Origin of the sequence: Mesorhizobium captivum, from assembly GCF_033977165.1 — a bacterium.
GTDB classification, from domain to species: Bacteria; Pseudomonadota; Alphaproteobacteria; order Rhizobiales; family Rhizobiaceae; genus Mesorhizobium; species Mesorhizobium captivum.
This window is the reverse complement of the sequence record NZ_JAVIJB010000016.1, coordinates 56,987-111,771: the sequence shown is the minus strand read 5'-3', so window position 1 is coordinate 111,771 and position 54,785 is coordinate 56,987. Positions and strand designations below refer to the sequence as shown.

General features: G+C 62.9%; 60 protein-coding genes and 3 tRNA genes (1 of these 63 cut by a window edge). 37 read left to right on the top strand and 26 right to left on the bottom strand.

All coding sequences use genetic code 11. The annotated features are described in order from the left end of the window. A protein-coding gene (locus RFM40_RS15945) for a YhdP family protein (RefSeq protein ID WP_320277803.1) crosses the window boundary here: on the bottom strand, positions 1-333 show its 5' end (the start). It extends 3,078 nt beyond the left edge of the window; only the first 333 of its 3,411 coding nucleotides appear in the window; it begins with the start codon at positions 331-333; the stop codon falls past the left edge of the window. Positions 334-429: 96 nt separating this feature from the next. On the opposite strand from RFM40_RS15945, the gene RFM40_RS15940 reads away from it, so the two are divergent. The 8 genes from RFM40_RS15940 to RFM40_RS15905 all read left to right on the top strand — a co-directional run bounded on the left by RFM40_RS15940 (position 430) and on the right by RFM40_RS15905 (position 7,820). Beyond that, positions 430-897, top strand: a complete 468-nt coding sequence (locus RFM40_RS15940) for a peroxiredoxin (protein ID WP_320227253.1) — start codon at positions 430-432, stop codon at positions 895-897. A gap of 161 nt (positions 898-1,058) precedes the next feature. Beyond that, the gene (locus RFM40_RS15935; protein WP_320277802.1) at positions 1,059-2,339 is read left to right on the top strand and encodes a M23 family metallopeptidase; all 1,281 of its coding nucleotides are present in this window, start codon (positions 1,059-1,061) and stop codon (positions 2,337-2,339) included. A gap of 134 nt (positions 2,340-2,473) precedes the next feature. After that, the gene (locus RFM40_RS15930; RefSeq protein WP_320227255.1) at positions 2,474-3,910 is read left to right on the top strand and encodes an FAD-binding oxidoreductase; all 1,437 of its coding nucleotides are present in this window, start codon (positions 2,474-2,476) and stop codon (positions 3,908-3,910) included. Further along, positions 3,907-4,641 (top strand): FadR/GntR family transcriptional regulator, encoded by a 735-nt coding sequence (locus RFM40_RS15925; protein ID WP_320227256.1) that lies wholly within the window; start codon positions 3,907-3,909, stop codon positions 4,639-4,641. Before RFM40_RS15930 ends, RFM40_RS15925 begins: the two co-directional genes overlap by 4 nt. Before the next feature lie 2 nt (positions 4,642-4,643). Then, positions 4,644-5,078, top strand: a complete 435-nt coding sequence (locus tag RFM40_RS15920) for a VOC family protein (protein ID WP_320227257.1) — start codon at positions 4,644-4,646, stop codon at positions 5,076-5,078. 63 nt (positions 5,079-5,141) lie between these two features. Next, positions 5,142-6,194, top strand: coding sequence for an ABC transporter substrate-binding protein (locus RFM40_RS15915; RefSeq protein ID WP_320227258.1), 1,053 nt, complete (start codon positions 5,142-5,144; stop codon positions 6,192-6,194). Positions 6,195-6,294: 100 nt separating this feature from the next. Next, positions 6,295-7,068 carry an ABC transporter ATP-binding protein gene (locus RFM40_RS15910; protein WP_320218987.1) on the top strand — a complete coding sequence of 258 codons (774 nt, stop codon included), beginning with the start codon at positions 6,295-6,297 and terminating at the stop codon, positions 7,066-7,068. Further along, entirely contained in the window at positions 7,065-7,820 is a 756-nt protein-coding gene (locus RFM40_RS15905; RefSeq protein ID WP_320227259.1) for an ABC transporter permease, read from the top strand. The genes RFM40_RS15910 and RFM40_RS15905 overlap by 4 nt, the downstream gene beginning before the upstream one ends. A 300-nt stretch (positions 7,821-8,120) precedes the next feature. On the opposite strand, the gene RFM40_RS15900 is transcribed toward RFM40_RS15905, so the two are convergent. Continuing rightward, complete coding sequence (locus RFM40_RS15900; protein WP_320277801.1) at positions 8,121-9,299, bottom strand: M24 family metallopeptidase; 1,179 nt, start codon at positions 9,297-9,299, stop codon at positions 8,121-8,123. Positions 9,300-9,512: 213 nt separating this feature from the next. On the opposite strand from RFM40_RS15900, the gene RFM40_RS15895 reads away from it, so the two are divergent. The 5 genes from RFM40_RS15895 to RFM40_RS15875 all read left to right on the top strand — a co-directional run bounded on the left by RFM40_RS15895 (position 9,513) and on the right by RFM40_RS15875 (position 14,415). Further along, complete coding sequence (locus RFM40_RS15895; protein ID WP_320227261.1) at positions 9,513-10,679, top strand: ROK family transcriptional regulator; 1,167 nt, start codon at positions 9,513-9,515, stop codon at positions 10,677-10,679. Next, the gene (locus RFM40_RS15890) at positions 10,676-11,440 is read left to right on the top strand and encodes an ATP-binding cassette domain-containing protein (RefSeq protein WP_320227262.1); all 765 of its coding nucleotides are present in this window, start codon (positions 10,676-10,678) and stop codon (positions 11,438-11,440) included. The genes RFM40_RS15895 and RFM40_RS15890 overlap by 4 nt, the downstream gene beginning before the upstream one ends. A gap of 39 nt (positions 11,441-11,479) precedes the next feature. Continuing rightward, the gene (locus tag RFM40_RS15885; RefSeq protein WP_320227263.1) at positions 11,480-12,520 is read left to right on the top strand and encodes a sugar ABC transporter substrate-binding protein; all 1,041 of its coding nucleotides are present in this window, start codon (positions 11,480-11,482) and stop codon (positions 12,518-12,520) included. 115 nt (positions 12,521-12,635) lie between these two features. After that, positions 12,636-13,631, top strand: coding sequence for an ABC transporter permease (locus RFM40_RS15880; RefSeq protein ID WP_320277800.1), 996 nt, complete (start codon positions 12,636-12,638; stop codon positions 13,629-13,631). 13 nt (positions 13,632-13,644) lie between these two features. Then, positions 13,645-14,415 (top strand): SDR family oxidoreductase, encoded by a 771-nt coding sequence (locus RFM40_RS15875; protein ID WP_320227265.1) that lies wholly within the window; start codon positions 13,645-13,647, stop codon positions 14,413-14,415. 21 nt (positions 14,416-14,436) lie between these two features. Here RFM40_RS15875 and RFM40_RS15870 read toward each other — a convergent pair. After that, positions 14,437-14,512, bottom strand: a tRNA-Val gene (locus tag RFM40_RS15870). 218 nt (positions 14,513-14,730) lie between these two features. Here RFM40_RS15870 and RFM40_RS15865 point away from each other — a divergent pair. Further along, positions 14,731-14,807: transfer RNA gene (locus RFM40_RS15865), tRNA-Asp, on the top strand. Positions 14,808-15,317: 510 nt separating this feature from the next. Here the strand turns inward: RFM40_RS15865 and RFM40_RS15860 are convergent. Beyond that, entirely contained in the window at positions 15,318-15,707 is a 390-nt protein-coding gene (locus RFM40_RS15860; protein WP_320227266.1) for a hypothetical protein, read from the bottom strand. A gap of 331 nt (positions 15,708-16,038) precedes the next feature. Between RFM40_RS15860 and RFM40_RS15855 the strand changes: the two genes are divergently transcribed. Then, positions 16,039-17,385, top strand: coding sequence for an NAD(P)/FAD-dependent oxidoreductase (locus RFM40_RS15855; protein WP_320277799.1), 1,347 nt, complete (start codon positions 16,039-16,041; stop codon positions 17,383-17,385). Positions 17,386-17,565: 180 nt separating this feature from the next. Continuing rightward, on the top strand, positions 17,566-17,769 hold the full coding sequence (locus RFM40_RS15850) for a hypothetical protein (RefSeq protein ID WP_320277798.1): 204 nt from the start codon (positions 17,566-17,568) through the stop codon (positions 17,767-17,769). A 107-nt stretch (positions 17,770-17,876) separates the two neighbouring features. On the opposite strand, the gene RFM40_RS15845 is transcribed toward RFM40_RS15850, so the two are convergent. The 5 genes from RFM40_RS15845 to RFM40_RS15825 all read right to left on the bottom strand — a co-directional run bounded on the left by RFM40_RS15845 (position 17,877) and on the right by RFM40_RS15825 (position 21,234). Beyond that, positions 17,877-17,975 carry a putative RiPP precursor gene (locus tag RFM40_RS15845; RefSeq protein ID WP_192253810.1) on the bottom strand — a complete coding sequence of 33 codons (99 nt, stop codon included), beginning with the start codon at positions 17,973-17,975 and terminating at the stop codon, positions 17,877-17,879. Between the two features lie 202 nt (positions 17,976-18,177). Next, positions 18,178-18,423 (bottom strand): exopolysaccharide production repressor protein, encoded by a 246-nt coding sequence (locus tag RFM40_RS15840; RefSeq protein ID WP_320227269.1) that lies wholly within the window; start codon positions 18,421-18,423, stop codon positions 18,178-18,180. A 338-nt stretch (positions 18,424-18,761) separates the two neighbouring features. Further along, positions 18,762-19,691, bottom strand: a complete 930-nt coding sequence (gene rbsK / locus RFM40_RS15835; protein WP_320277797.1) for a ribokinase — start codon at positions 19,689-19,691, stop codon at positions 18,762-18,764. 4 nt (positions 19,692-19,695) lie between these two features. Then, a complete protein-coding gene (locus tag RFM40_RS15830; protein ID WP_320277796.1) occupies positions 19,696-20,148 on the bottom strand; it encodes an RbsD/FucU family protein in 453 nt (150 codons plus the stop codon). 27 nt (positions 20,149-20,175) lie between these two features. After that, the gene (locus RFM40_RS15825; protein ID WP_320275160.1) at positions 20,176-21,234 is read right to left on the bottom strand and encodes an ABC transporter ATP-binding protein; all 1,059 of its coding nucleotides are present in this window, start codon (positions 21,232-21,234) and stop codon (positions 20,176-20,178) included. 275 nt (positions 21,235-21,509) lie between these two features. Between RFM40_RS15825 and RFM40_RS15820 the strand changes: the two genes are divergently transcribed. From RFM40_RS15820 to RFM40_RS15810, 3 genes are all read left to right on the top strand, one after another. Beyond that, positions 21,510-23,186, top strand: coding sequence for an ABC transporter substrate-binding protein (locus tag RFM40_RS15820; RefSeq protein WP_320277795.1), 1,677 nt, complete (start codon positions 21,510-21,512; stop codon positions 23,184-23,186). Between the two features lie 96 nt (positions 23,187-23,282). Further along, complete coding sequence (locus RFM40_RS15815; RefSeq protein WP_320277794.1) at positions 23,283-24,404, top strand: carbohydrate ABC transporter permease; 1,122 nt, start codon at positions 23,283-23,285, stop codon at positions 24,402-24,404. 5 nt (positions 24,405-24,409) lie between these two features. Continuing rightward, complete coding sequence (locus RFM40_RS15810; protein ID WP_320277804.1) at positions 24,410-25,327, top strand: carbohydrate ABC transporter permease; 918 nt, start codon at positions 24,410-24,412, stop codon at positions 25,325-25,327. Between the two features lie 161 nt (positions 25,328-25,488). Here RFM40_RS15810 and RFM40_RS15805 read toward each other — a convergent pair whose 3' ends face one another. The 3 genes from RFM40_RS15805 to hxlB form a co-directional block, all read right to left on the bottom strand. Beyond that, a complete protein-coding gene (locus RFM40_RS15805) occupies positions 25,489-25,830 on the bottom strand; it encodes a hypothetical protein (protein ID WP_320277793.1) in 342 nt (113 codons plus the stop codon). Positions 25,831-25,964: 134 nt separating this feature from the next. Further along, positions 25,965-26,708, bottom strand: coding sequence for a creatininase family protein (locus tag RFM40_RS15800; RefSeq protein WP_320277792.1), 744 nt, complete (start codon positions 26,706-26,708; stop codon positions 25,965-25,967). A 4-nt stretch (positions 26,709-26,712) separates the two neighbouring features. Beyond that, entirely contained in the window at positions 26,713-27,279 is a 567-nt protein-coding gene (gene hxlB / locus RFM40_RS15795; RefSeq protein ID WP_320277791.1) for a 6-phospho-3-hexuloisomerase, read from the bottom strand. A 152-nt stretch (positions 27,280-27,431) separates the two neighbouring features. On the opposite strand from hxlB, the gene RFM40_RS15790 reads away from it, so the two are divergent. Continuing rightward, complete coding sequence (locus RFM40_RS15790) at positions 27,432-28,454, top strand: aldo/keto reductase (protein ID WP_320277790.1); 1,023 nt, start codon at positions 27,432-27,434, stop codon at positions 28,452-28,454. An 87-nt stretch (positions 28,455-28,541) separates the two neighbouring features. Here the strand turns inward: RFM40_RS15790 and hupB are convergent, their stop codons facing one another. The 4 genes from hupB to clpP all read right to left on the bottom strand — a co-directional run bounded on the left by hupB (position 28,542) and on the right by clpP (position 33,897). Beyond that, positions 28,542-28,814, bottom strand: coding sequence for a DNA-binding protein HupB (hupB, locus tag RFM40_RS15785; RefSeq protein ID WP_027166452.1), 273 nt, complete (start codon positions 28,812-28,814; stop codon positions 28,542-28,544). 195 nt (positions 28,815-29,009) lie between these two features. Next, on the bottom strand, positions 29,010-31,421 hold the full coding sequence (lon, locus tag RFM40_RS15780) for an endopeptidase La (protein WP_320218968.1): 2,412 nt from the start codon (positions 31,419-31,421) through the stop codon (positions 29,010-29,012). A gap of 275 nt (positions 31,422-31,696) precedes the next feature. After that, a complete protein-coding gene (gene clpX / locus RFM40_RS15775) occupies positions 31,697-32,971 on the bottom strand; it encodes an ATP-dependent Clp protease ATP-binding subunit ClpX (protein WP_059185169.1) in 1,275 nt (424 codons plus the stop codon). Positions 32,972-33,267: 296 nt separating this feature from the next. Continuing rightward, positions 33,268-33,897 carry an ATP-dependent Clp endopeptidase proteolytic subunit ClpP gene (clpP, locus tag RFM40_RS15770; protein ID WP_126099925.1) on the bottom strand — a complete coding sequence of 210 codons (630 nt, stop codon included), beginning with the start codon at positions 33,895-33,897 and terminating at the stop codon, positions 33,268-33,270. Positions 33,898-34,228: 331 nt separating this feature from the next. Between clpP and RFM40_RS15765 the strand changes: the two genes are divergently transcribed. Then, the gene (locus tag RFM40_RS15765) at positions 34,229-34,816 is read left to right on the top strand and encodes a hypothetical protein (RefSeq protein WP_320277789.1); all 588 of its coding nucleotides are present in this window, start codon (positions 34,229-34,231) and stop codon (positions 34,814-34,816) included. A 110-nt stretch (positions 34,817-34,926) separates the two neighbouring features. Here RFM40_RS15765 and RFM40_RS15760 read toward each other — a convergent pair whose 3' ends face one another. Beyond that, on the bottom strand, positions 34,927-35,130 hold the full coding sequence (locus RFM40_RS15760) for a DUF3126 family protein (protein WP_292338504.1): 204 nt from the start codon (positions 35,128-35,130) through the stop codon (positions 34,927-34,929). A gap of 145 nt (positions 35,131-35,275) precedes the next feature. Further along, on the bottom strand, positions 35,276-36,124 hold the full coding sequence (gene cysE, locus RFM40_RS15755; RefSeq protein ID WP_292298977.1) for a serine O-acetyltransferase: 849 nt from the start codon (positions 36,122-36,124) through the stop codon (positions 35,276-35,278). Between the two features lie 121 nt (positions 36,125-36,245). Here cysE and RFM40_RS15750 point away from each other — a divergent pair, with 121 nt between their 5' ends. After that, a complete protein-coding gene (locus RFM40_RS15750) occupies positions 36,246-36,848 on the top strand; it encodes an HD domain-containing protein (protein WP_320277788.1) in 603 nt (200 codons plus the stop codon). A 5-nt stretch (positions 36,849-36,853) separates the two neighbouring features. Here RFM40_RS15750 and RFM40_RS15745 read toward each other — a convergent pair whose 3' ends face one another. The 3 genes from RFM40_RS15745 to RFM40_RS15735 all read right to left on the bottom strand — a co-directional run bounded on the left by RFM40_RS15745 (position 36,854) and on the right by RFM40_RS15735 (position 38,849). Further along, positions 36,854-37,621, bottom strand: a complete 768-nt coding sequence (locus RFM40_RS15745; RefSeq protein ID WP_320275170.1) for an alpha/beta fold hydrolase — start codon at positions 37,619-37,621, stop codon at positions 36,854-36,856. Between the two features lie 14 nt (positions 37,622-37,635). Continuing rightward, positions 37,636-38,142, bottom strand: coding sequence for a DUF192 domain-containing protein (locus tag RFM40_RS15740; protein WP_320227284.1), 507 nt, complete (start codon positions 38,140-38,142; stop codon positions 37,636-37,638). Positions 38,143-38,276: 134 nt separating this feature from the next. Next, positions 38,277-38,849, bottom strand: coding sequence for a cold shock domain-containing protein (locus tag RFM40_RS15735; protein ID WP_189521183.1), 573 nt, complete (start codon positions 38,847-38,849; stop codon positions 38,277-38,279). 280 nt (positions 38,850-39,129) lie between these two features. Here RFM40_RS15735 and gloA point away from each other — a divergent pair, with 280 nt between their 5' ends. Then, positions 39,130-39,570: a lactoylglutathione lyase gene (gene gloA / locus RFM40_RS15730; RefSeq protein WP_320277787.1), complete on the top strand. Its 441-nt coding sequence runs from the start codon at positions 39,130-39,132 to the stop codon at positions 39,568-39,570. Positions 39,571-39,689: 119 nt separating this feature from the next. Then, the gene (locus tag RFM40_RS15725) at positions 39,690-39,977 is read left to right on the top strand and encodes a DUF2218 domain-containing protein (RefSeq protein ID WP_126099917.1); all 288 of its coding nucleotides are present in this window, start codon (positions 39,690-39,692) and stop codon (positions 39,975-39,977) included. 107 nt (positions 39,978-40,084) lie between these two features. Here the strand turns inward: RFM40_RS15725 and RFM40_RS15720 are convergent, their stop codons facing one another. After that, positions 40,085-40,657: a DUF1697 domain-containing protein gene (locus RFM40_RS15720; protein WP_320277786.1), complete on the bottom strand. Its 573-nt coding sequence runs from the start codon at positions 40,655-40,657 to the stop codon at positions 40,085-40,087. Then, entirely contained in the window at positions 40,654-41,910 is a 1,257-nt protein-coding gene (gene ilvA / locus RFM40_RS15715) for a threonine ammonia-lyase IlvA (protein ID WP_320227287.1), read from the bottom strand. Before ilvA ends, RFM40_RS15720 begins: the two co-directional genes overlap by 4 nt. Before the next feature lie 235 nt (positions 41,911-42,145). Between ilvA and RFM40_RS15710 the strand changes: the two genes are divergently transcribed. Both RFM40_RS15710 and RFM40_RS15705 read left to right on the top strand, forming a co-directional pair. Next, positions 42,146-43,222: an alpha/beta hydrolase gene (locus RFM40_RS15710; RefSeq protein WP_126102684.1), complete on the top strand. Its 1,077-nt coding sequence runs from the start codon at positions 42,146-42,148 to the stop codon at positions 43,220-43,222. Between the two features lie 106 nt (positions 43,223-43,328). Beyond that, complete coding sequence (locus RFM40_RS15705; RefSeq protein ID WP_320277785.1) at positions 43,329-44,492, top strand: alpha/beta hydrolase; 1,164 nt, start codon at positions 43,329-43,331, stop codon at positions 44,490-44,492. 12 nt (positions 44,493-44,504) lie between these two features. Here RFM40_RS15705 and ade read toward each other — a convergent pair whose 3' ends face one another. Beyond that, positions 44,505-46,316 (bottom strand): adenine deaminase, encoded by a 1,812-nt coding sequence (gene ade / locus RFM40_RS15700; protein WP_320227289.1) that lies wholly within the window; start codon positions 46,314-46,316, stop codon positions 44,505-44,507. A 146-nt stretch (positions 46,317-46,462) separates the two neighbouring features. On the opposite strand from ade, the gene RFM40_RS15695 reads away from it, so the two are divergent. The 3 genes from RFM40_RS15695 to RFM40_RS15685 all read left to right on the top strand — a co-directional run bounded on the left by RFM40_RS15695 (position 46,463) and on the right by RFM40_RS15685 (position 47,791). Then, positions 46,463-46,675 carry a hypothetical protein gene (locus RFM40_RS15695; RefSeq protein WP_320227290.1) on the top strand — a complete coding sequence of 71 codons (213 nt, stop codon included), beginning with the start codon at positions 46,463-46,465 and terminating at the stop codon, positions 46,673-46,675. Between the two features lie 90 nt (positions 46,676-46,765). Further along, entirely contained in the window at positions 46,766-47,431 is a 666-nt protein-coding gene (locus RFM40_RS15690) for an outer membrane protein (RefSeq protein ID WP_320277784.1), read from the top strand. 274 nt (positions 47,432-47,705) lie between these two features. After that, positions 47,706-47,791: transfer RNA gene (locus tag RFM40_RS15685), tRNA-Leu, on the top strand. A gap of 118 nt (positions 47,792-47,909) precedes the next feature. Here RFM40_RS15685 and RFM40_RS15680 read toward each other — a convergent pair. Further along, positions 47,910-48,488 (bottom strand): NUDIX domain-containing protein, encoded by a 579-nt coding sequence (locus RFM40_RS15680; protein WP_320227292.1) that lies wholly within the window; start codon positions 48,486-48,488, stop codon positions 47,910-47,912. A gap of 279 nt (positions 48,489-48,767) precedes the next feature. On the opposite strand from RFM40_RS15680, the gene RFM40_RS15675 reads away from it, so the two are divergent. The 3 genes from RFM40_RS15675 (at position 48,768) to RFM40_RS15665 (ending at position 50,516) form a co-directional block, all read left to right on the top strand. Continuing rightward, positions 48,768-49,871: an NADH:flavin oxidoreductase/NADH oxidase gene (locus tag RFM40_RS15675; RefSeq protein WP_320227293.1), complete on the top strand. Its 1,104-nt coding sequence runs from the start codon at positions 48,768-48,770 to the stop codon at positions 49,869-49,871. A 95-nt stretch (positions 49,872-49,966) separates the two neighbouring features. Continuing rightward, positions 49,967-50,245, top strand: coding sequence for a DUF982 domain-containing protein (locus RFM40_RS15670; RefSeq protein ID WP_128158923.1), 279 nt, complete (start codon positions 49,967-49,969; stop codon positions 50,243-50,245). A gap of 31 nt (positions 50,246-50,276) precedes the next feature. Beyond that, positions 50,277-50,516: a DUF2188 domain-containing protein gene (locus RFM40_RS15665; RefSeq protein ID WP_125002720.1), complete on the top strand. Its 240-nt coding sequence runs from the start codon at positions 50,277-50,279 to the stop codon at positions 50,514-50,516. A 176-nt stretch (positions 50,517-50,692) separates the two neighbouring features. On the opposite strand, the gene RFM40_RS15660 is transcribed toward RFM40_RS15665, so the two are convergent. Continuing rightward, a complete protein-coding gene (locus tag RFM40_RS15660) occupies positions 50,693-50,980 on the bottom strand; it encodes a hypothetical protein (protein WP_320277783.1) in 288 nt (95 codons plus the stop codon). A gap of 318 nt (positions 50,981-51,298) precedes the next feature. Here RFM40_RS15660 and RFM40_RS15655 point away from each other — a divergent pair, with 318 nt between their 5' ends. From RFM40_RS15655 to RFM40_RS15635, 5 genes are all read left to right on the top strand, one after another. Continuing rightward, entirely contained in the window at positions 51,299-52,039 is a 741-nt protein-coding gene (locus RFM40_RS15655) for a competence/damage-inducible protein A (RefSeq protein ID WP_320277782.1), read from the top strand. A gap of 72 nt (positions 52,040-52,111) precedes the next feature. Next, positions 52,112-52,945, top strand: a complete 834-nt coding sequence (locus tag RFM40_RS15650; protein WP_320218952.1) for a universal stress protein — start codon at positions 52,112-52,114, stop codon at positions 52,943-52,945. 213 nt (positions 52,946-53,158) lie between these two features. After that, positions 53,159-53,659 (top strand): xanthine phosphoribosyltransferase, encoded by a 501-nt coding sequence (gene gpt, locus RFM40_RS15645; RefSeq protein ID WP_095765134.1) that lies wholly within the window; start codon positions 53,159-53,161, stop codon positions 53,657-53,659. 192 nt (positions 53,660-53,851) lie between these two features. Then, a complete protein-coding gene (locus RFM40_RS15640; protein ID WP_320277781.1) occupies positions 53,852-54,340 on the top strand; it encodes an NUDIX hydrolase in 489 nt (162 codons plus the stop codon). Positions 54,341-54,455: 115 nt separating this feature from the next. Next, entirely contained in the window at positions 54,456-54,767 is a 312-nt protein-coding gene (locus RFM40_RS15635) for a PilZ domain-containing protein (RefSeq protein WP_320277780.1), read from the top strand. Positions 54,768-54,785: the final 18 nt, after the last annotated feature.

Genomic DNA, 54,785 nt, shown 5'->3' with positions numbered 1-54,785 from the left:
CAGAGCGACGAAGCTCGATCCGTCGAGCGTCAGCCGCGCCGGTCCGACCGTGACGTTGACATCGACGCCGGCAAGTTTCTCGATGGCCGTCTCGGCTTCGGCTCGAAGCCGCTCCGTGCCGAAGCCTGACGTGCCGAGCACATAGACACCTGCCGCCGCCAGAAGCACCAGCGCGCAGAGCCCGGCAAACACCCGGCCGATGATGCGGAAGCGGCGGCGAACCGACGCGCGGCCGAGCGGCGGCACGCCGCACGCGGACGGAAACGTCCCCAGGTCGGTGATCTCGTCACGCCTGAACCTGATCTTCTCGTGCTGCGGTTGCTCCTGATCCACGCAATATTCCGTTATGACGAACTCGTCGTGGACGAATCCCCGCCTCACGTTATATCGATGCTCGATCTGCGCGTAACCTCAGACAAAGGCATCGACATGGCTGATCCTGCAGTGGGCGACATTGCGCCGCAATTCGATCTTCCGCGCGACGGCGGCGGCTCTCTCAGCCTCGCCGCATTCCGGGGAAAGCCTGTCGTACTCTACTTCTATCCGCAGGACGACACTACAAGTTGCACCAATGAGGCGATCGGCTTCTCGCAGCTGAAGCCGGAATTCGAGAAGGCCGGCGCCGTGGTCATCGGGCTGTCTCCCGATAGCATCAAGAAACACGACAAATTCAAGGCGAAGTACGATCTCACCGTCGATCTCGTCGCCGACGAGGAGCGCAAGGTGATCGAGGCCTATCATTTGTGGGTCGAGAAGACCATGTACGGCCGCAAATACATGGGCGTCGAGCGTGCCACCTTCCTGATCGGCAAGGACGGACGGATCGCCCGCATCTGGCGGCAGGTGCGTGTCAAGGGCCACGCCGAAGAGGTGCTGGAAGCGGTGCGCGCCCTTTAAGTCTCTGACCTACCCCGCGCCGCCGGCTACGACAGCGCTCCTACAACCCACTACTCGCAACGCGTGAATCGGTTACCGGAGCATTGCGGCCAGCAAAGCTTTGTTAACCCTAATAATGTGTAATCGAGCTGTCGTTGGAGTCGTAACGAAAGCTCGGTCCCGTGAAACCAACCGGTCAGTCAGCGGTCTTCGGCAGGCGCAAGGAGCCCCATACGGTCATCATTGCCCGGGGCAACGAAATAAGGCATTTCACCGTTCGCCCCTGGCTTGCCGCGTTCATCGGATCGGCGCTCGCGGCGATCGCCATCGGCTATCTGCTCGCCACTTCCTATCTTGTGCTGCGCGACGACCTGATCGGCGCCACAACGGCAAGGCAGGCGCGCATGCAGCAGGCCTATGAGGACCGCATCTCCGCACTTCGCGCCCAGGTCGACCGCATCACCAGCCGCCAGCTTCTCGACCAGCAACTGATGGAAACCAAGGTCAGCGAGCTGCTGGCCAGGCAGACCCAGCTCAGCCAGCGCCATGGCCGCCTGGGACCGATCCTCGAACGCGCCGAAAGCGAAGTCGGCGATGCGCCAGCCGCAGCGGATACCGAGACGAAACCCGGCGAACATACCGAGATCACCGGCAGCCTTTCGCAGGCTCCGACCTATTCCGTCGCGTCCTTGAGTGCCGGCGACACCAAGCCCTTCTCGCTTTGGTCGACGCGTTCCGATCCGCTCGACAACGAAACGGCCGCGGATCGCGCCGACAAGCTGTTCGTGTCGATCAACGCGTCGCTCAAGGCCATCGAGAACCAGCAGCTTACCCGTATCACCACGCTTGCGGACAATGCCTACAAAAACGCCGACGCGATCTCCCAGGCGCTGGAAGCGGCAGGCCTACCGGTCGACGCGGATCTCGACAAAAACGATGTCGGCGGCCCGCTGGTCCCGCTCGATTCCTCGTTGATCTTCGATAGCAAGGTCAAGGAGCTGGACGAGGCTCTTGACGCGCTTGATCAAGTCAAGAAGGAAGCGCGCAAATTGCCGCTCACCAATCCTGCCCCCGGCCACACCGTGACCAGTCCGTTCGGCGTGCGCACCGACCCGATCCTCGGAACGGCCGCCTTGCATACAGGGATGGATTTCAGGGCGCCGATCGGCATGCCGACCAAGGTCACCGCCGCCGGCGTCGTCACCAAGGCCGGCTGGAACGGAGGCTACGGACGTATGGTCGAGGTCGACCACGGCAACGGCTTTGCCACGCGTTACGGGCATTTGAGCGAAATCGACGTCACTGTCGGCCAGAAGCTCGCCGCCGGCGACGTGATCGGCAAGACCGGCAGCAGCGGTCGCTCGACCGGCCCGCATCTCCACTACGAAGTGCGTCACAACGGCGAGGCGGTCGATCCGTTGCGCTTCCTCGCCGTCGGTAAGAAGGTCGCGCAGTACCTGTAGCGCATCGCTCGCCGCGCACCGGCGGGTTTCGTCCATCCACAGTTTGACCTGCCAGAAGGCACAAAGGATTGACTCGGCCTAAGTTGTAGGATGATATGTATCACCCTATCGCCTGACATCGAATTGCGCCGCTGATGACCCTTCACAGCCTCTCGCCGGACATTCTCGGCGCCCTCGAAGGCGCAGTCGGGCGCGACGGCCTCACCGCTGACACTGCCGGAATGGCGAAATACCTCGGCGATTGGGCTGGCGATTGCCGCGGCAGCGCTCTGGCGGTGTTACGGCCCGGTTCGGTCGCCGACGTGCAAGCGTTAATGCGTCTCTGCAGTGAGCTCGGCCTCGGTGTCATTCCGCAGGGCGGCAACACTGGGCTGGTTTCGGGTGCGATCGACAGCAAAGGCGCCGGGTTGGTCGTCGTCAGCCTTGAGCGGCTGAACGCCATTCGCCGGATCGACACCGAGAATTTCACGCTACAAGCCGACGCAGGCTGCGTGTTGCAGACGATCAAGGATGCGAGCGAGGCACAGGATTGCCTGTTTCCGCTGGCGCTCGGCGCGCAAGGCAGTTGCCAGATCGGCGGCAATGCCGCGAGCAACGCGGGCGGCGTCAATGTGCTGCGCTACGGCATGGCGCGCGATCTGATCCTCGGACTGGAAGTCGTGCTCGCCGATGGCGAGCTGTGGAACGGCTTTTCCGGCCTGCGCAAGAACAACAGCGGTTATGACCTGAAGCAGCTCTTCGTCGGTAGCGAGGGAACGCTCGGCATCATCACCGGCGTCGAGGTCAAGCTGTTCCCGAAACCGGCACGTATCGAAACGGCCTATCTAGGCCTCGCCTCCTTCGAGGCGGCCGTCGCACTGTTCAACCGGGCTCGTCGGGATTGCTCAGACCTGATCTCCGCTTTCGAGATCATCGGTTCGGAATGCATCGACTTGGCCCAGCTCATCGATCCTGGAGTGACCGCGCCGGTCTCGGCTCCCGTACAGGCGCTGGTCGAATTGTCCTCCAGTGCGGCCATCGATCTCAACGGCATGCTGGCCGGCTTCCTAGCCGATGCGATGGAAGACGGCTTGGTGGCTGACGCGGTTCTCGCCACTAGCGTTGCGCAGGCCAAGGCCTTCTGGGCGATCCGCGAAGGGCTTGTCGAAGGCCAGGCCAAGCGCGGCTACCACGTGCGCACCGATCTCTCGGTGCGCATCTCGGACATCCCTGCCCTGATCGAGCGCGCTCGCCGCTTCGTCGCGCATGAACATTCAGGCTGGATTTCCCTCGCCTATGGCCATGCCGGCGACGGCAACATCCACTTCAATGTGCTGCCGCCGGCCGATCTCGGCGCGGGCGAAGCGCGAGCCCGCGGCGCGGAAATCACTGCGGGACTCTATGACATCGCCGTCAACCTCGGCGGCTCGATCAGCGCCGAGCACGGCATCGGCCGCAGTCGCAGCAGGGAATTCTGGGCTGAGCTCTCGCCGACGCATCGCCGCATGGTCACGGCGCTGAAAACCGCGCTCGATCCCAAGGGGTTGATGAATCCCGGCTGCCTGCTGCCCTTGACGGAGACTGTTCCATGAAACAAAGACTGGCCGCCATCGGCACCGTCGAAACCCTGCCGCACCGGGTCGCCGCCTTCCTCAGCCGCGAGATCGAATCCGGCGAGTTGAACCCCGGCATGCGGCTGCCGACCGAGCAGGAGCTTTCCGAAAAATTCGGCGTCAGCCGCAATGTGGTGCGCGAGGCCATCGCGCAGCTTAGGGCAGACGGGATGATCGAAGCCCGCCAGGGCATTGGCGCCTTCGTGCTGGCGCCCGAGCAAAGGGCCGCCATCCGCATCGATCGCGAGGCGCTCAAGGACACCCACAATATGGAGCGGCTGTTCGAGCTGCGCTGCATCCTCGAGGCGGAGTCGGCGGCGCTCGCCGCGGCGCGGCGCCGGCAGGAGCATCTCGATTCGATTAAGGCGGCGCTCGACCGCATGGGCGGCGAGGAACGTTGGGAGGAAGGCAGCATCGACGCCGACCTGCTCTTCCACCGCGAGATCGCGCGCGCCACCGGCAACAGCTACATCCACACCTTCATTTCCTTCGTCTGCGAGCAAATCCGCCACTCGATCCACTACGCCCGCCTCACCAACCCGCTGCACGACTTGGTCGAGGTCAATGTCGGCGAGCATGTGCGCATCTACGAGGCGCTTGTGGCGGGCGATCCGGCAGCGGCGGAAGCGGCGATGCGCGCCCACATCGTCGGCGCGGCCGATCGCGTCGGGGTCAAGCTGCCACTTCGCAAAACCGGTGGAGCGAAATAGCCATGCCGGCGAGCGTCACCCGCATCTCCGACGTCTGCCTGCTCGTCGAGAACATCGAGCGCACGGTCGAATTCTATGTCGAGAAGCTCGGCTTCCGATTGCGTCGCCGCGCCGAGGGCTTTGCCGATTTCCAAGGTGAAGGCGTCACGCTCGCCGCCTGGGAGCTCGACCACATCAACCAGCATACCGGCGTTTCGAAGCTGAGGTCGCCGCGCCAGGCGCACAAGGTGTGCGTCGCCGTCCAGCTCGACACGCCGGCCGATATCGACTGGCTGCATGGCGAATTGAGTGCCAAGGGCGTGCCCTTCTACGGCCCGCCGGAAAACTACGTCTGGAATGCGCGCTGCGCCTATTTCACCGACCCGGACGACACGCTCTGGGAGCTTTACGCCTGGCTTGACGGCGGCCCTGGCGACTACCACGACGAACAGCCGTAGACGACGCCGCGCCGAGGGAGCGGCGCTTGGAAAGAAACAAGAAGTCTGCAACAGGAGCGAAAAATGAGTGGGAACAGAGACTATCGATTGACCCGACGCACCTTCGTGAAGGGCGGCCTCGCAGCGGTTGCGGCCGCCTCGGCCGGCATGCAGCTGGTGTTGACGCCAGGCGCCAGAGCCGCCGGCAAGGTGGTCATTCAGTATGACTGGCTGATGTCCAACGGCCAGATCGGCGACATCGCGGCCGCCGCCAACGGCTATTTCAAGGACGCCGGGCTGGAGGTCGAATTCAGCCCCGGCGGCCCCAACGCCTCGACGGTGCCGCCTGTCGTTTCCGGCGCCGCGCAGCTCGGCCAGTTCTCAGAGACACCGCAGCTCTATGCCGCGCGCGCCAGCGGCGTGCCGGTGAAGATCATCGCCTGCGGCTTCCGCACCGGCCCCTATGCGCTGACCTCGAAGCCGGCCAAGCCGATCCGCAACGTCGCCGACCTCAAGGGCAAGAAGATCGGCATCCAGCCGACGGCTCGCTTTGTCATCGACGAGATCCTCGCCAAGAACGGGATCGACCCGTCGGAAGTCACTATCGTCAATGTCGGCTTCGACAAGGGGCCGCTGGTGCGTGGCGATGTCGACGCTATAGGCGGCTGGATCACGAACACGCAGGCGCTGAGCGTGGTCGGCGATGACCGCATCGACCTTCTGGTGCGCGACCTCGGGCTTACCTCCTACGCCGACGTCTACTTCGCCACCGACAAGGCGATCGAGGAGAACACCGACACGCTGGCGAAATTCATCGGCGCCGTCGGCAAGGGATGGGGCTGGGTTCATGCCAATCCGCAGGAAGCGGTGAAGAAGATGGTCGCCGCCTATCCGGGGATGGATCTCGGCTGGGAGGAGAAGACCGTCAACCTGGTGCTGAAACTTTCCTTCGACGGCGCGACCGCCAAGGATGGCTGGGGCACGTTCGATCCCGCTTCGATCGAGGAGCAATTGGCACTGCTCGACAAGGTCGGCCAGTATCCGAACGGACGCCCGGCCGCCAAGGATGTCTACGCCACCAAGATCCTGGAGCTCTCGGCCGCCGACCGGCCGAGGCTCGACGCGCCCGCGGCCTAGAGCATGATCCAGAAAAGTGGGAACCGGTTTTCGGAAAAGATCATGCTCCAACAAAGAGTTAGATCAGCATGACGATTCAACCAAAAGTCATGCTGATCTAATGCCGAACGCGATCGAAGCCTGCACGCTCGATGTCGGCTATGGCGGCCGGCAGACGGCTGTCAAAGTGCTCTCCGGCCTCGACCTAACCGTCGCGGCCGGCTCCTTCCTGTCGATCCTCGGCCCTTCCGGCTGCGGTAAATCGACCTTGCTCCGTGTCGTGGCGGACCTGCTCGATCCGCTCGGCGGCACCATAAGCGTGCTTGGCGCCACACCGCACGCGGTGCGCTCGCGCCGCGACGTCGGCTTCGTCTTTCAGGATTCCACTTTGCTCCCCTGGCGCACGGTGCGAGACAATGTGCGCCTACCGCTCGGCGTCGGCCAGCGCAGCCTGACGCGCCGGATCGAAGACCGCAGCGCCGAACTTCTGGACCTGATGGGGCTCGGCGGCTTCGGCGAACGCCTGCCGCATCAGCTTTCGGGGGGCCAGCGCCAGCGCGTGGCGATCGCCCGCGCCCTGCTTGGCGAACCAAAACTGCTGTTAATGGACGAGCCCTTCGGCGCGCTGGACGAGATCACCCGCGACCGTCTCAACGACGAGTTGCTTTCGCTCTGGCGGCGCACCGGCACGACGATCCTCTTCGTCACGCATTCGATCGCCGAAGCCGCCTACCTTGGCGAGCGCGTGATCGTGCTTGCCGCCAATCCGGGGCGCGTGGTGAAGGACCTCGACATGCGGCCCTTCAAGCAGGAGGGCAACCGCTGTTCGCGCGAGGATGCCGCGATCGTCGCCGCCATGGCCGATCTGCGCGCCGCGCTGGAGCGCGCATCGTGAAACCGGCGCCGCTTTCACCGCAGATGACCGTTGCGTTGCCGGTTCTGGGTGCCGCTTCAATCCTGCTTGCCTGGCAGTACCTCCTGCCGATGCTCGGCGTGCCGGCGTACATCGTGCCGACGCCGAGCGCTATCTTCGGCGTCTTCCAGAAGAATTTCACCCTGCTCATCGACAATCTGAGACCGACGCTGATCGAGGCGCTGGCGGGCTTTGTCATCGGCAATCTGGCCGCCGTGCTGCTTGCCGTGCTCTTCGTGCACAGCCGCATCCTGCAGGCCGCCTATTTCCCGATCGTGCTGTTCTTCAACACCATTCCGATCCTGGCGCTGTCGCCGATCATCATCCTAATCTTCGGCCTCGGCATGACGCCGAAGATCGTGATCGCCGCGGTGATCTGCTTCTTTCCGACGCTGGTGAACATGATCCGGGGGCTGGATTCGGCAAGCGACAGCGAGCACGAGCTGTTCCGCGTGCTGTCGGCGACGCGCTCGGAGATTTTCTGGAGCCTGCGCCTGCCGCGCGCGCTGCCGATGCTGTTCTCCTCGCTCCGCATCGCGTCCGCCACCGCTGTCATCGGCGCCATCGTCGGAGAATGGATCGGCTCGGACAAGGGGCTCGGCGCGCTGATCATCCAGGCGACCTTCAATTACCAGTCGGACCGCCTCTACGCCGCGATCGTACTGTCGTCGTCGCTGTCGATCGCGCTGTTCTGCATCGTCGTGCTGATCGAGCGCCGGGTCATCAGGTACTGAACGGGCGTACCGGCCGGTCCATGCAAGTCCTGCACAAGCCAGGGTTCGCCCTGGTCAATCCGATTGCACGGACAGAAACCGGACCGCTGCCGAAGCCAGGGTCGCGGCGCCCGCCTTCAATGCCGCCTCATCGACACGAAACCTGGGATGATTAAGCGGATAGACCGATCCGACCTCCTCGTTGCGGGTTCCGAGCCGAAAATAGACCGACGGGCGTCTCTGACTGTAGTAGCCAAAGTCGTCGGCAATGGCCCATCCGGGCGTGTTGAGGACATTGTCGGCTCCGACGCAGCTTCACCCTCAGGATTTGATATGGATCTCTCGCGGGAACTTGGTCAGGGTCTCATGGCCGGTTTCGGTCACCAGGATGGTCTCGCTGATCTCGATGCCCCAGCCATCCATCCACATGCCGAGGATGGAATGAACGACGTTGCCGGGCGTAAGCACGGTCTTGTCGCCCAGCCTGAGGCTGATCGTGTGCTCGCCCCAATCCGGCGGATAGGCGACGCCGATGGAATAGCCGATGCGCGATTCCTTCTTCAGTCCGTGGCGTTGGATGACCTTACGCCACGCACCCTCGACTGCTTCGGCTGATGTTCCCGGCCTGACCGCGTCGAGCACCGCATCCATGCCCTCGATCACTGCCTTGGCGGTATCCGAGACACGCGTCGGTGTCTCCCCTAACTGCATCGTTCTTGCCAACCCGGACGCGTAGCGGCGGCAGACGCCGGCGAGTTCCAGCGCAATCGTCTCATTGTCTCCGAACCGCCTGTCGCTCCACATGATGTGCGGGGCCGAAGCGTTCTCGCCGCCGAGGATGGTTGGCGGAAGGGCGGTGATATCGCCCGCGAAGTCCGGACTGCCGGCTATCTGCGCCGCCTGGATGGAGGCAATGGCATCGCATTCGCGAACGCCCGGCGCAATGACTTCAAAGGCTCGCGCGACGGCAGCTTCGGCGAGCGTCGAGGCCTTGCGCAGATAGGCGATCTCGGGCGCGGATTTGACCGCGCGGATCCAGTTCACCAGGAGATCGGCATCATGCCATTTCGCGTTGGGAAGCCCGGCGACAAGCCGGGCATGCCCCTTCGGGGAGAAATAATAGGCTTCAAGCTCGATGCCGATATGCCTGTTTCCCCAGCCTTTTGCGACGATCCAGTTCGCGATCCAGTCCATCGGGTGGCGATCGGCACGCTGAACATGATCCTCCGGGAAACCGACCACATTCTCAGGCTTCATCCAGGCCGTCAGAAGACCGCCCGCCGCATCCATGGCGCGACCGATCCAGACCGGCTCGACCACTTCGATCGGAACCAGCACCACCTGCGGTGTGTAGAACGACCAGCCATCATAGCCGGTGATGTAATGCTGGTTGGCAACGTCGTTGACGATCAGGAGTTCGAGACCACGCTTCGCCATCTCGGTGCGGATCTTGCGAAGCCGCTGCTGGTATTCGTCGCGGGCAAACGGCAGTTCGATCATTTCTGCTCCATGCTTGTTGGATCAGCGGCGGCTGGCCCACACACCATTGGGGCGGCTTCAAAAAGGAGGCAATCAGCCAGCGGCGGCACGTGGACAGGTCCTATCGGTCCTGTCCTTTCCCCGGCCTCGGGAGTCTACGTCAATTTATTTTTGAATTCCATTTGACTGAATAAATGTTCTCTGCGAACCTTGCGTCAACTGGGAGCGCAAGCCATGGCGTTGCGGGGAACCAATCAGGAGTTCGGGCGGCCGTACAACCGGCGCATCGTGCTCGAGTCCATCCGCCGCTTTGGCCCCATCGCCCGCGGCGAGATCGCCCGGCATGTCGGGCTCACCGTCCAGACGGTGTCGACCATCGTTAGAGAATTGGAGGAGCAGGGTTACATCCTGTCGGTTCGCGAGGAGCCGAAGGGCCGCGGCCTGCCGCCGGCGACGCTACGCATCAATCCGGAAGGCGGCTATGCCGTCGGCATCCATCTCACGCCGCTCGGCATTGACGCGGCGCTGATCAATCTCAGCGGCGACGTGATCGAGAGCGCGCATCGCGAGGCGCCCCATGCGGCGCCCGACGAAGCGTTCGAGGCGATCGGCGCCATGGTTGCCGAATTGACCGGTCGCCGCTCGGGCGGCCGCGTCATCGGCATCGGCATGGCGCTTCCGGGACCTTTCGGCGTCGAACCGATGAGCTTCGTGGGCCCGACGACGATGGCCGGCTGGCAGGATGTTCCGTTGCGCGAGCGGTTGACAGCGGTCACCGGCCTGCCGGCCTTCTTCGAAAACGACATGGCTGCCGCGGCGATGGGGGAACGCTTCTATGGCCTCGGTGCAAAACATTCCGAATGTTATTATCTCTACTTCGGCGTCGGGCTCGGCGGCACCATGCTGCATGATGGCAGCGCATTGCGCGGCGCCTGGGGCAATGCCGGCGAGATCGGCCACATCCCGGTCGTTCCGGGCGGCGAGCTTTGTCCCTGCGGCAACCGCGGCTGCCTCGAACGCTACGTCTCGCTGGACGCGCGCGGGCGCTGGAAAGGTAACGATGCCGACTGGGTGAGCGAGGTTACGCCGGTCTTCCGCAACGCAATTGCCATCATAGAAAACCTCTTCGATCCCGAGACGATCGTTCTCGGCGGACTTGCCTCGCCTGCCCTGCTCGAAAGGCTGGCGGCGTCGGTGCAGCCGCTGCACAATTCGGTCTCGGCCCGCAAGGACCGCGTGGCGCCAAGACTCCTCGTTGCGCAGGGCGGCCAGCATGCGGTGCTGCGAGGGGCGGCAGCGCTTGCCGTTTCCGGTGTGCTGTCGCCGCGCTTCGGCCAGATCTTCACCGCCAAGCGACAGCGCGAGGGCGACGTTCTCAAAGGCGGAGATATCGCGGCATGAGCGAACCCCTGCTGGTCCTCGACAACGTCGCCAAGAACTACGGCGCCATCCAGGCACTGCGCGGCATCAGCTTTTCGATCGGGCGCGGCGAAGTGGTGGCGCTGCTCGGCGACAATGGCGCCGGCAAGTCGACGCTGGTGAAGATCATCGCCGGCGGGCTCGAGCCGACTTCGGGCCGCATGCTGTTCGAGGGCAAGGAGTTCCTCGCCAAATCCCCCGCCGAGGCCAAGGCCGCCGGCATCGAGACGGTCTACCAGGACCTCTCGCTCTGCACCAATGTCGACGTGGTGGCGAACTTCTTCATGGGGCGCGAGATCACGCGCAAGGTGCTGGGCGTTCCGGTGCTCGACGAGCGCGCCATGGAGGCTGTGGTGGCCAGCGCGCTGGCCAATGCCGGCACGCGCATTCCCTCGCTGCGCACCAAGGTCGAGCATCTCTCGGGCGGCCAGCGGCAGGCGATCGAGCTCAATCGCTTCGTCCATTGGGGCGGCAAGCTGGTGCTGCTCGACGAGCCCTTCGCCGCGCTCGGCGTCGAGCAGACGCGCCGCGGCCTCGACATGATCCGCCAGGTGGCGAGCCAGGGCATCGGCGTCGTCATCATCACCCACATCATGCAGCAGGCCTTCCAGGTCGCCGACCGGATCGTGGTGATCCGCCAGGGCGTCGTGGCGGGCGACGTTGCCCGCAACAAGACAAGTCCCGATGCGGTGATCAACATGATCACCGGAGAAACGCTCGCCGGTGCCGGACCGGCGAGCTGAGGGACAAATGAGGGGTCCGGCTAAAGAGGAGCGAACGACATGAAGCGAATGCTACTTTCTGTCTTCGGTATCCTGGCACTGGCAATTGCCACGCTCACGCCGGCATTCGCCCAGTCCAAGGGTACCGTCTATTACCTGGTCCCGACACTGCTCGACGAATTCCAGACCGGCTCAGTGAGCGCGCTGGAGCTGTTCCTGAAGCAGGTCGGCTACGAGATGAAAACGCTGAACGCCGACAACAAGACCGACGCCCAGCAATCGCAGATGAACGACGTCATCGCGCTGAAGCCGAAGGCGATCATCCTCGCCGCGGTCGATTTCAATGCGCTGAAGCCATCTGTTGAAGCCGCCCGCGCGGCCGGCATCCCGGTGGTCGAGTTCGACCGCCAGATCACCGCCACGCCTTCCGACTTCACCTCGGTCGCCGGCACGGTCGAGATCGGCCATATCGCCGCCGAGCAGGCCGAAGCGCTGCTGAAGGCCAAGAACGGCTCGGTGAAGGGCAAGATCCTGCAGGTCCTCGGCGATCCCGGCGACCCGTATACGCTCGACATCCAGAAGGGCTTTGAGGAGAAGATGAAGGCGTTTCCCGACGTCAAGATCATCTCGCTACCGGCCATGCAGTGGGAAGCGAGCAATGCCGGCACCATCGTCGCCGACCAGATGCTGGCCAATCCCGACATCGACCTGATCTTCAGCCACGCCGCCCATCTTTCGGTCGCCGCCGTCGCTTCGCTGGAAGCCGCCGGCAAGAAGCCGGGCGACGTGATGCTGATGAGCTCGAACGGCGCGCCGGTCGGCCTCGACCTGATCCGCAAGGGCTGGCTCAATGTCGAGGTCGAGCAGCCGCTCTATGCGCAGGCGGCCGCGGTCGCCATGTTCATGGACAAGGTCGCCAACAAGCAGGAGGTCAAGCCCGGCGACTATGACGTGCTTGGCCTGAAGTCGGTGGTGACCAAGGAAGCCTGGGGCCCGAACATCAAGATCCCGGGCGCCGCGATCACCAAGGAGAACGTCGACAACCCGGCCTTCTGGGGCAACCAGAAGCCGCCGACGGATACGGTGAAGTCCGTCGAATAGGCTTGCCCCGCAAAGCTCCGGGCCACCGCGGCCCGGAGCCTTCCTGCGCGTCCGCACGAGGTGGCCGCGCAGATCGTCCTGGCGCCAACCGGATCAGCCCCAACCGGATCACACGATGAGCCCACGCACCCGCCATATCCTCGAGCTCGTGCTCGACAATCTCGTCTGGTTCATGCTGGTCTTCGTGCTGGCGGTCTTCTCGATCTTCATTCCCAACTTCTTCCAGCTCGGCATCTTCGCCAACATCGTCGAGGCTTCCAGCGTGCTCGGCGTCATGTCGATCGGCCTGGCGCTGGTCATCATCGCCGGCCACATGGACCTGTCGGTCGAATCGGTCGCCGCGCTCAGCGCCATGGCGGTCGGCATCGTGTTCTGCTCGTCCGGCATCGGTATCGGCCTGCAGCTGCATCCGGACTGGCTGATGGTGCCGGTGTCGCTCGCGATAGCGTTGGCGGTCGGCGCCGTCATCGGCGTCATCAACGGCTTCCTCATCGTCAGGCTGAAGATGAGCGCCTTCATCATCACGCTTGCCTCCTATATCTGGGTGCGCGGGCTGGTGCTGGTAGTTTCGGGCGGGCGCTCGGCGCAGGATTTGGCGCCCGCCATCCGCTGGTTCGGCATCCAGCGGCTCGTCGGCCTGCCGCTCACCGCCTGGATCGCGGTCGGCTGCTTTGTCGTCTTCTCGCTGATCCTGGCCAAGACGCCGTTCGGCCGGCATCTGGTGATGATCGGCGGCAACGAGACCGCGACCTTCCGTGCCGGCATCCGCGTCAACCGCAACCTGATCATCGCCTTCGTGCTTGCCGGCGCCATTGCCGGCCTGGCCGGCTGGCTGCTTGCCATCCGCACCTCCGGGGCGACCGCCAATCTCGGCGTCGGCCTGCTCTTCAACGCCTTCGCCGCCGTCGTCATCGGCGGCGTCAGCCTCAAGGGCGGCGTCGGCACCCTGCCCGGCGTCTATGCCGGCGTGCTGCTTCTGTCGGCCATCAACACCGCCATCAACCTGATGGGCCTGCCGGCCAACTTCACCCAGGTCATCCACGGCTTGCTTGTGCTGGCGGCCGTGCTGCTCGACGCTTTCAAGCAAACCATTCGCCAAAGACTCGCATGACAGGATGGCTCGCATGACCGGACGCATCGAAGGCAAGGTGGCGGCGATCGTCGGCGCCGCGCGTGGCATCGGCAAGGGCATAGCCCAACGCTTCGCCGAAGAGGACGCAAAACTGGTGCTTGCCGACAGCGAAGCCGAAGCCGGTAAGGCGAGCGCCCGCGAGCTGGGTGCCGCCTTCATCCATACCGACATCTCGAAGATGGCCGACGCGGAAGCTGTCGTGACATTGGCGCTGGAGCGTCATGGCCGCCTCGACATCATCGTCCAGAACGCCGGCATCTATCCCTGGCAGCTGATCGAGAACACCAGCCCGGAAGACTGGGACCGCGTCATGGCGGTCAATTTGCGCGGCAGCTTCAACACCGCGCGCGCAGCGCTGGCACCGATGAAGGCTCAGGGCAGCGGCCGCATGCTGTTCACCTCTTCCATCACCGGCCCGCAAGTGAGCAGCCCCGGCCATGGCCATTATTCGGCCAGCAAAGCCGGCATCAACGGCTTCATCCGCGCCGCGGCGCTCGAATTTTCCGGCTACGGCATCACCGTCAACGGCGTCGAGCCCGGCAACATCCTGACCGAAGGCATGCAGCTGCATCGCGATGCCGCGTTCATCAAAAGCATGGAAGACGCCGTGCCGCTGGGACGCCTCGGCACGCCGCGCGACGTCGCCAACGCCTTCCTGTTCCTGGCCTCCGACGACGCCAGTTATATTACGGGAACGACGATCGTCGTCGACGGCGGCCAGCTCCTGCCCGAAGGCCAGGATTTCAGGCTGACGCCGCCGTGAGTCTTGATTCTGCCAGGAAACTGGTGGGCGATGACGGGCTCGAACCGCCGACATCTTCGGTGTAAACGAAGCGCTCTACCAACTGAGCTAATCGCCCGCTCCGGGCCGGACCTTTAAGCAGTTAGAGCTCCATTCGCAAGGCCCAATGAACAGCCGGCACACCCGCTGCCAGGCGGATTTCTCCAATGCCGGCGCACTTGTCAAAAAACCTTCTCCAGTTTGCTGTTATGCTCACATGCCGCGCTTGACACCCGCAAACGAACCCCTTATCCACCGCCCCAACGACGAACACGGCTGACACGTGCTCGTCAGTGCGCGGGTGTAGCTCAGTCGGTTAGAGTGCCGGCCTGTCACGCCGGAGGTCGCGGGTTCGAGCCCCGTCACTCGCGCCATTCTTTTCAATAAGTTTGCCGTTGGGATAGAGGTCAAAAGTCTGAACGCCAGACCGGCAATTCGGACTTTTAGGTCGTTTTGCTCCCCTGGAGAGGCCGCCTTCCCTCGCGCCGAGCCTCGTCTGCTCTTCTACCTGTAGCTAGTCAAACCCGGATCCAGGTCCTGCTACAATCCCGAATGGCCGTCCGAATAGTGGTTATCCTGGCGCTTCTTTCCGCGTTCGCCTACGGATTCGCAAAACTCGTGGAACGCTATGGCGGCGTTGGCGATCGGCCCCCTCCGTGTGAGCAATTGTCTGATTGCCCCGACCCAAATGCGCCGCCTCCAGAGCCCGAGCCTAAGACGGGCTAGCTGAGCAGCCCATCGAGAAGTTCAGCGAGCTGCGGCGTCGAATTCATCCTCGAGAACGGCGGCGGCGCCGGCGTGAGGCTGAGGAAGGCTTCCTCAAAGGCCCTCCTGAGAGGATGCACTGCTCACGCCGGCGGCCATTTTTTAAGCGCGTATTGTCGTCAGCCGTTCGGATAGTAGCCGCCATCGGCACCGTCACCCATATAGGTGCCTTGCCCGGTGGCATTCTGAAGCCGCTGATCCAGCGCATTGATCTGGCCGAGCGCCGAAAGGCCTCCGGAAGTCAGCGCGGTGTGCTGGATGGCATCCGCTCGCTGCATGAGATCGCGGGCCTGGTCCTGCGTGATCTTGCCGGCCTCCCTGGCCTGGCGGATACCCTGCTTCACACTGAGCAACTGCTCCATCGCCGCGCGCGCTGCCGGATCCGCCGGCACCGATGCAGTGGTCGTGGTGTCGACCTGCGTCCTATAGTGACGGTGCACGGCATAGGCGCTCGAAAGCGGTATGGCGGCGAAGACGGCTGCAATGATTTTTGGCATGAAAGAGCGCATGATGGCATCTCCCTATGATGGAGGAAGCGGTAAAGCCGCTCTCCGAAATAGGCCGTCTGGTCGCGTCGTGTCACGGTGGGGGGCATGCATCGCCGGCGGTTCTCGGCCCGCGACGAGATATAGAGGCCGCCTCGGCGTCGAAACGGAGGTGGAACGCAAACGTTATCCGATGTGATCGAGCGTTGAATTGTGGCTGCACGTTCGCCGGCTCTTTTGGGCGAATATCTGTACCCCACCGGGCAGCCTGTGCTCCCCCTTCCCCTGAACTGCCTCAAGAAAAGGTGGCTGCCGGTAGGCCATAGCTGTCACAGCTTTCTTCAGGATGCCTCACTTGCCCAATTTCCCGTTCTCCGAAGCGAACCCGATTCAATATCCCGGTCCGCCGCCGAAAAGTTCGGATGTGGTGATTATCGGCGGCGGCGTCATCGGCGTGACGACGGCGCTTTTTCTTGCGCGGCGCAACATCTCGGTGACGCTGGTTGAAAAGGGACGGATAGCGGCCGAGCAATCCTCTCGAAACTGGGGATGGATCAGAAAGCAGGGACGCGATGCGGATGAGCTGCCGATCGTGATCGAGGCGTCGCGTCACTGGCGGCAACTGGCTAAGGAATGCGGCGAGGACATCGGCCTGAACCAGACAGGCGTTACCTATCTGGCAAGCTCGGACCGAGAAATGGCCGGGTTCGAAGAATTCATGAAGATCGCCGCCGTCCATAAGATCGACACTCGCCTTCTGGACGCGCAGGAGACCGCCGGCCTCATCAAAGGCATGTCGCGCGGTTTCAAGGGCGCGATGACGACACCTTCCGATATGCGGGCGGAGCCTTGGGTGGCGGTGCCGGCACTCGCCCGGCTGGCGGCCCGCAGAGGCATCAGGATCGTAGAGAATTGCGCGGCGCGAACCCTGGAGATTTCGGCCGGCAGGGTCAGCGGCGTGTGGACTGAGGCGGGTCACATCGCGACCTCCAGCGTCCTGCTCGCGGGCGGCGCCTGGTCTTCCCTCTTCCTGCGGAGACATGGCGTTTCCATTCCCCAGCTCAGTGTCAGGTCGACCGTGGCTGCGACGGAGCCGATGCCTGAAGTCCATGCCGGCGCCGCGGCAGCGGATCACATCGCCTTCAGGCGCAGGCAGGATGGCGGATACACGCTCGCTCCCGGAGGAGGCAGTTTGCTCTACATCGGGCCTGACGCGTTCCGACACGCGACGAAATACCTTCCCGCGCTCATCGCCAATCCGTTCGGGACACGCTACTCGCCGGCCGCGCCGGGCGGCTACCCGGATAGCTGGTCGACGCCGCGTCGCTGGACACCGGATTCTCAAAGTCCATTCGAAAGGATGCGGGTGCTCGATCCCACCCCCGCCTCCTCTGGCCTCCGTTCGATCGAACGCAATTTCACGCGGCTTTTCCCGCAGCTCGGGCCAGTTCGCATCAAGGCAAGCTGGGCAGGCATGATTGACGCAATGCCGGACGTCGTCCCCATAGTGGACCGCGTACAGGCGATCGGCGGCCTTATCGTCGCGACGGGCATGAGCGGTCACGGCTTCGGCATCGGGCCGGGAATCGGTCGGGTCGTCTCCGACATGATCCAGGGAAATGAGATCGGGCACGATCTGACCCGTTTTCGCCTGTCGCGCTTTCATGACGGCAGCGCCATTCGGCCAGGTCCGGCCCTTTGAGCGTTCTGCAGCCAAGCGGAATCGCTTGACGCCTCAGAAATGTGGGCAAACAAAGAGACAGAGCACGGCGATGAAGCCCCGCTCGTTGTTGATGCCACCGTGCTGGCTCTTGAAGTCCTTGCGCCGGAACCATCCCGCCATTGCCTCGTTCCGCCCAAGGGCCGAAAACGGGAGAGACAGATGGCTGTGAGATGTCGCGTTTCGATCGACGATGCCAGGGATGTGGACGAGCTCGCTTTCCAGGAGCTGCCGCGGGTGGGCGAAAGCGTATCCATGCCGGTGGAGGGGTCAAATATGGACCTCCGCGTCCTGCGTGTCGTGCATATGCCCGGCAGCGAGCAAGGTGCTGCGACGAAGCTGGAACTGACCAGCAAGATTCTTTAGGGTAATTCCAGGAAAAGTGCGAAGCGGTTTTCCGTCTGGAATTGCGGAAAAACAATACATAGAGCGGATCAGCGATTCCGTGAAAAGCTGAACCGCTCTGGCGGCATTCACTCGCCCAATATCACACCGGAGGCGACAATCTGGGCGGTTCGCGCGGTGAGCTTCTCGCGCTTTACAAGCGTTGGCTTTTGATAGGGCTTTTTCATCTCACCGTTCCGCAACCGGGCTGCCTTGTGTTCGGTCAAGACAGTGAACGCGCGCGCTTCGGTTGCGTTCCGAACGACGGACTGAGACCTGGACTCGGCGGGCCATGGCGCGCGGGATTGCCATTGCACGGAATTGCGACAGCGCTGCGTCGCGAAAATCTTGGGCAATTTCAGTGAGAGGCGGTTTTCCGTCTCGAACCGACTAGCCCGGACGCGCGCGATGGACCGATGCTGTGGAATTTGCCGATACCAAGTCTGCCTCGGTATCTTCCGATCCCCGTTTGAGGGCCAGCCGGACCACCAGTCCGACGTATCCAACCTGAAGAATGATCATCGCAAGAATGGCCCAGCCGAGCGCCTTCCATACGGAGCCGGTCTCCAGCTCAGCCCAGATTGCGATGATGAACGACGTCGCGAACATGCCCACCAGAAATTGAGGAAAATACATCGGCATCCCACCCCAGTTTGGCGTTTCAGGCGACCCTCAACTCAACCGTTAAAGAGCCCGCCGCCCCATTCGCGGAGCGGCGGGACCCCCCAAATTGCCCCCCGGCTACCGGAGCACGGTCCACCCCGGCATTGCTGACGGTGCAATTGCGATGCCAGGCACAGTGACCCATTACGGGACACCCTGGCTGTTGATGCAAGGCGTCGGCGCCGAATAATATTAACCGTGGCTAATATGCCACCCTGCGGCGCCAGGCACCGAATTGTCAGGGTTGTGGCAGGCGCCAGTCGGGCGCGATGCGAGTAGCGCCACTGAGGTTGCGCGCGACGCTGGCGAACTCAACCCCTCGCCAGCAGCGCCTCGACTTCCTGGAGCGTCGGCATGGAGGGCGCTGTCCCCGGGCGCGTCACCGAAATACCAGCGACGGCGCAGGCAAAGCGCACCGCCTCAAGCGGCTCGATCCCTTTCGCAAGTGCCGCCGCCAGGCCCCCATTGAAGGCATCGCCCGCCCCAGTGGTCTCGACCACCGGGCCGGCATCGACGGCGCCGACATGGTCGGAACGGTCCTTGGTGTGCAGCAGCGCGCCCTTTTCGCCAAGCGTCACGATGACGGTGCCGATCCCCTTCGCCAGCAGATTGTCGGCGGCGCGGCGCGCATCGTCGATCGACGAGACTGTGATGCCGGTCAGTCCTTCGGCCTCGGACTCGTTGGGCGTGACGTAGTCGCAGAGCGTGTAGATACGCTCCGGCAGGCTGGCTGCCGGCGCTGGATTGAGGATCGTCGTCACCCCTGCCCCGCGCGCGACCTCAAGTGCCTTCAATGCTGCGTCGATCGGCTGCTCGAGCTGGGTGACGAAGACACCGGCCGAGCGGATCAGGCCGGCATGCGCCTCTATATCGGCGGGCGAGATCAGCATAGCCGCACCCGGACTGACGATGATGGCGTTGTTGCCGCTGCCCTCTTCCACAAAAATGTAGGCCGCGCCCGTGTAGCTGTCCGGCGTTTCGATTGCGGCGCTTTTCACGCTCGCCGCTTTCCAGGTCTGCCTGGCCATGTCGGCGAAAGCATCGACGCCGAGCCTCGTCAGGAAAGTGACGTCGGCGCCGAGCTTGCCGGCCGCGACCGCCTGATTCGAGCCCTTGCCGCCCGGCCCGAGCTTGAACGAGTTGCCGAGGATCGTCTCGCCCATGCGCGGCTGGCGGTCGGCGCGATAGGCGGTGTCGGCGACGAAGACACCCAGGATAACGATTGGCTTGCCGGCGGCCATCTCCTTACTCCGCGTCCGGCGGAATGACGCCCTTGCGGAAGGCGAAGCAGCCATAGAAGCGGCGTTCGCCTGTCTGGATGACGCAATAGGCCTTCTTGGCGCGCTCGTAGAAGGCGTAGCGTTCGATCGAGATCATCGGCCAACCCTTGCCCTCGGCCGCATCGATCTCCTTCTGCACCTCCTTCTGCACCGGCGGGATCTCGTTCGGCTTGCCGACGATCTCCATTCGGGCGGCCGCGTCGTTGACGAAGCTGTCCAGCGGATAAAGCGACAGCACCGCCTTCGCCACCTCGGCCGCCGGCGCATCGATGCGCAGCAGCTTGCCGAGCACGGTCTGCTTGGCAACCGAGTCGGATGGGAAATTGGTGTCGGCGATGATCAGGTCGTCGCCGTGGCCCATCGCCCGCAGCGCCTGGAGCACGTCGGCATTGAGCAGCGGATTGATCCCTTTGAGCATGGTTTCCTCTTGGAAGTCTGTTTGCGGTCAGAGACGCTTGCCGGTCCCTGCATCGAAGAGATGGACGTGGTCGAGCCGCGGCCTAAGCTTCAACGTATCTCCCGGCTTGAAGTCGTGACGCTCACGAAACAGCGCCACCATCTCGCCCTCGCCGAAGCGCACGAACACCAGCGTCTCCGAGCCTGTCGGCTCGACCACCGAAATCGTGGACGCGACGCCGTCGGGATGGATTTCCAGGTGCTCCGGCCGCACGCCGTAGACGACGGCCTGTCCGTCCTCGGTCTGGATACCGGCTGGCATCGGAAAGGCCGAGCCCGCGATGTCGACCACGGGCTTCTCGCCCTTCTTCACCGTACCCTTGAGCAGGTTCATTGCCGGCGAGCCGATGAAGCCTGCGACGAACAGGTTGGCCGGCCGGTCGAACAATTGCAGCGGCGCCCCGACCTGCTCGATACGGCCGTCGCGCATCACGACGATCTTGTCGGCCATGGTCATGGCCTCGATCTGGTCGTGGGTGACATAGATGGTTGTGGTCTTCAGCCGCTGGTGCAGCTCCTTGATCTCGGTGCGCATCTGCACACGCAGCTTGGCGTCGAGGTTCGAGAGCGGCTCGTCGAACAGGAACACCTGCGGATCTCGCACGATGGCGCGACCCATGGCGACGCGCTGGCGCTGGCCGCCGGAAAGCTGGCGTGGATAGCGCTTCAGATAGGGGGCAAGGTCGAGGATATCGGCAGCCCTTTTGACCCGATCGGCAACCACCGCCGGGTCGGTGCCGCGCAGCTTCAACGCGAAAGCCATGTTCTGCTCCACCGTCTTATGCGGATAGAGTGCGTAGTTCTGGAACACCATGGCGATGTCGCGCTTGGCGGGCGGCAGGTTGTTGACGATACGGTCGCCGATCGAGATCGTTCCGCCCGAGACTGTTTCCAGCCCCGCCACCATTCTCAGCAGCGTGGACTTGCCGCATCCCGAAGGGCCGACCAGCACGACGAACTGGCCGTCGGCGATGTCGACGCTGACCTCATGCAGAACCTTGACGGTTCCGAATGCCTTGGCCACATTGGTGATAGCGACTTGAGCCATCGTCCCCCCTATCTTTTTCGGTGAAGCTAGCCATTGCCAACGGCAAGGGCAAGTCAGTATCTTATAGATAAAAATCCATCCTTGTTGACAAGGTAATCGATTACGCGAATAGTTGCGAGTGCCAATCCGACAGCCGGTCCTTGTCCCGGAAAATCGGATCTCCAGGCGACGCAGGGTGGGGTCCCACGTCCCCCTATGGTATATGAGAACCACAGACGTTTCGGCGTCCGAGATTGGCAATTCATTCACGACTGAGTTCTGGGAGGAACCTTGAGATGAGAGTCGACCTTTACGAAAAACTGGTGCGCGCCGGGGCGACCCGCCGCGAATTGCTGAAGGGCGCTGCCAGCATGGCAGCACTTGCGGCGGCCTCAGGCGCCGGGCTCGGCGCGCTGACCAAACCGGCCGCCGCCGCGGATGATCTGCGCGCGAAACTTCTGCAGATACCGGGCGTCGGCAAGGGCCAGCCGACGGACGCCGACTTCCAGAAGGTCGGCGAGCTTTGCCTGGAAGCGACCAAGGCCAACGTCAAGGAAGGTGAATTCGCCGGTGTCGAGCTCACTTTCATGGGCCTCAACAACCAGAATCTGCACAACGTGCTGTTCCGCGGTTTCCTGAAGCCGTGGGAAGCCTATACCGGCGCCAAGATCAATTGGATCGACCTGGCGCAGGCAGACTACAACCCACGCTTGCAGCAGGCGATTGCTACCAATACAATCGATTTTGACATTGTTGAGATGGGTGCGCCGTTCGAAGGCGATGTCTGCGGCAAGGGTCTCACTTCCGAAATGCCGGACTGGGTCAAGAAGCAGATCGATATGGATGACCTGGTGGCGTATCTCAAGCCGCCGGTCGGTACCTGGAACGGCAAGCAGTATCGCGTGACCGTCGACGGCGATACTCATAATTTCAACTACCGCACCGACGTGTTCTCCGACGCCGATCTGGCGGCAGCCTGGAAAGCCGACACCGGCGACAAGGCAGGCCTGGCGGAATGGGGCGTGCCGAAGACCTGGCAGCAGGTGCAGGCCGTGACCAAGTTCCTCAAGGGCAAGCAGGTGAAAGGCCAGGACGTCTATGGCTACCTCGACGCGCCCAAGCCCTGGGGCGGCTTCGGCTTCTACTTCCTCGGCAGCCGCGCCAGCGCCTATGCCAAGCACCCCGACGACAAGGCATGGCTGTTCGATCCGGACACAATGAAGCCGCGGGTGAATAACCCGGCCTGGGTGCGGGCGATCCAGGATGTGATCGACGCGCTGCCTTCCGAGCCGCAGGATCAAATCAACGCCGACCCGAACCAGACTGCGTTCAGCCAGTTCCTTGGCGGCACAGGTTCGATGGTAGCTTGGTGGGGCGACGTCGGCTCGAACGTCAAGACCAACGACTCCTCGGTCGTCGGCGACGTGACCGGCTTCTCGATCCTGCCGGGATCGGACGACGTCTACAATTCGAAGACCGGCAAGTGGGACAAGCTCGCCAGCGGCCCGAACTATGCGCCGAACTGCGCCTATCTGGGCTGGGGTGTCTATGTCATGGCCCGCGTCGACAGCGACGAGAAGAAGAAGAAGGCGGCATGGTCGGCGGCGGCCCATCTCGGCGGCAAGGACCTGTCGCTCTGGTGCGCGGCGTATCCGTCAGGCTTCCAGCCCTACCGGAACAGCCATTTCAACATTCCGGAATGGGTGGCGGCCGGCTATGACGAGGCCTTCATCACCTCGTATCTGAAGTCGGAGGGCGACTCCTACAACCATCCGAACGCTGCGATCGAGCCGCGCATCCCCGGCATCTTCCAGTACTACAGCGCCGCCGAGGACATCCTGGCCAACACCTTCGCCGGCAAGATGAAGGCGCAGGAAGGTGCTGATGCCATCGCTGCCGCCTGGGAGAAACTGACCGACCAGATCGGCCGCGAGAACCAGATCAAGCTCTACAAAGCCTCGCTCGGCATGTAGGCTATCCCGTGAGAAGTCGCGGCCCGGCGACACCTCGTCGCCGGGCCGTATCTTGACCGGGCTCTGGCCGGTCATTCGGACAAAGAGGCGAAAGGCGTGGCTGAGCAGATTTCGACCGCGAACGCGTGGCCGGCAAATTCCACATCGGCCGATCTGATCCCGCCCGGCCGCAAGCGCCTCGGCTGGGCACTGCTGGCTGCCGCGACGCTCGTGCTGCTGGCGGCGATCGTGATGCAGATCCTCTACAAGACTGAAGTCGACACGGTCGGCTTCTATACCTGGCGCCCCGTGGTCTACGCCTATGTCCTGTGGGGCGTGGCGCTTGGCGCCTGGCAGGTGCTGACACGCGGCGAGGACGGCCAGCGCGCGCTGTTCCTGCTGCCGGCGCTGCTCTTCACCATTGCCATGGTGATCTTCCCGACGCTGTTCGGCTTCTACATCGCGCTGACCGACTGGAACCTCAGCTCGTTCTCGGGCCGGAAATTCAACGGGCTCGAAAATTTTTGGCAGATGCTGGCCGACCCCTACTACCGCAATGCATTGCTCAACATGGTGCTCTACGTGCTCGCGGTTCTGGTCGAATATGTCATCGCCTTCGGACTGGCGCTGCTGCTCAACGCTCAGATCCGCGCCAGGAAATTCTTCCGCGTGGTCTTCCTGCTGCCGCTGATGCTGTCGCCGGTCGCGGTTTCCTGGATGATCGGCAAGTCGCTGATGGAATACCGCTTCGGACCGGCGGCGACGCTGGCCCGGCATCTCGGCTGGGACAATCCCGCTTTCTTCTCCGACCCGGTCATCGCGCGCATCTCGATCATGGTGCTCGACGCCTGGACCTTCATCCCGTTCATGATGATCATGCTGCTCGCCGGCCTGCAGGCCATGTCGCGCGAGGTCATCGAGGCGGCTCGCGTCGATGGCGCAAATACCTGGCAGACCTTCTGGCAGGTAACCTTCCCGCTGATGCTGCCGGTGTCGGTGACCGCGGTGATCCTGCGCATCATCTTCAAGCTCAAGCTTGCCGACATCATCATCACGGTGACGTCCGGCGGCCCTGGCGGCGCCACGGATTCCGTGTCGAGCTTCATCTACCGCGAATATCGCGACCGCTCGAATGTCGGCTACGGCACCATGCTCGCCATGGCCTATCTCGTCATCATCATTGTGTTCGTCACCTGGCTGCTGAAGATCGCCAGCCGCTTCGTGCGCAACGTGAACTGAGCGGCATCATGAACCAGACCACCGACTACACCGTTTCCGAGATCCGCTCGCCGGCGGCCTTCATAACCAGCCGCGCCTTCATCTACGGCGCGCTGGTGTTCTGGTCCTTCGTCTGCCTGTTCCCGATCTACTGGACCATCACCACCTCCTTGAAATCGGCGGTCGACGTCACGCAAGGGCACCTCATCCCCTTTGTCGACTTCCAGCCGGACTGGAAAGGCTGGCGCTCGCTCGGCCTGTCGCCGGATTCGATCTTCCAGACCTCGACCGTGCGCGACGAGTTCCTCAAGCGTTTCATGAACTCGGTCATCACCTCGGTCGGCGCATCGAGCCTCGCCATCATCATTGGCAGCCTCGCCGCCTATGGCCTGACCCGCTACCGCTATCGCTTCGCCTGGTTCAAGAACGAGGACATCTCCTTCTTCTTCCTGTCGCAGCTGATCCTGCCGCCGGTCGTGCTGGCGCTGCCTTTCCTGGTGCTCTACCGCGAAGTGGCCCTGCTCGACACGCGCATCGGGCTTGTGCTCCTCTACACGCTGATGGTGCTGCCGATCGTCATCTGGATCATGCGCGACCAGTTCAACTCTATTCCCGTCGAGCTCGAGGAGGCGGCGCTGGTCGACGGCTTGTCGATCTGGGGCGCCTTCTTCCGCATCGTCATGCCGATCGCGCTTCCCGGCATGGTCGCCGCCTTCATCCTGGCTATGGTGCTCTGCTGGAACGAGTATTTCTTCGCTGCCCTTCTCACCTCGACCGATGCGAAGACCATCCCCGTGATGGTGGCGAGCCAGACCGGCTCGCAAGGCATCAACTGGTGGTCGATGGCAGCCCTTGCCACGGCGGCCATCGCGCCGCTGGCGATCATCGGCATCGCGCTCGAGCGTTATCTCATCATGGGCATGACGGCCGGGTCGGTGAAGTAGCGAGGACTCGACCGACGCCTCACGCATGTCGCCCAAAGCGGGCCGGTTAAAGCATGTCTCTCGAAAGTGGGAACCGGTTTCGGGACAAAGACATGCGTGAAATCAAAAACCTAAAGCGGATGGAGCGAATCTGAAAGATCGCGACGCGCTTTAGTCCGCCGCTATATAGCTTCGGCTGGCGCAAAGAAGCAGTTTTCGTGCTCCTCGGTCGGATGCAAGCAGATGTGAAAGTTGTCATCACCGGAAGGAATGACACTGTCGTAAGGAACGAGATAGCGGTTCTGGTGAGTGACCTTCCGATGGTCTCCCGGCCGCAGGATGATCACGTAGCCATCCGGGCTCGGCGTGACAGTGGTGCTGGGGATACTGCTGCATTCGCCTGTCATTGAATCGCCGTGACAGCAGGCCGGCGGATAAGTCCAGCCACTGCTGGCGCCGTGCGCAAACGCAGAAACATCCTGAAGTTCTGCAGCCGTGGCGACTACGCCTGCAAACGTTGCCACGCGTCGTATCCCGGCCGCGTTCACCGAAAGCCCCTCGGGTTCCGAGCACAATTGGTCCTACAATATATCTTATTCGGACTTGCTAATATATAGGCTGGAGGACTTCCTGATGTCCTCCTTCAAAAAGAACCCGACTAGGCAGATAGCGTCGTCCGCAAATGCTCCAGGATCATGGCGACGCCCTTTTGCCCGAGCTCGGCCGACGCCTCCGGCGCGCCTTTCGTGTACCAGCCGGTATTGTCCGCGAAATGGCCGGCATCCACCGCCTCAGGGCACAGCGCCAGCATCAGCGACGTCTCGCCGATGCCGGCATGGTCGAACGGGTATTTGCCGCTCATCGCGGCCGGCATCAGCGGATGCACCTGTACCCAGTTGAAGACGTTCTCGCCCTGGGCATGGCCGGCATAATAGTCGGCCATCTCGTCGGAGCCCCACCAGCCCTCGCCGCGCTCCTTTTCCAGGAAGCGGAAGATCGCCTGACGGCCAGCGGTCTTGAACGCGAGATCGGTCGGCATGCCGGCAACAAAATTCTCGGTCTGGTGATGGATGATGGCGTGGATGTTGCGGAAACCGATGCGCAGCAAACCGTAGAACAGCTCCTCGGCGAAAGGCGCCAGCACCGGGCCGCCGATCTGCAGCGAGCCGCTGCCTTCCGGCGGCGCCACGGCATAGCTCGCCGCGCCGTAGTAGAAGGGCGGCAGGATGACGATGTCCCTCTCCTTCTCGAACAGTTCCAGCATCTTGATGACGGCGAGCGTATCCATGCCGACCGCCATGTGCTCGCCATGGTATTCGAGCACGCCGAGCGGCAGAGCGACCGGCCAGTTCTCCTCGATCGCCCTGCGGATCTGGTGCGGCAGCATCAGCTCGTAGCGCATGTCCCTACTCCATGTTGGTGTGCCGGGCGCGCATCGCCTCCGGCGTGGCATTGGTCAGCGCCTTGAGCTTCAGCACCATCACCTCGAACAGCAGGAAAAGCGCCCCTTCGAACAGCGAGCCCATCGGCAGCACCGAAGTTTTTGCCGCGCCCTGGTCGCTGGCCATGGTCTGGGCCGGAACGAGCAGCGTGAAGTCGGCGAGCTTCGCCGCGCTGCCGGCCGGCTCGGCGGTCAGCAGCAGCACCTTGGCGCCGGCTGCGCGGGCCGCCCGCATCAAGGCGAGAACGGTGGTGGTCTCGCCCGGCCCGGAACTTGCGAGGAAGACATCGCCTTTGCCCAGCGGCGGCGTGGTCATGTCGCCGACCACCGCGACAGACAGGCCGAGATGGAAGAGCCGCATGGCGAAGCCTTTGACCTGCAGTGCTTCGCGGCCGCAGCCATAGACGACGATCTTGCCGGCGCCGGCAAGCATTTCGCAGGCGGCATCGACCCGGCCGTCATCGACGCGCCTCACCACGGCGCCAAGCTCGTCCAGCGCGGTCTCGAACATCTCCGACCCGGCTTGCGTCATGGCAATTCGTCCTGTCTGCCGAAGGTTGGAAACACTTGATTTTGTTCATGCTATCACCGCGAAAATTCGCGTCCAACGAGCCTCGGCGCTTTTGCTGTGCCACCGGCGTGATAGTGTCATGTCAGACAAATCAATCCGGGACATCGTGAGCTATGAAGACACGGCATTTCGACCGCATCGGCAATGGCGGCATCACCTTCACCGAGCTCGGCTTCGGCACTGCGCCGCTCGGCAACCTCTACCGCGCCGTCTCCGATGAGGACGCCAATGCCACGCTGGAGGCGGCATGGGAGACCGGCTGCCGCTATTTCGACACCGCGCCTCTCTATGGCCTCGGCCTGTCGGAAACCCGGCTCAACCCCTTCCTGCGCGGCAAGAAGCGGGACGACTACGTGCTGTCGAGCAAGGTCGGCCGCATCATGCGCGTCTGCCCGCCCGACCAGCGCACCGGCATCGGCAAGTTCTTCGACACACCGTCGCGCAAGGAAGTCTACGACTACAGCTATGACGGCGTGATGCGTTCCTTCGAGGCTTCTCTGGAGCGTCTCGGCGTCGACCGCATCGACATCCTCTACGTGCACGATGTCGACATCTTCACCCATGGCAGCAAGGAGGCGTCGGACCGGCGCATCGAGGAGTTCATGTCCTCTGGCTATTACGGGTTGCTTTCGCTGCGCGACCAGGGCGTGATCAAGGCCTTCGGCGGCGGCATCAACGAATGGCAGGTCTGCCAGACGCTCGCCGAGCGTGGCGATTTCGACCTCTTCCTGCTTGCTGGCCGCTATACGCTGCTCGAGCAGGAAGCGCTGGAGTCGTTCCTGCCGCTCTGCGAAAAGCGCGGCATCGGCATCGTTCTCGGCGGCCCTTACAATTCCGGCATCCTGGCGACGGGGCCGAAGCCTGGCGCTTTCTACAACTACACCGAGGCGCCAAAGCACGTGCTCGAGCGCGCGGCGCGCATCGAGGGGGTCTGCAAGCGCCATGGCGTGCGGCTGATCGAGGCCGCATTGCAGTTCCCGCTGCAGCATCCATCCGTGATGTCGGTGATCCCCGGCGGCCAGCGCCCAGCCGAGGTCGAAAACAACCGCGCGCTGCTCGACGTCAAGATCCCGGCGGCCCTGTGGGCGGATCTCAAGCAGGAAGGCCTGATGCGCGCCGACGCGCCGACCGCCTGACTGCAGATATCCTGCCGCCGCAGGGCGCACCAAAAGAAAAGCCGGGCGAGCCCGGCTTTTCTGGCTTTTCTGATAAAGAAAAAGGTCTTAGTTGACCGCGTCCTTGAGGCCCTTGCCGGCAGAAAACTTCGGCACGGTGCGCGCCGGAATCTTCACTTCCGCGCCGGTCTGCGGGTTGCGGCCGGTCGAAGCAGCGCGTTTTGACACGGTGAAATTTCCGAAGCCGACAAGCCGGACATCGCCGCCCTTCTTCAGTTCGCCAGTGATCACGGAGAACACCGCATCGACGGCGGACTGCGCATCAGCCTTCGAAATGCTTGCGGAGTCGGCGACGGCGGACACCAGTTCGTTCTTGTTCATCAAAATTCCCTTCCATGAGAAAACCGGAACTACGACTCATCCGGCAGGAAACGGACTTTAGAAAGAAGCGTTGAGGAACCCAAGCCGAAAACCGCAGAATTCCGGGCTTTTTTGCACTTTTTCGGAGATTTTTCACATGAAAAAGCCGGGCTGGAAGCCCGGCTCTCTCTTTGTGCGCTGCAATGTTAGAACATTCTAATGAGCGAGCGATTTCCCGGCATCGTCGCCGGCATCCACCCCGGTTGGCGGAACCACCGGCTCCACCCACTCGATCGGCTCCGGCATCCTGACCAGCGCGTGCGCAAGCACCTCGCCGACCCGCGACACCGGAACGATCTCCATGCCGTTCTTCACATTGTCCGGAATCTCCGCCAGATCCTTGACGTTTTCTTCCGGGATCAGCACCTTCTTGATGCCGCCGCGCAATGCGGCAAGCAGCTTCTCCTTCAGACCGCCGATCGGCAAGATGCGGCCGCGCAGCGTTATCTCACCTGTCATCGCCACATCAGCCCGGATCGGAATGCCCGTCAGGACCGAGACGATGGCCGTGGCCATGGCAGCACCTGCAGACGGACCATCCTTCGGCGTGGCGCCTTCCGGCAAGTGCACATGGATGTCGCGCTTGTCGAACAGCGGCGGCTCGATTCCGAAATCGATGGCGCGCGAGCGGACGTAAGAAGCCGCCGCCGAGATCGATTCCTTCATCACGTCGCGCAGATTGCCGGTCACCGTCATGCGGCCCTTGCCGGGCATCATGACGCCTTCGACCGTCAGCAGCTCGCCGCCCACTTCCGTCCAGGCGAGACCGGTGACCACACCGACCTGATCGTCAGCCTCGACCTGACCGAAGCGGAAGCGCGGAACGCCGAGATAGTCGGCAAGGTTGTCTGCCGTGATCTTCACCGTTTTCTTCTTCGTCTTCAGGATCTCGGTCACCGCCTTGCGCCCGAGCTTCATCAGCTCGCGCTCCAGGCTGCGCACGCCGGCTTCCCTTGTGTAGGTCTGGATGATGCCGCGGATCGCGTCCTCGCCGACTGAGAATTCGTTCGGCTGCAGGGCGTGGTCGCGGATCACCTTGGGCATCAGGTGCCGCTTGGCGATCTCGATCTTCTCGTCCTCGGTGTAGCCGGCGATACGAATGATCTCCATGCGGTCCATCAGGGGCGCAGGGATGTTCAGCGTGTTCGCCGTCGTCACGAACATCACGCTCGACAGGTCGTATTCGACCTCGAGGTAATGGTCCATGAACGTCGAGTTCTGCTCCGGATCGAGCACCTCGAGCAGGGCCGACGACGGGTCGCCGCGGAAGTCCTGGCCCATCTTGTCGATCTCGTCGAGCAGGAAGAGCGGATTGGACTTCTTGGCCTTCTTCATCGACTGGATGACCTTGCCGGGCATCGAGCCGATATAGGTCCGCCTGTGGCCGCGGATCTCGGCCTCGTCACGCACGCCGCCGAGCGCCATGCGGATGAACTCGCGGCCGGTCGCCTTGGCGATCGACTTGCCGAGCGAGGTCTTGCCGACGCCGGGCGGGCCGACGAGGCACAGGATCGGCCCCTTCAGCTTCTTCTGGCGGCTCTGCACGGCGAGATACTCGACGATGCGCTCCTTGACCTTGTCGAGGCCGAAATGGTCGGCGTCGAGCACGTCCTGCGCGAAAGCGAGGTCCTGCTTGACCTTGGAGTTCTTGCCCCACGGGATCGACAGCAGCCAGTCGAGATAGTTGCGCACGACGGTGGACTCAGCCGACATCGGCGACATCGACCGCAGCTTCTTCAACTCGGCTTCCGCCTTCTCGCGGGCCTCCTTGGAGAGCTTGGTCTTCTTGATGCGCGCCTCGATCTCGGCGGCCTCGTCGCGGCCGTCCTCGCCCTCGCCGAGCTCCTTCTGGATCGCCTTCATCTGCTCGTTGAGGTAGTACTCGCGCTGCGTCTTCTCCATCTGGCGCTTGACTCTGCTGCGGATGCGCTTCTCCACCTGCAGCACGGAGATCTCGGCTTCCATGAAGCCCATCGCCTTCTCGAGACGCTCCTTGATGGAGAGCGTGGCGAGCATTTCCTGCTTCTCGGGAATCTTGATGGCGAGATGCGAGGCAACAGTGTCGGCGAGCTTCGAGTAATCGTCGATCTGGCTGGCCGCGCCAACCACTTCGGGCGAGATCTTCTTGTTCAGCTTGACGTAGTTTTCGAAGTCGGTGACGACCGAACGGGCAAGCGCTTCGATCTCGACCTCCTCCTCCTCCGGCTCGACCAGCGCGGTGGCGCGGGCTTCGTGGAAGTCGGCACGGTCGGTGAACGAGACGATCTTGGCGCGCGAGGCGCCCTCGACCAGGACCTTCACGGTGCCATCGGGAAGCTTGAGGAGCTGCAGCACATTGGCGAGCGTGCCGATGTCGAAAATGGCATCGGGCTCAGGATCGTCGTCGGCTGCATTCATCTGGGTGGCAAGCAGGATCTGCTTTTCCTGACCCATCACTTCTTCCAGCGCCTTGATCGACTTTTCGCGCCCGACAAAGAGCGGGACGATCATGTGCGGGAACACGACGATATCGCGCAGTGGGAGGACTGCGAAAACGCCGTCGCCGGAAGCCTTGGATATCTTGGCCATTGTCCAACCTTTCATGTCGCGGACGCTAATTGAGCCAACCGCGAATCTCATATTAACGACCGAGCGTCGTTCCGCCTACCACCGTTTGTGACGGGAGTTTTACAGCACAGAATTCGGCGCTTCGGCCTTCCGCTGTTAGGTGGATGCGGGCGGAGCAAAGATCAAGGGTTAACATAGTCCGCTCATCCACTCCGTCACCTGCCGATACCCCCTTCACAGCAAAACGGCGCCACGCGGGCGCCGTTCCATGAAAAAATGTCGAGTCAGCTGCCATGTCAGGCGCTGACGTTGCCCTTCTTTTCCTTCTGCTCGGAATAGATATAGAGCGGCCTGGCATTGCCCGAGACCACCTCTTCCGAGATCACCACCTCGCGCACGCCTTCCAGCGCAGGCAGCTCGAACATGGTGTCGAGCAGGATCGCTTCCATGATCGAGCGCAGGCCGCGCGCGCCGGTCTTGCGCTCGATGGCGCGCTTGGCGATCGCCGAAAGCGCGTTCTCGTGGAAGGTCAGGTCGACATTCTCCATCTCGAACAGCCGCTGATACTGCTTGACCAGCGCGTTCTTCGGCTCGGTCAGGATCTGGATCAGCGCCGGCTCGTCGAGGTCCTCGAGCGTCGCCAGCACAGGCAGACGGCCGACGAATTCGGGGATCAGGCCGAATTTCAACAGATCCTCCGGCTCGACCTGGCGGAACAGGTCGCCGGTGCGGCGATCCTCGGGCGAGGCCACCGTGGCGCCGAAACCGATCGAGGTCTTGCGGCCGCGATCCGAGATGATCTTGTCGAGGCCGGCAAAGGCGCCGCCGCAGATGAACAGGATGTTGGCGGTGTCGACCTGCAGGAACTCCTGCTGCGGATGCTTGCGGCCGCCCTGCGGCGGCACGGAAGCGACCGTGCCTTCCATGATCTTCAAGAGCGCCTGCTGCACGCCCTCGCCCGACACGTCGCGGGTGATCGAGGGGTTGTCGGACTTGCGCGAGATCTTGTCGATCTCGTCGATATAGACGATGCCGCGCTGGGCGCGCTCGACATTGTAGTCGGCCGACTGCAACAGCTTCAGGATGATGTTCTCGACATCCTCGCCGACATAGCCGGCTTCGGTGAGCGTCGTGGCGTCGGCCATGGTGAAGGGCACATCGATGATGCGGGCCAGCGTCTGCGCCAGCAGCGTCTTGCCGCAGCCGGTCGGGCCGATCAGCAGGATGTTCGACTTCGCCAGCTCGACGTCGTTGTTCTTGCCTGCATGCGCAAGACGCTTGTAGTGGTTATGGACGGCTACCGACAGCACCCGCTTGGCGTAGGGCTGACCGATGACATAGTCGTCGAGGACCTTGAGGATCTCCTGCGGGGTCGGCACGCCCTCGCGCGACTTCACCATCGAGGTCTTGTTCTCCTCGCGGATGATGTCCATGCAGAGCTCGACGCATTCGTCGCAGATGAAAACCGTCGGACCGGCAATCAGCTTGCGCACTTCGTGCTGGCTTTTGCCGCAAAACGAGCAATAGAGCGTGTTCTTTGAATCACCGCCGTTGTTGCTGACCTTGCTCATTTTTCTGTCCTTTCACCGCCTGCCTGCCGATGGTCCGGCTGCATGGGCGTCTCACCAATCTATCGCGGGAATCCGCCACCGCCAGTGTTCCGGCTCACACAGCGCATTCCGTACGAAACCCAAATCAGAAAACGCGACAATGATTCGCAGCAACCCCATGCAAAGCTAAGCCGTCGAAAATCAACATAGCCTTAACGTAGGCAATCCCGACCTTTGAGGGAACAGGCAATTGTGGCCGAAATGCCGCAAGCTGCGCCAAAAGCGCGTTATCCCGCCATTCAGCTGCCAATCAGGGCCTACGCAGCGGCGGTTTCGCCCAGCTCGCGCGTCGTGATGACCTTGTCGATCAGACCAAAGTCCTTGGCCTCGTCGGCGGTCATGAAGTGGTCGCGGTCGAGCGTCCGCTCGATCTCGTCATAGCTCTTGCCGGTGTGCTTGACATAGACCTCGTTCAAGCGGCGCTTCAGCTTGATGATGTCCTGCGCATGACGTTCGATGTCCGACGCCTGACCCTGGAAGCCGCCGGACGGCTGATGGACCATGATGCGGGCGTTCGGCGTGGCAAAGCGCATATCCTTGTGGCCGGCGCACAGCAGCAGCGAGCCCATCGAGGCCGCCTGGCCGATGCAGAGCGTCGACACCGCCGGCTTGATGAACTGCATGGTGTCGTAGATCGCCATTCCCGAGGTTACGACACCGCCCGGCGAGTTGATGTAGAGGTTGATTTCCTTCTTGGGGTTCTCCGCCTCGAGGAACAAAAGCTGTGCACAAACCAGCGTCGCCATGCCGTCTTCGACCGGGCCGGTGATGAAGATGATGCGTTCCTTCAAGAGGCGGGAGAAGATGTCGTAGGCGCGCTCGCCGCGATTGGTCTGTTCGACCACCATCGGAACGAGGTTCATGTAGGTTTCGACGGGGTTCTTCATGGACTACCCTTATTGGATGGATTCCGGCGCCATTAAATATGAGAAATTGGGCGGAATCGGTTCTGGATCGTTAGGTCCTAAATAGGATGTCGGCTCACCCTAGCGCAAGGCCGCCCCTCCTAGCCATCTGGTTAAGTCGAATCAAGCGCCTCGGCCCAACGAATGCCGGCGGTTGCGCCTGAAAAATATCCGAGATCGGAGAGCGTGACGCCAAGGTAGCGGTTTCTTAACTGCACCGCTTAACGACAAGCCCCGAAATCTCTGTCCGGCGGCGGACCTTCCTATACACTCCTGCGTTGAACCGGCATCCTTTTTCAATGGGGGGAATGTCATGTTTTACAAGAGTTCCGCATCGCTCGCCGCAGTCGCGATGCTTACCACCGTGTCGCAAGCCGCGGCCGGTGGCCGCGCGCTCGAATGCTATGAGCCAGTGCGCCGGCCGGCGCTTTACAATACCGTCTACGAGGACGTGATGGTGAGCTCCGGCGGCCAGATCGTCGACTACGACCCACCGATCTACGGCACGAGCGAAAGCCTGGAGCAGATCGCCCCGCCCCGCGTCACCTACGAGGTGGTGCCTGCCGTAACCCGCACCGTCTATCACACGGTCAAGGTGGACGATGGCGGCTACGCCTGGGAATGGCGCGTCATCCATGGCCGCAAGGTGCGGTGCAAGGTGTGGCGCAAGGCCCGCTACGCGCGGGTCGCCGAAACCGTGATCGTCGAGCCGGAGCGCGTCCGGCGCGTCGTCCTTCCGGCGGAATATGAAGGCGTTGCCCGCGAGGTGCTGGTGCGGCCTGAGCGGCGGCGCATCGCGGAAATCCCGCCCTCATACCGGACGGTAGCGCGTCGCGTGGTGGTGCGGGAAGGCTCGACCAGCTGGCGGCGGGTGCATATCCCGCGGCACTGCGTGGATTAAAGCATGTCTCCCGAAAGTGGGCCCGGTTTCGGGACGAAGACATGCTTAAAATCAAGAACCTTAAAGCGACGTCCGGGTCGCTCGTCGCGCCCGGACGAAAATATTCCGGCTTAGCTGAGGTCGATGTCGAGGATCGCCATCGAGAAATTGTAGTCGCCGTCGTCCTCGTCCTTGAAGACGATGCCGAGGAACTCGTCGCCGACATAGACCTCGGCCGAGTCCTCCTTGCGTGGACGCGCCTTCACCTGCAGCTTGGGATTCTGGAAGACGCGCTTGAAATAGGCGTCCAGCTTTCTGATCTCGTCGGGCTTCAAAGTCTTCTCCGAATAGGGCTGTTCGTTGGGACGCGCTTCTGACACGCCGACGATGGCGATGTAAAGGCAAGCGGACAGGATAACACGGGACAGCCGGCACGTGAAACGGCAGCCGGAATCCGGCCGCCACCGATGACGGCCGAATTCAGATGTCGAAGCTGACGACGTGGTCCATCGTCTGCGAGGGCAGGAGCTGGTCCATCTGCCGCGAAGGCTGGTCGCAGCCGGTCTCGCCGACGACACGCGCCGGCACGCCGGCGACCGTCTTGTTGTGCGGCACGGGCGACAGCACGACCGAACCGGCCGCGATCTTCGAGCAGTGGCCGATCTCGATATTGCCGAGGATCTTGGCGCCGGCCCCGATCAGCACGCCGCGGCGGATCTTCGGATGACGGTCGCCGCTGGCCTTGCCGGTGCCGCCAAGCGTCACGCCATGCAGGATCGAGACATCGTCCTCGATCACGGCCGTCTGACCGACGACCAGGCCGGTGGCGTGGTCGAGGAAGATGCCCTTGCCGATGCGGGCGGCCGGATTGATGTCGGTCTGGAACACGGAGGACGAGCGGCTCTGCAGATAGAGCGCAAAGTCCCTGCGGCCCTGGTTCCAGAGCCAGTGCGCCAGCCGGTGCGTCTGGATGGCATGGAAACCCTTGAAATAGAGCACCGGCATGATGAAGCGGTCGCAGGCCGGGTCGCGATCATAATAGGCCTGGATGTCGACGCGCACCGTCGAGCTCCACTCCGGATCGTCGGCAAGCATCGCCTTGAAGGTCTGCCGGATGAGGTCGGAGCCGATATCCTGATGCGCCAGGCGCTCGGCCAGCCGGTGGATCACCGCTTCCTCCAGGCTCTCCTGGTTGAGGATGGTGGAATAGAGGAAGGCGGCAAGCAGCGGATCGCGGTTCACCGCTTCCATCGCCTCATCGCGGATCGAACGCCAAATCGGGTCGACCGGCTGCACCATGCTGGGGCGGGCTATCGTAACGCTGTTCATCGGCGGTCTCCGGCCTGCTCATTCATCCGGCGGCACATATAGGCCAGATCATAGCACGGTTGAACTCAATTTTCCTTAGTGCTTTGTCAAATGGACTTGGTTCACCGATATTCAAGCGCCGATGGAAAACGAACCCTTGATCGACGATGCGCTCAAAACCGAGCTTTCCGCGCTCTATCAGGCCGGGGACCGGCACTATCACAGCCTCGCCCATATCGAGGCCATGCTGGCGCTGGCCGGAGAATACCGGCGCTTGCTCCATGACCCGGAGGCCGTCAAGGCTGCGATCTGGTTCCACGACGCGATCTATGACAGCCGCGCCAAGGACAACGAGGCGAAAAGCGCTGATCTGGCGAAGAAAAAGCTCGCCGGGCGCGCCAGTCCCGATCGCATCGCCCGCATCGCGGCGATGATCAATGCCACCGCCACGCACCAACTGCCGCCGCTCAGCGATGAGAAAGCCGCCAATGACACAGCTCTCCTCCTCGACATGGACCTTGCGATCCTTGGCGCCGAGCCGGACGCCTTCGATGCCTACGAAAAGGCCGTCCGACGAGAACATGGCTGGGTCGAGGAGCCGATGTGGCGCGCCGGCCGCGCCGCGGTGCTCAAGAGCTTCCTCGCTCGCCCGCACATTTTCCATACGGCCGAATTCCGGCAGCGTTTCGAGGCCAAGGCGAGGCAGAACCTGGAAAGGTCACTGGCCACGCTCCAAGCTGGATAAAGCGCTCAAAGCGGATTTTCGGCGTAGAACTCCAGCACGCGCTGCTTGAAGCGCTTGTCGCCGACGGCAAGCATGTGGTCACGGCCCTCGATGTGAAAGGCTTTTGCGTTCGGCATCAGTGCGGCCAGTTCGTCGGCCGAGCCGGCGATGTCGTCTCTAGTCCCGACGGCGATCAAGGCCGGCTGGGCAATGCGCGCGACATCGTCCTCGCTCATAGATGCGCGCGAACCGAGGATGCAGACGGCGAGCGCCCGGCGGTCGCTACGCGTCTGGTCGGCGAAAGCGCGAAACGAACGGCCGCGCGCATGGCTGATCGTACCGGGGTCCTCGGCCAGAAGCGCATCGGCGATCGGGTCCCAATCGCCGACGCCGTCGACAAGGCCGATGCCGAGGCCGCCGAACACCAGCGTCGCCACCTTGTCCGGGTTGGACAACGCCATGAATGCGGATACCCGCGCGCCCATCGAATAGCCCATGACATGGGCGCGTTCGATGCCGAGATGATCGAGCAGCGCGGCTGCGTCCGAGGCCATCTTGGCTGGCGTGTAGTCGGCCTCGTCGTAGCTTTTCGACGAGGAGCCATGGCCGCGATTGTCGAAGGCGATGGCGCGGTACCCGGCGTCGTTCAGCGTCTTGAACCAGCCGGGCGAGACCCAATTGACGTAGTGGCTGGAGGCGAAGCCGTGGATCATCAGCACCGGATCGCCCTCTCCGGACGCCGGCTGGCGATCGAGATAGGCAAGTTCGAAGCCGTCGTGGGAAAAATATTGCATCGGCGCTGCCGCAGTCAGTTGGAATCGGCGCCCGAGGCGATCGCAGGGTGGCGCAAGAGGTCGCCATCCTTGAGACCGTCCTTCGCGGCCGTTCCCGCCTTCAGCTCGAGCACGAAGCTCACCGGCTGTCCGGGCGAGATGATCGCCTCCGATTCCGGTTCGCCGCGCCTGATGGCCTTGATCCTGCCGTCCTGGCCGATGAAGACCAGGTCGAGCGGCATCGGGGTGTTCTTCATCCAGAAATTCACCTCGCCAGGCCTCTCGAACACGAAGAGCATGCCGTGATCGTCGGCCATGTCCTTGCGAAACATCAGCCCGGCCTCGCGCTCTTCGGACGTGTCGGCGATCTCGATGGAGAAAGAATGCTTGCCGGAGCCGGTCACCGCGACCAGCGGCGTCGGATCGACCTGCAGCATCATGGCCTGGCCGTCCGCCGAGCTCGGGTTCGAGGTGCCGAAATAGGAAGCCAAAACGATGGCGACGCAAAGCGCGCCTGCAGTCAGCCAGTTGCGATGAGCCATATGATACCTCGTCCAGATCTCGTCCTAGACCATGATCCACGCGAGTGGAACCGGTTTTCGGACAAGATTGGCCTCGCGGGGAGATAAGACTTTCCAGACGGCGTCTGGAAAGTCCCAAGATCTGTTGAGAGTCCTTAGTGCGAGACCGGCAAGGTGCCCATATCGGGGTGAATTTCGGCGGCCATAAGGCCTTTGTCGCCGCGCCCGAAGCGGACCAGAACGACCTGACCGGGCCTCAGTTCGGTGATGCCGTAGCGGCGCAGCGTCTCCATGTGGACGAAGATGTCCTCGGTGCCCTCGCCCCTGGTCAGGAAGCCGAAGCCCTTGGTGCGGTTGAACCACTTCACCAACGCCCGCTCTAGCCCGCTCTCAGCCGTCACGGTGACATGCGTGCGCTGCTCCTGCTCCGCCGGATGCACCGCCGTCGAAGCATCCATGGAAAGAACGCGGAAAGCCTGCAGGCCGCGATCGCCCTGCTTGACGAGGCAGACGACGCGCGCGCCTTCCAGCGCGGTCTGGAAGCCGTCCCTTCGAAGACAAGTTACATGGAGGAGAATATCACCCGAGACGCCGTCGTCCGGAAGAATGAAGCCGTAGCCCTTTGCCACGTCGAACCATTTGATAGCGCCGGCGATTTCGACAAGCTCGGCGGTCTCGCCGCCACTGTCTCGCGTCAAGGCGTCGTCAAGGCTTCCGTCCCGCCTCATGAAAGAGGCTTTTTCCCCCATAAGAATGCCCCCTTTTCCAACTGCAACCACAACTGATTCTTGCCAAGAGATTAACACCGCGGCTTCCGGGGTGTGCAAGACCTGACGTGCCTTTTTTCACTGTTGAACACCGGAAAGCCGCAATTGTTGTTTGCCGGCGCTGCCGGATACGCAATAGCACGGCCTGAAATCGGCCGCTCCGTCCGTTTTGTCGGACGATTGCCCTTTGGCGGAGCGGCTCCTATGGTGCGCCGCAACGCAACGCATCGAGGAAACCGATATGCGCTATCTCCACACCATGGTCCGCATCGCCGACATCGATCGATCGCTCGATTTCTACTGCAACAAGCTCGGCCTCAAGGAAGTGCGTCGCTACGAGAACGAGCAGGGGCGCTACACGCTGATCTTCCTCGCTGCGTCAGAAGACGAGCAGACCGGCATCTCCGAGAAGGCGCCGCTGGTCGAGCTGACCTACAATTGGGATCCGGAAGAGTATAAGGGCGGCCGCAATTTCGGCCACCTCGCCTATGAGGTCGACGACATCTACGCCACCTGTCAGAAGCTGATGGACAACGGCGTGACCATCAACCGGCCGCCACGCGACGGCAACATGGCCTTCATTCGCTCGCCGGACGGCATCTCGATCGAGCTCTTGCAGAAAGGCCCGGCAAAGGCCAAGGCCGAGCCGTGGGCCTCGATGCAGAACAGGGGAAGCTGGTAGGCCGCTCGCTGCAATTTGACCGGCAATCTTATGGCGTTTGGCAGGAGGCTGCCTATCTATCTGGTTATGGCGCCAGCCTGGAGGGGCTGGCGTTTTTCTTGATCCGCCAGGAGAATTTCATGCCGACCAGCCGCGCCGACGTCGCCACGGAACACGCCAGCCGCTATCTGCAGCAGCTCTGCAAGCACTGGGCGCACAAGTTCCCGGTCGAGTTCGATCCGCATCACGGCGCCATTCAGCTCTCGCTCGGCCGCACCGTCATGGATGCCGACGACAAGGCCCTCCACATCGCGGTCGCCGCTGATGACGCTGCCGCGCTCGAGCGGCTGGAAACCGTCGTCGCCGACCACATCAAGCGCTTCGCCTTCCGCGAGGAACTGACCTTCGACTGGCAGAAGGCCGCCTAATGCATGTCGCCCAGAAGTGTGCAGCGGTTCTGGGGCAACGACATGCATCAAACAAAGCGCGTCGCCTGAATCCGTTTCAACGCGACGCGCTTTAAGCATATTGAGATTCAGCCGCCGGCCTTGCCCGCCATTTCGAGCAAGGCAAGCACGCTGCGCCAGTTGCGCGCCGTGCTCGGTACCTTGAGCGCGCGCGGGATGAGGTTGGCGAACACCGACTTGCCGAGTCCGTCCGGCGCATGCAGGTAAAGCACGTCTTCCTTGATCTCGAAGCGCTCCGGGCCGGTGCACTTTTCCGCAAGCCGCTTGGTCTCTTCCGCGGTCGGCTCGCGCTCCAGCGCATAGGCATGCAGCTTGGTCGGCTCGCCGGCAACCTCCGGATAGGGATTGTCCTTCACCAGCCGCTCGAACCAGCCGACATCGCGCACCATGATGCGGGAGTTAAAGCCCCACTTCTTCTCGAAGGCCGCTTCAAGCTGCTTCGTCAGCCAGGCTGCATCGCCCTTCTCTGCCCGAAACACCACATTGCCGCTTTGCACATAGGTCGCGACGTCGGTGAACCCCAACTCCTCGAAGAACGACCTCAGTTCCGCCATCTTGACGATGCGGTTGCCGCCGACATTGATGCCGGAAAACAGCGCGACGAAGACCGTCCCTTTTTCGCTCCTTTTTGGCCCGCTCATATGATGAACCCCGCCAGCGTCTCGTTGTCGGTGATGTCCTGATATTGCACGCCTTCGGCGTCGAAATTGGCTTTCAGGAGATCGAAATTGCGCCGGTCCTTGGTCTCGATGCCGATCAGCACCGAGCCGAAATTGCGCGCCGACTTCTTGAGGTATTCGAAGCGCGCGATGTCATCGTCCGGGCCGAGCATTTCGAGGAAATCGCGCAGCGCGCCCGGCCGCTGCGGGAAGCGGATGACAAAATACTTCTTGAGACCCTCGAAGCGCAGCGCGCGCTCCTTCACGTCCGGCAGGCGCTCGAAATCGAAATTGCCGCCGGAGACGACGGCGACAATGGTCTTGCCCCTGATCTCCTTGCGCGAAAAATCCTTGAGCGCGTCGATGGCCAGCGCGCCGGCCGGCTCCAGCACCACGCCCTCGACATTGAGCATCTCGATCATCGTCGCGCAGAGCCGGTTTTCCGGGACGAGACGTACCGTATCGGCGGTGAATTCCTTGAGATGGCGCAGCGGCTCACGGCCGATCTCGGCCACCGCGGCGCCGTCGACGAAATTGTCGACCTTGGCGAGCCTGACCCGCTTGCCGCCGGAAAGACTCTCGCTGAGGCTCGGCGCGCCCGCCGGCTCGCAGAACACGAAGCGCGTGTCGCGGTGCTGGTCGGCGAAATAGTGCGTCACTCCGGCAGCCAGGCCGCCGCCGCCCACCGGCAGCATGACGATGTCGGGCACGCGCCCGCCTGGCATCTGGGCCGCGATCTCATAGGCGACCGTCGCCTGGCCCTCGATGATGTCCTTGTGGTCGAAGGGCGGCACCATATGCGCGCCGGCGGCCTCGGTGAATTCAAAGGCGGCGCGGTAGCAATCGTCGAAGAAGTCGCCGACCAGCCTGATCTCGACGAAATCGCCGCCGAACAGCCGCGTCTTGTCGATCTTCTGCTGCGGCGTCGTCACCGGCATGAACACGACGCCCTTCTTGCCAAAGTGGCGGCAGACGAAGGCGAAGCCCTGCGCATGATTGCCGGCCGAGGCGCAGACGAACAGCTCGGCATTGTTGCCGGCGGCGAGCGCCTTGCGAAAGAAATTGAAGGCGCCCCTGATCTTGTATGAGCGAACCGGCGTCAGATCCTCGCGCTTTAGAAGAATGCGGGCGCCGGTCTTCTTCGACAGATAATCGTTCTCCTGCAGCGGCGTTTCCGGAAATATCCCACGGATCGCCTCGGCAGCGGCGATGACGCGGGAAGAAAAACTGTTCATAAGCCAACCGCCCTCGGATTGCATGGCGCGAAACGCTGCCTATCGCACAAATCGACGCCTGCGGCCACCGATGCGGCGGCACGGCATATCCTGGCTTTCGCGCAACAGTGCCAAGGCCGTCGTCAACCGCTGAGCAAGTTTCCGCTGGACACGACTTACTTCCGCCGCACTTCGCCTGTCCGGGAGGTTTCGCGGAGGTGGATGACCAATTGCGGCCGGAGTGGATTTGTTCGACGTGCATGTGAAGACGCTTTTGATCATTGCCCTGGCACTGTTGACGGCAGGCTGCGCGGGGCGCCAGACGCAGGAAATCCTCGGCAGCGTCGTCGTGCCGACGACCGCGACCGAGATCGCCGGCAACCATTCGATCTTCATCACCACCACACGCAAGCGCTCCGACGACCCGAACAAGGTTTTTGACGGCGAGCGCTCGGCGACGCTCAACTATGCCCGTGTCAACGTCACCGTGCCGCCGGTCCACCAGACCGGCCAGATCGAGCGGCGCTCGCGCGGCAAGTCCAACGACCCGACCAAATATTTCATGGCCTCCGAGGTTGTCGGCTACGACACGCAGCCCAAATTCGCCAGCGCGCTCAACGCCGACATCGACGCCCGCGGCGGCCGCGTCATGGTCTTCGTCCACGGTTACAACACCGGCTTCGACGATGCCGTCTACAGGCTGACCCAGATCGTCCACGATTCCGGTTATCCCGGCACGCCGGTGCTGTTTTCCTGGGCTTCGGGAGCCAAGACCACGGACTATGTCTATGACAAGGAAAGCGCTGCCGCCGCCCGCGACCAGCTGGAGGTGACGCTGAGAATGCTCGCGCAAACCGGTGCGCGGCGTATCGACATCGTCGCGCATTCGATGGGAACCTGGGTGACGATGGAAACGCTGCGTCAGCTCGCCATCACCGGCGACCGCGATCTCAGCGGCAAGCTCGGCGACGTCGTTCTGGCCTCGCCGGACATCGATGTCGACGTCTTCAAGAGCCAGATGCGCCGCTACGGCAAGCCCGACAAGCCCTTCATCCTGCTTCTGTCGGACGACGACCGGGCGCTGAGGCTCTCCGGCCTGATTGCCGGTTCGCGGCCGCGTGTTGGCGACTACAGGGACGCGGCCGATCTCGCTTCCTATGGCGTCACAGTGGTCGACCTCTCCAAGGAGAAGGGCAGCGACAGCTTCAACCACACCAAATTCGCCGACAACCCGGTGCTGGTGAAGATGATCGGCCAGCGGCTGCGCGAGGACGACGGTTTTGCCAGCGACCGCGACGTCACCGACCGCATCAGTCAGCTCGCCACCCAGTAACCGTGTTGACGTGGTTGCCGCCCTGCATCGACTTTGAACTGGACCGGGCCGCCCTATGGCTTTATCGAAATAGCCGGAGAGGTTTGCCGCCCTTGGGGGACCCCGGGTGATCGTGCGTTCGAAGATCGTTCTTGGCCTTGCCTTTGCGCTCGCCCTGACGGGCTGCGCCGGCGGTAATACGCATGATCTTCTGACCAGGAAGAGGGTAGCGGTACCGGCATCCGATATTGCCGCCACCCATGAAATCTTCGTCGCCACGACCCGCCAGCAGGCGACCAAGGACCCGCGGCAGGTCTTCGACGGCGACCGTTCGCTGACCACCAGCTACGCCCGTGTCGATGTCACGGTTCCAAAAATCCATCAGCTCGGCGCGATCGAGCGCGCAAAGGGATCGGCCGACAGCAATCCGGCCAAGCAGTTCACCGCGACCGACGTCGTCCACTATGGAGACGCCTCGCAATTCGCCAAGGCGGTCGGCGCCGACATCTCCATGCGCGGCAACCGCGCCCTGGTGTTCGTGCATGGTTTCAACAACGGCTTCGATGACGGCGTCTACCGGCTGACGCAGATCGCGCATGACACGAACTACCCCGGCACGCCGGTACTGTTCTCCTGGGCCTCGAGCGGCAAGACGACCGGCTACATCTATGACAAGGACAGCTCCACCGCCGCGCGCGACGATCTCGAGGCGACGCTGAGGATGCTTGCCAAGTCGCGCGCCAAAAGCATCGACATTATCGCCCACTCGATGGGCACCTGGCTGACGATGGAAGCGCTGCGGCAGCTCGCCATCACCGGTGACCGCGATCTCAACGGCAAGCTCGGCTACGTCATCCTCGCCTCGCCCGACATCGACGTCGACGTGTTCAAGAAGCAGATGATCCGCTACGGCAAGCCCGACAAGCCGTTCGCCATCCTGCTTTCCGCCGACGATCGCGCGCTTAAACTGTCCAGCCTGATCTCCGGCGACAAGCCGCGCGTCGGCGACTATGGCAATGCGGCCGACCTCGCCAGCTACGGCGTGTCCGTGGTCGACCTCAGCCAGACCAAGGGCGGCGACCGCCTGAACCACGCCAAGTTCGCCGACAATCCGATCCTCGTGCAATTGCTCGGCAACCGGCTGCGCACGCCTGCCGGCCTTGCCTCCGACGAGCCCGACCCCGCACAGCTCAACAATATCGGCCAGGGTCTCGGCAAAGCGGTCGGCTCCGTCGCCGAGGTTGTCATCACCACGCCGTTCAAGGTGCTGACCATCGCCACCGGCGGCTAACGACAGGGCGCTTCAAACAAATAGATCGACTTTCTGGAATGTCGTCACGTCGACCAGGCCTACATCGGAAATCCTGAGTTCCGGAATGACCACCAGCGCCAGCAGCGAATGCTGCATATAGGCGTTGTTGAGCGAGCAGCCGACCTTGCGCATTGCTTCCGTCAGTTGCTCCGCCTTGGCGGCGACGATCTCGGCGCGTTCGTCCGACATCAGCCCGGCGATCGGCATTTCGACCAGCGCCAGTTCCTTGCCCTTGGAGTAGAGCACGACACCGCCCCCAACCTCGCCCAGCCGGTCGACGGCCAAAGCCATGTCTTCCTTGTTGGTGCCGACGACGATGATGTGGTGCGCGTCATGCGCCACGCTGGAGGCCATCGCGCAATCTTCCATGTAGCCGAAGCCGGAGACGAAGGCGTTGGTGACGCCGCCGGTACCCCTGTGGCGTTCCACCAGGGCGATTTGGCAGACGTCGTTGCGGCGATCCATGGCAACCAGGCCGTCCTCGACCGACAGATCGGCCTCGAGCGCCCGCGTCGGCGCCTGGTTCTCGATCACGCCGATCACCCGCGCCCGCACCTCGTTGGCGCCCTGAGGCGCGGCGATGTCGAAATCCGCGGCCTTGAGCTTCTTGCCGAGCTTGACCGTGCTCTTCGCCGTTGGCGGATAATCATAGGCCGGGATATCGATTTCGAGCTTGCCGGCCTTCGCCAGCCTGACGCCGCGGCCGTAGACCTCGTCGATGGTCATCTGGGCCAGATCGGAAACGATCAAAAGGTCGGCCAGGCGCCCCGGCGCGATCGAGCCGATCTCGCGCTCCAGCCTGAAATGCTGCGCGGTGTTGAGCGTCGCCATCTGGATCGCCGTCACCGGCTTCAGGCCCTGGCTGATGGCGTGCCGCACCACGCGGTCCATATGGCCTTCACGGACCAGCGTGCCGGAATGGCTGTCGTCGGTGCACAGGATGAAGTTGCGCGGGTCGATGCCGCCTTCGGTCACAGCCTTGATTTGCGCCGCGACGTCGTACCAGGCGGAACCCAGCCTCAGCATCGCCTTCATGCCCTGGCGCACACGGGCGGTCGCATCCTCAGCGCGCGTGCCTTCATGGTCGTCCTCGGCGCCGCCGGCGACATAGCCGTGGAACGGCAGGCCGAGATCGCGCGAAGCGTAGTGGCCGCCGACCGTCTTGCCGGCCTTGACCGTCTCGGCGATCTCGCCCGACATCACCGGATCGTTGGCGACGACACCCGGAAAATTCATCACCTCGCCGAGGCCGATGATGTTCTCCCAGGTCATCGCCTCGGCGACGTCGGCGACCGTGAGCTCCGCGCCGGCATGCTCCAGGCCGGGCGCCGAAGGCACGCAGGACGGCATCTGCACATGCACGTTGACCGGCATCGCGACGGCCTCGTCATGCATCAGGCGAACGCCCGGCAAGCCTAGCACATTGGCGATCTCGTGCGGATCGATGAACATCGAGGTGGTGCCGTGCGGGATCACCGCGCGGCAGAATTCCGTCACCGTCACCATGCCGCTCTCGACATGCATGTGCGCGTCGCAGAGGCCAGGCACCAGATAGCGTCCGCCGGCATCGACCACCTTGGTCCCCTGCCCGATGGCGTGGCCGGCATTCGGCCCGCAATAAGCGAAGCGGCCGGCGGCAATCGCAATGTCGGTGCCGGGGATGATCTCGCCGGAATGCACATTCACCCAGCGCCCGTTGCGGATGACCAGATCGGCGGGCTTGCGCCCCATCGCGACGTCGACCAGATGCGTCGCCAGCTCGGTCCAGGGCTTGGGTTTCGTCGGATTGGTGCGGCTCGCCATGAAAAACTCCTGTTTGCCCGACTGTGCCAAGCGGGCGCGGTTTTGACCAGTTGGCAAAACTGGTTTGTTTTTAAGGCAGATATCTCCTCCGGCAGGGCGAAAATCGCCTAAACTGGAGGCTCTGGCCACCGTTCGGGGCGCGGAAGATGGCACAAACGATCCGGTTCGCAATTTTCGTGCTGTCGGCATGTTGCGCCGGCCTGGCCTTCTTCACCTTGCATTCGTTCTGGGCATGGGCGGCGGCGATCGCCATCCTCATCGCCGGCTCGTTGCTTGCCGAATACGCTTTCAGCCGGCTGGCTTCGCCCGAGCGGAAGCAGCGCGACCTGGAAGATCGCGTGCGCAATCCACCGACGTAAACCACTGTTGCAGGTATGCAATTCCGTTTTGCAGCGAAAAACGCTAGGTTGTGCCAAGGAGTCGTTCGAAACCGCCATTCGGAGCGCTCTATGCGTCGCCTGACGCTTGCCAGTGCCGGCTTTCTCATCCTGCTGTCCGGGCCGGCCTTGGCCGCGGACGCAGGCGCCGATTTGCCCATGACCGCACCAGGCTTCGATTGGACGGGGTACTATGCCGGCTTGCAGGCCGGCTATGGTTGGGGGTCCTCCGATATTTCCGGCACGGAAGGCGAGCCGTTCGGCGCTTCGCCCGATCTCGACGGCGGCTTTGTCGGCGGCCATGTCGCCGGCCTATGGCAGTTCAACCAGGCGGTCATCGGCGTGCGGGCCGAGCTCAACTATTCCTCGATGAACGGCTCGGCCCTGCTCGAACCCGGAAATTCTGTCGGCACCGAGATCAAATGGCTCGGATCGATTAATGCCGAGGCCGGCCTGGCAGTCGACCGCTGGCTGATCTACGGCGTCGGCGGAGTCGCCTTCGCCGGTATCGAGACCTCGCAAGATGCCGGGACCAGCTTCGCCAAGACACGCACCGGCACCGGTTGGACGATCGGCGCCGGGGTCGACTATGCGCTGAGCAACAATATCGTCGTCGGCGCGCAGTACCGCTATTACGATTTCGGCAAGGAGCATTTCGACGTCCCCGACGACTTCTCCGACCGTGATCAGGACGTGAAGCTGCACACACTTGGCGTGAACTTCAGCTATAAGTTCTGAGAGGAATGAAGGCCGGCGCCCGCAGGGGGCGGGGGGAATGGGTAGGGCCTGATGGACGCCGGCCGCGGCGGATCAAGTCCACCGCGAGGACAACCCTAACGTCCGACGCGGAATCCGTAATTCCGTGATCGCGCCACTAGCCGATCCATCGCTGGGTGCCGAAGCGAAAAAGCTGCCAATTGCCGTCAGCTGTGCGCTGTCGTTCTCATGGATGACGGCGCGCCCTTAAACATGGCTTGACGGCCGCCGGCTGGCATCTGAAAAGGGCTCGCCTGCGGACGTGGCGGAATTGGTAGACGCAAGGGACTTAAAATCCCTCGATCTCTGATCGTACGGGTTCGATTCCCGTCGTCCGCACCACCCTTCGCTCTTCGACGAGTCCTCCGAAGCCTTGGCGAAGGAAGAGCTTCGGGTGGCAGGCCACCCCTGGTTCATTATGCGAAGGAGTGTCTCAGGCCTGGGGAAGGAAGACTGCAGCTCAGCCGATGATCGGGTTCAATTTCAGATGCTGGATCAGGATGATGGTCTTGGCGTCGACGATACGGCCGTCGGCAATGCCGGCCAGCGCCTCGTCGAGCGGCATTTCCAGGACCTCGATGTCCTCTCCCTCTTCCGGCGCCCCGCCGCCGTCGGAAATGCGGTCGGCCGGCGAATAGCGCGCGGTAAAGAACCAGAGCCGTTCCGTCACGCTGCCGGGGCTCATATAGGGCGCGAACAGCCGCTCAACGTCCTTCAGCCGGTAGCCGAGCTCCTCTTCCGCTTCCTTGCGGATGCAGGTTTCCGGATCGTTTTCGTCGAGCAGGCCGGCGCAGGCTTCGATCAGCGGCTCGCGATGGCCGGTGACATAGGCTGGATAGCGGAACTGCCGCACCAGGAGCACCGTCGAGCGCTGCGGATCAAAGGGCAGGATGACCGCGCCGTCGCCGCGGTCGTAGGTCTGGCGGGTTTGCGTTTCCCAGCGCCCATCACGGCGGCGATAGTCGAGCACCGTCTTCTTCAACACCGCCCAGTCGTCGGACAGGACTTCTTCAGAGCGGATACGGACGCGATCTTCCATGGTGGACTCCGTGCTGCCGGCAAGGGTTGGAGCAATTCCAGGAAAAGTGCGAAACGGTTAGGCTCGGCGCCTTCGCCGTAGCCCTCCGTCCGGAATTGCATCAAAACAAAGAGATAGAGCGGTTCTCCGTTTCCGCGAAACGGAGAACCGCTCTATCGGCGAACAGGCGCCTGCGCAATCCTGGAAACCGACTGGTCCAGCAGGACTTTCACCGGCTCGTGTCTGGCGCGAGGCCCCGCGGCTGCCTAGATAGCGATATCTCTCCCAGGAGCCCGTTTCATGACATCTTCGCTTTTCCAGCCGATCGCCCTCGGCGGCCTTACCTTTCCCAACCGCATCGCGGTGGCGCCGATGTGCCAGTATTCGGCCGAGGACGGCTCCGCCAGCGACTGGCATCTCCACCATTGGATGAATCTGGCCATGTCCGGCGCCGGCATGGTGACCGTCGAGATGACCGACGTCGAACGGCGCGGCCGCATCTCGCATGGCTGCCTTGGCCTCTACTCCGAGGATAACGAGGCAGCGGCCAAGCGCACGCTCGATGCCGCCAGGCGCGTCGCAGCGCCGGATACCAAATTCGGCGTCCAGCTTGCCCATGCCGGCCGCAAGGCCTCCAACAGGAAGCCTTGGGAAGGCGGCGGGCCCCTGCAACCGGGCGAGGATCCCTGGCAAACGGTTTCGGCTTCGGCCATCGCCTACGACGCCGGGTGGAATGTACCGCACGCGCTGGAGGAAGAAGAAATCCAACAAGTCATCGGGCGTTTCGCCGAGGCAGCCAAGCGGGCCGAGCGCGCCGGCTTCGATTTCATCGAACTGCACGCCGCGCACGGCTATCTGATCTTCCAGTTCCTGTCGCCGCTTTCCAACCAGCGCGCCGACCGCTGGGGCGGCTCGCTGGAAAACCGCATGCGCTTCGCCGTCGAGATCGCCCGGGCGGTCAAAAAAGCTGTCCCGGACATGATGCTCGGCGCGCGCCTTTCGGTGAAGGAATGGGTCGAGGGCGGCTTCGATGTCGAAGAGGCAATCGAAGTGGCCAAGGCGCTGAAGGCGGAAGGCGTCGCCTATCTCTGCTGCTCCAGCGGCGGCAATTCGCCTCTGCAGAAGCTGCCCAGCGGACCCGGCTACCAGGTGCATCTGGCCGAAGCCGTGCGCAACGGCGCCGGCATCCCGACGCGCGCTGTGGGGCTGATCGACGATCCGAAGCAGGCCGAGACGATCGTCGCCGATGGCCGTGCCGACATGGTCGCGCTGGCGCGCGCCTTCCTCGCCGATCCACGCTGGGGCTGGCGCGCGGCGGCGACGTTTGGCGAGGAAATCCGCCCGGCGCCGCAGCTGGCGCGCTCGGTGACGACGATGCGCCACTGGATGAAGGCTGCCGGCTGAGTGGCCATTTCCACAGGTGACGCAGGGGCTGAGACCTTTGGGCGCAGGCCTGCCGCCACGATTGCAACCAAATTGGCCGCTTTGCGTTGGCGGCCATGACAGACAGCAAGCCATTTGAAAAGCCGGTGGTGGTCGAGCTCGGCCATGTCGGCAAATATCGCCAGATAAGCAGCACCCGCGAGGCTGCCGAGTGCCTGATGACCGTTTGGCCGCTCAATCGCGGCCAGCGGCATCGTGATGCTCTCGACACTTGCCTTAAGGCGCTGGAAGGGTATCGTTCGACGGCGGACGCACGCCGCGCGTTGATCGAGGCAGCCGAGGAATCCGAAGTGCTGGTTCCCGAGGACAGGTTGCCCGACGGAAAGCTGCATTGAGCAAGCAGGGGTTTCTCGACCGGAGGATTCCATGGCGAAACTGACTTACAAGATCGTCGAGCATGATGGCGGTTGGGCCTATAAGGTCGGCTCGACTTTTTCAGAAACATTCCCTACCCACCAGGACGCGTTGCGCGCCGCCGAAATTGCCTCGGCCGAGCAGCAGGTCGCCGGCGCCACGGACGGCATCCAGTATGAGGATTCCGAGGGTGTCTGGCATGACGAACTGGCCGACGGCCGCGATCGCCCGCAGACCGAAGTCTCGGATTAAATCTGTCGTATCATTCCAGCGCCGCGACCGACGAAGTCCCAGCCTTCATGCACGTCGCCCAAAAGTGCGCAGCGGTTTTGGGAGGATGACATGCAAAACAGAGACTTAAGGCGTGTCGCCTGAATCCGTTTCAGGGGGTGACGCGCTTTGACATCGGCCGCCCGCTGGCACATGGACTACTTACCGCAATACTGGTCGTTGACGTTCATCCCGGCATTGGCGTCGGGCCCGGCCGTGTCCGAGGCGCATGGGCCGATGGGACCGGGATTGCCAAGGCTGTTGAGGCCGGAGGCCTCGCTGCCTGAATAGATACTGCCGGTTGTGTAAGGATCGACCGGCACTACCCGTTCGTTCGAGACCGGACGATCGTGGTGCCACCACGACCACATGTCCGAGGACTGCGCCATTGCTGAAGTTGCCATGCCCAGCACGAGCGCGGAGGCTGCAAGAACTTTCATAAGCATCGGATACTCCATTTGGTTGATCGCCGAAGCGTTGACGGCGACGCGAATGAAACCCTGGGTTGGGCACAAAGTTCCCAAGAGAAAATCGGCGCGGCGCAAGATGTGTGACACGTTCGTGTGACGAAGCCGTGAGCCGCCGGAACATTCGACTTGGCGTGATTGCCGTCGAAATTCAGGTCACGCCCGGCAAACGCACGTGCAGCGACGCGTTGGATGAAGGCGGCAACGCGTTCCGGCTCCACAAGCGCCCCACCCGCTTGCGCATTGCGGCTGGCTGCCCGCCGCGTTATCTCAGGCGACCTGCAGCCGGAGTGAGCCATGCCTGAAATCGTCACCGCCGCCATGCTCGTCATCGGCGACGAGATCCTCTCCGGCAGGACCAAGGACAAGAACATCGGCTATCTCGCCGACATCATGACGGCGATCGGCATCGATCTTAAGGAAGTGCGCATCGTTCCCGACGAGGAGGACGAGATCGCCGCCGCCGTGAACGCCCTGCGTACTCGCTACACTTACCTCTTCACCACCGGCGGCATCGGCCCGACGCATGACGATATCACTGCGGATTCGATAGCCAAGGCTTTCGGCGTGCCTTGCGAATACGATGCCAAGGCCTATTCCATGCTCGAAGCAAGCTATGCCCAGCGCGGCATCGAATTCACCGAAGCGCGCAAGCGCATGGCGCGCATGCCGCGCGGCGCCGACCACATCGACAACCCGGTATCGATCGCGCCCGGCTTCCGCATCGGTAACGTTCACGTGATGGCCGGCGTGCCGTCGATTTTCCAGGCGATGCTCGACAATGTCGTGCCGACGCTGAAGGCGGGCACCAAGATGCTGTCGGCTACGGTGCACTGCCCGTTCGGCGAAGGCCTGATCGGCGGGCCGCTGGCCGACATCCAGAGGGCGCATCCCGACACCATCATCGGCTCCTACCCGAAATATGGCGACGGCAAGTTCTGGACCGAGCTTGTGGTCCGCGCCCGCAGCCAAGAGGCTCTCGAGGTCGCGCGCAAGGACGTGGCGGCCATGGTGGCAGGCTTGTCGGCCGCAAGCTGATCCCCGGAACCAGAAAGGGTCCACTGACGTTTCTGGCACAGCACTTTCGTGCCAGCCATTGAGGGGGACGTCATGCGCTTCAAGACCATCGTCGCCATTCTGCAGAACGAACAGGACGCCGAGCGCGTGCTCGACTGCGCCATTCCGCTCGCCGAGCGGTTCGAGAGCCATCTCATCGGCATCCACGCGGAGGCGCTTCCGGTCCCTTACACGTCGGCCACCGGTTTCCCCGATACGGAATTCCTCCAGGTCTCGGCCGAGATGAACAAGGAGCGCGCCGACAAGCTGCAGGCGGTCTTCTTGAGACGCATCGAGGATTCCGGCTTGTCCTTCGAATGGCGCAGCCTGGAAAGCTTCTCCGGCGACAGCGCGCTGACCGGCATATCGAGCGTGCGGGCCGCTGACCTGATCATCGCCGCGCAGCGTGATACGGGTGGCGATCCGGGCGCCGATGTCGACACGCTGGTCTACGACGCCGGCCGGCCGGTGCTGGTCGTTCCGCATGCGGGGCCGCTCGTCACCACCTTCAGGCGCGTGCTGCTTGCCTGGAACGGCAGCAAGGAGGCGGCGCGCGCCGCGTTCGACGCCCTGCCCTTCATCAGCGAGGCGGACAAGACCGACATTCTCGTCATCGATCCGCCGGAGACGCTGGACGAAGCGCCCGAGGCGGCGGGCGCCGAGATTGCGGCTGCCTTGTCCCGCCACGGCGCCAATGTCAGTGTTTCGGTGCAGAAATCGGGCGGAGCCTCCGTCGACGACATCATCCAGGAGAGGATCGCCGAATCCGGTGCCGACCTGCTGGTGCTCGGCGCCTACAGCCACTCCTGGCTGCGCCAGCTTCTGTTCGGCGGTGTCACCCGCACCGTGCTGCGCAGCGCAAACATTGCGGCCTTCCTGTCGAGGTAGGCATGTCTCCCGAAAGTGGGACCGGTTCGGGACAAAAACATGCGTAAAATCAAAAACTTAAAGCGCTCGGAGCGAATCTGAAAGATCGCGACGCGCTTTAAGTCCACAGCCATCGCTGCTGCCACCTTGCCAAGACTGGCGCTTTCCGGCTAATTCCGCCTGCATTCCATCGTGTCTGCGCGCTGCGGCGCGCGCTTACGGAGTGCGCGAACCATGTCCCTTCCCGAAAAAGCCTTCCCGGTCTCCTGGGACCAGTTCCACCGCGATGCCCGCGCGCTTTCCTGGCGGCTGTCCGGCGCCAACAAGGGACAGTGGAAGGCGATCGTCTGCATCACACGCGGCGGCCTGGTGCCCGCCGCCATCATCGCGCGCGAGCTCGGCATCCGGGTCATCGAGACGGTTTGCGTCGCCTCCTATCATGACTACACCAGCCAGGGTCAGTTGCAGGTGTTGAAGGAGATTTCGCCCCCGTTGCTCGCCGATGACGGCGCCGGCGTGCTCATCATCGACGACCTCACCGACACCGGCAAGACGGCGGGCATCGTGCGCGCCATGATGCCGAAGGCGCATTTCGCGACGGTGTACGCCAAGCCGAAAGGCCGGCCGCTGGTCGACACATTCGTCACCGAGGTCAGCCAGGACACCTGGATTTACTTCCCGTGGGACATGGGCTTCACCTACCAGAAGCCGATCGCCGACGATCACGCCGGCTGAGTGGAAGGTATATTTCCAAGGAATCGGCGCGCGAGAGCACGTTCATGCCCTGCAATCGTGCCCGATGAGCACAACTGCTTCGTGAGATCGACTTTTTCCCTCGCGAGTGAAGTTTTTTACTTTTCAAGCCCATAATTCGACGTAGGATTCGTAAGGTGGCAAACGATTCTGGAGGCTGGGGCAGCTTCTGCGATGTTGACGAGGCCGACGACGCACAACCAAATGACCGAAAGAGTCCGGCGGCTCTTCGGCACCGCGCCGTGCCGCCTGCAGGTTGCAGCCTTGCCTTGGCGCGAGAATGAGAACGGCGTCGAGATCATGCTGATCACCAGCCGCGATACCGGGCGTTGGGTGCTGCCGAAAGGGTGGCCGGAAGCCAGGGAGCCGCTATGCGAAGCCGCCGCCCGCGAAGCGGGCGAAGAAGCGGGATTGCACGGCATCGTCTCGCATCTCGAAGCCGGCCGCTATTTCTACGGCAAGGTCCTGGCGTCCGGCGAGGAAGTACCTTGCGAGGTCCTGGTGTTCCCGCTCAAGGTCGACCGCGTTGCCGACCGCTGGAAGGAAAAGCGCGCACGAACCCGCAAATGGGTCGGCTCCTCCGAGGCCGTCCGCATGGTCAACGAGCCCGATCTTTGCCAGATCATTGCCTATTTCTGCGCCGAACCCCATAAATTCGCCTGAAGTCACCGTCATATAATCCCATATACAGCCTAGCAGGCAGGTCGCGCATTGCAGCGTGCGAGGTTCGGTGCTTTGTTGATTGCTGCAGTGCCGATTCGGCTAACGGCGTCGATTGATGACGAACTCCGCTCAACCACTCGAAGAGAACTTCGGCGAACACCGGCGCGAACACCGTCAGCGCGTGCTCAAGGGCGGGACGATCATTACCGGCATCCAGAATTCCGAGGTGAGCTGCACCTTGCGGAACCAGAACGAGGGCGGCGCCGAGCTGAAGGTTGCGCCGGAATCGCGCGTCCCCGATCGTTTCCTGCTCTATGTTCCGGTCGATGGCGTAGCCTATCGGGCAGAGGTCCGCTGGCGCCGCAAGGACCGCGTCGGCGTCAAGTTCACCGGTACCGAACCCAAGCCCAAACTGCATTACGGCTGACAGTCCGCCTGCAAGGCA

Coding starts and splice junctions, on each gene's coding strand:
- hxlB (WP_320277791.1), bottom strand. CDS start 27,279: ATGACGCAAGCCGGGTCGGAGATGTTCGAGACCGCGCTGGACGAGCTT.
- RFM40_RS15740 (WP_320227284.1), bottom strand. CDS start 38,142: ATGGCTCATCGCAACTGGCTGACTGCAGGCGCGCTTTGCGTCGCCATC.
- RFM40_RS15890 (WP_320227262.1), top strand. CDS start 10,676: ATGAGCGAACCCCTGCTGGTCCTCGACAACGTCGCCAAGAACTACGGC.
- ade (WP_320227289.1), bottom strand. CDS start 46,316: ATGGCGAGCCGCACCAATCCGACGAAACCCAAGCCCTGGACCGAGCTG.
- RFM40_RS15725 (WP_126099917.1), top strand. CDS start 39,690: ATGCCGACCAGCCGCGCCGACGTCGCCACGGAACACGCCAGCCGCTAT.
- hupB (WP_027166452.1), bottom strand. CDS start 28,814: ATGAACAAGAACGAACTGGTGTCCGCCGTCGCCGACTCCGCAAGCATT.
- lon (WP_320218968.1), bottom strand. CDS start 31,421: ATGGCCAAGATATCCAAGGCTTCCGGCGACGGCGTTTTCGCAGTCCTC.
- RFM40_RS15650 (WP_320218952.1), top strand. CDS start 52,112: ATGCGCTTCAAGACCATCGTCGCCATTCTGCAGAACGAACAGGACGCC.
- RFM40_RS15720 (WP_320277786.1), bottom strand. CDS start 40,657: ATGAGCGGGCCAAAAAGGAGCGAAAAAGGGACGGTCTTCGTCGCGCTG.
- RFM40_RS15895 (WP_320227261.1), top strand. CDS start 9,513: ATGGCGTTGCGGGGAACCAATCAGGAGTTCGGGCGGCCGTACAACCGG.
- RFM40_RS15820 (WP_320277795.1), top strand. CDS start 21,510: ATGAGAGTCGACCTTTACGAAAAACTGGTGCGCGCCGGGGCGACCCGC.
- RFM40_RS15850 (WP_320277798.1), top strand. CDS start 17,566: ATGGCTGTGAGATGTCGCGTTTCGATCGACGATGCCAGGGATGTGGAC.
- RFM40_RS15640 (WP_320277781.1), top strand. CDS start 53,852: ATGTTGACGAGGCCGACGACGCACAACCAAATGACCGAAAGAGTCCGG.
- RFM40_RS15670 (WP_128158923.1), top strand. CDS start 49,967: ATGACAGACAGCAAGCCATTTGAAAAGCCGGTGGTGGTCGAGCTCGGC.
- cysE (WP_292298977.1), bottom strand. CDS start 36,124: ATGAACAGCGTTACGATAGCCCGCCCCAGCATGGTGCAGCCGGTCGAC.
- ilvA (WP_320227287.1), bottom strand. CDS start 41,910: ATGAACAGTTTTTCTTCCCGCGTCATCGCCGCTGCCGAGGCGATCCGT.
- RFM40_RS15875 (WP_320227265.1), top strand. CDS start 13,645: ATGACCGGACGCATCGAAGGCAAGGTGGCGGCGATCGTCGGCGCCGCG.
- RFM40_RS15915 (WP_320227258.1), top strand. CDS start 5,142: ATGAGTGGGAACAGAGACTATCGATTGACCCGACGCACCTTCGTGAAG.
- RFM40_RS15745 (WP_320275170.1), bottom strand. CDS start 37,621: ATGCAATATTTTTCCCACGACGGCTTCGAACTTGCCTATCTCGATCGC.
- RFM40_RS15825 (WP_320275160.1), bottom strand. CDS start 21,234: ATGGCTCAAGTCGCTATCACCAATGTGGCCAAGGCATTCGGAACCGTC.
- RFM40_RS15800 (WP_320277792.1), bottom strand. CDS start 26,708: ATGCGCTACGAGCTGATGCTGCCGCACCAGATCCGCAGGGCGATCGAG.
- RFM40_RS15765 (WP_320277789.1), top strand. CDS start 34,229: ATGTTTTACAAGAGTTCCGCATCGCTCGCCGCAGTCGCGATGCTTACC.
- clpP (WP_126099925.1), bottom strand. CDS start 33,897: ATGAAGAACCCCGTCGAAACCTACATGAACCTCGTTCCGATGGTGGTC.
- RFM40_RS15680 (WP_320227292.1), bottom strand. CDS start 48,488: ATGGAAGATCGCGTCCGTATCCGCTCTGAAGAAGTCCTGTCCGACGAC.
- RFM40_RS15695 (WP_320227290.1), top strand. CDS start 46,463: ATGGCACAAACGATCCGGTTCGCAATTTTCGTGCTGTCGGCATGTTGC.
- RFM40_RS15750 (WP_320277788.1), top strand. CDS start 36,246: ATGGAAAACGAACCCTTGATCGACGATGCGCTCAAAACCGAGCTTTCC.
- RFM40_RS15920 (WP_320227257.1), top strand. CDS start 4,644: ATGCCGGCGAGCGTCACCCGCATCTCCGACGTCTGCCTGCTCGTCGAG.
- RFM40_RS15880 (WP_320277800.1), top strand. CDS start 12,636: ATGAGCCCACGCACCCGCCATATCCTCGAGCTCGTGCTCGACAATCTC.
- RFM40_RS15845 (WP_192253810.1), bottom strand. CDS start 17,975: ATGAAAAAGCCCTATCAAAAGCCAACGCTTGTAAAGCGCGAGAAGCTC.
- RFM40_RS15660 (WP_320277783.1), bottom strand. CDS start 50,980: ATGCTTATGAAAGTTCTTGCAGCCTCCGCGCTCGTGCTGGGCATGGCA.
- RFM40_RS15840 (WP_320227269.1), bottom strand. CDS start 18,423: ATGTATTTTCCTCAATTTCTGGTGGGCATGTTCGCGACGTCGTTCATC.
- RFM40_RS15830 (WP_320277796.1), bottom strand. CDS start 20,148: ATGCTCAAAGGGATCAATCCGCTGCTCAATGCCGACGTGCTCCAGGCG.
- gpt (WP_095765134.1), top strand. CDS start 53,159: ATGTCCCTTCCCGAAAAAGCCTTCCCGGTCTCCTGGGACCAGTTCCAC.
- RFM40_RS15860 (WP_320227266.1), bottom strand. CDS start 15,707: ATGCGCTCTTTCATGCCAAAAATCATTGCAGCCGTCTTCGCCGCCATA.
- RFM40_RS15690 (WP_320277784.1), top strand. CDS start 46,766: ATGCGTCGCCTGACGCTTGCCAGTGCCGGCTTTCTCATCCTGCTGTCC.
- RFM40_RS15925 (WP_320227256.1), top strand. CDS start 3,907: ATGAAACAAAGACTGGCCGCCATCGGCACCGTCGAAACCCTGCCGCAC.
- RFM40_RS15655 (WP_320277782.1), top strand. CDS start 51,299: ATGCCTGAAATCGTCACCGCCGCCATGCTCGTCATCGGCGACGAGATC.
- RFM40_RS15930 (WP_320227255.1), top strand. CDS start 2,474: ATGACCCTTCACAGCCTCTCGCCGGACATTCTCGGCGCCCTCGAAGGC.
- clpX (WP_059185169.1), bottom strand. CDS start 32,971: ATGAGCAAGGTCAGCAACAACGGCGGTGATTCAAAGAACACGCTCTAT.
- gloA (WP_320277787.1), top strand. CDS start 39,130: ATGCGCTATCTCCACACCATGGTCCGCATCGCCGACATCGATCGATCG.
- RFM40_RS15910 (WP_320218987.1), top strand. CDS start 6,295: ATGCCGAACGCGATCGAAGCCTGCACGCTCGATGTCGGCTATGGCGGC.
- RFM40_RS15735 (WP_189521183.1), bottom strand. CDS start 38,849: ATGAGGCGGGACGGAAGCCTTGACGACGCCTTGACGCGAGACAGTGGC.
- RFM40_RS15665 (WP_125002720.1), top strand. CDS start 50,277: ATGGCGAAACTGACTTACAAGATCGTCGAGCATGATGGCGGTTGGGCC.
- rbsK (WP_320277797.1), bottom strand. CDS start 19,691: ATGGCCGCCGGCAAGCCAATCGTTATCCTGGGTGTCTTCGTCGCCGAC.
- RFM40_RS15790 (WP_320277790.1), top strand. CDS start 27,432: ATGAAGACACGGCATTTCGACCGCATCGGCAATGGCGGCATCACCTTC.
- RFM40_RS15885 (WP_320227263.1), top strand. CDS start 11,480: ATGAAGCGAATGCTACTTTCTGTCTTCGGTATCCTGGCACTGGCAATT.
- RFM40_RS15900 (WP_320277801.1), bottom strand. CDS start 9,299: ATGATCGAACTGCCGTTTGCCCGCGACGAATACCAGCAGCGGCTTCGC.
- RFM40_RS15940 (WP_320227253.1), top strand. CDS start 430: ATGGCTGATCCTGCAGTGGGCGACATTGCGCCGCAATTCGATCTTCCG.
- RFM40_RS15635 (WP_320277780.1), top strand. CDS start 54,456: ATGACGAACTCCGCTCAACCACTCGAAGAGAACTTCGGCGAACACCGG.
- RFM40_RS15675 (WP_320227293.1), top strand. CDS start 48,768: ATGACATCTTCGCTTTTCCAGCCGATCGCCCTCGGCGGCCTTACCTTT.